This window comes from Actinomycetospora sp. C-140, assembly GCF_054796175.1.
In genome coordinates, this window is record NZ_JBTWNF010000005.1 from 224,483 (window position 1) to 281,819 (window position 57,337).

A 57,337-nucleotide genomic window follows, 5' to 3' on the forward strand; every position below is an offset into this window, starting at 1 on the left:
GCCCGCGGACGCCCCCGGGACCGGCGACTGCGTCGTCACCACGCGCCTGCCGGCGCTCGGCGCGGCGGGTGTCGTGTGCCCGATCGACGCCTCGGGGCGGTAGCGGTCTGCCAGACTCGCGACGATGACCGACGACCGGCCGCGGGCCCCGGGGCTGCCCCCGGTGCTGCGCCGCCACGTCGCCGGGCTCACCGAGCGCTACGGCGAGTTCGTCAAGTTCGCGATCGTCGGCGCGATCACCTTCGTCGTGGACACGGCCGTGTTCGTCACGGCGAAGTCGACGGTGCTGGAGCCCAAGCCTGTCACCGCGAAGGTGGTCGCCGTGCTGGTCGCGACGATCGTCGGCTACGTGCTCAACCGCGAGTGGTCGTTCCGGCTGCGCGGCGGGCGGGGCCGTCCGCACGAGGCCCTGCTGTACTTCGTGGTGTCGGCCATCGCGCTCGGGATCAACGCGGCGCCGCTCGGGATCTCCCGCTACGTGCTCGACCTCGCCACGCCGGCGGTCTCGACCCTCACCGAGCACGTCGCGGACCTCGTCAGCGCCCAGGTCATCGGGACCCTCCTCGCGATGGTGTTCCGCTGGTGGGCGTTCCGGCGCTGGGTCTTCCCGGACGAGGTCGGCCCGCTGCGCTGATCGTCCCGACGCCCCGGGCCAGCACGACCACGGTCGCGAGCATCACGATGACCGCCACGGCCGTGAGCCCGAGCGCGGGCCCCACCGCGGCCAGCGACTCCCCCAGCACCGCCACGCCGAGCACCGCCGCCACCACCGGCTCGCCCGCCGCCACCACCGGCAGCGACGCCGGCAGCGGGCCCGCGCGGTAGGCCAGCTGCTGCGCGGCGGTGCCCGCGAGGAGCACGACCGCGGCCGTCCACGTCTCCCACGCGCCGAGCAGGGCGGGGATTCCCGCGGGCGCGAGCGCGACCACGGTCGTCGTCAGCGCCGCCCCGAGCCCGTAGGCCAGCGCGGCCGGGACCCCGAGCAGGACGGCGCGGCCCGCGCCCGCGCCCCGGCGCCGCACGGCGAGCGCGGCCCCGGCCGACAGCGCCGCGACCCCGACGAGGAACGGCAGCCACGACGTGACCGGCACCCGGGCGAGACCCCGCTCCGGGCGGCCCAGCACGACGAACACCGCGAGGGCGACGGCGAGCACCCCGCCCGCCACGACCTCGCCCCGCCGCGGCGCCCGGCCCGCCGCCCGCGCCCCGCCCACCAGCGCGACCAGCACCGACGCCGCCGCGATCGGCTGGACGAGCAGCAACGGCCCGACCGCGCGGGCGGCGAGCAGGAACCCGAACCCCGCGGTGTCCGCGGCGGCCCCGGCGAGCCAGCGGCGCCGGCGCAGCAGCGCGGCGAAGAACCCCGCGCCCCGGTCGCGCACCGTCGACGCCGCGGTCTGCTGCAGCACCGCGGACGCGCCGACGAGGAGCGCGGCGACGAGGGCGAGGAGGGTGGCGAGGACGGTGGTCACGACACCGTGATCCGCAGCTCGGCGTAGGACGGGACGAGCACCCGGCGGGCGGCCCGGCGGCCGGTGACCCGCCACGGCCGGCCCGTCGCGAGCAGCGCGTGCAGCAGCCCGGCGAGCTCCGCCTTCGCGAGCGCCGCCCCGAGGCACTGGTGGCGTCCGGCCCCGAACCACAGCTGGCGGGTCGCCGGGTCGTAGGGGCGGTCGACGTCGAAGCCGCCGGCGGCGTTGTCGATCGCGTGGGTCAGGACGAGCACGCGGTCGCCGGCCCGCAGGCGGGCGTCGCCGAGGGTGGTGTCCGCCGTGACGTGCCGGCCCACCACCGGCGCGGGGGTGCTGACGCGCAGGCCCTCGCGCACGGCGTCGGGCACGCGGCCGGGCTCGGCGAGCAGGCGCGGCGCGGTGCCGGTGTCGGCGACGAGGGCGACGGTGCGGGCCATCGCGCTCGCCGCCGTCCCGGTCCCGGCGACGGCCATGAGCACGGCGAGCCCCTCGGTCTCCCGCAGGCCCAGGCCGAGCTCCCGGCACCGGCCGAGCAGGCGGTCGGGCCCGGCGTGCGCCCACTCGTCGGCCACGCCCGCGGTGAGCCGGCCGACGAGGTCGCGCGCGGTCGCCACGGTCGCGGGGTCGAGCACCGTGGACGCCCCGGTCCCGAGGGCCAGGGCCGCGAGGCTCTCGGCGGTCGCGAAGCGCTCCCGGGCGGTCTCGTCGTCGGCCAGGGGCAGTCCGAGGAGGTCGGCGACGACCCGGCCGACGAGCACCCGGGCGAGGTCGGCGACGTCGAGCTCGGCACCCGTGCCCAGCTCCCGCGTGGTGACCGCGAGGCGGTCGGCCAGGACCCGGTCGACGTGCTCGCGGGCCGAGGCCTCGGTGAACACGTCACGCACCCGGGCCCGCAGGGCCGCGTGGCCGCGGCCGTCGAAGAGCTCGGTGACCCAGTCCCCGAGGACCTGCGCCCACAGGTGCCCGACGCTGCCCTCCCCGACGACGCTCGTATGGGCGTGGTCGGTGAGCAGCCGGCGCGCGAGCACCGGGTCGGCGACGAGCCACCCGACCGTCGGGACGCGGCGCACGGGACCGGTCCACCGCCCGGCCCGCAGTAACGCCCACAGCGCCGGGCGCGACGCGAACAGCACGCGTGATTCGTGACGCTGTGCGGTCGTCGTCATGTCAGTATTTCTCCCCTACCGGGGTGGGCAGGGGAAGGGTGAGATCACTGCGCATGAACACCCTCCTCGCCGGGACCGCCGTGCACCTGCCCGGTGAGCTGCTGACGTCCGCCGAGACCGAGGCCCGGATCGCCGCCGCGAGCGACGCGTTCGTCCCGCGGCCGGGCATGATCGAACGTGTCACCGGCATCACGCAGCGTCACATCATGCCCGACGACGGCCAGGCCTCGGATCTCGCGCTCGCCGCGGCGCGCAAGCTCCTCGCGGAGCAGGGCCGGGGCGTCGACGACGTCGACCTCCTGATCTTCGCCTCCGCCAGCCAGGACATGGTCGAGCCCGCCACCGCCCACATGGTCGCCGCGGGCCTCGGGGCGCGCTGCCCGGTGATGGACGTCAAGAACGCCTGCAACAGCGTGCTCAACGCGGTGCAGGTGGCCGAGGCGCTCATCGGGTCCGGACAGTACGGGCGCGTGCTCGTCTGCTCGGGGGAGACGCCGTCGCGGGCGACGCGGTGGGCGGTCCGCGACACCGCGCAGTTCGTCGAGTCCTTCGCCGGCTTCACGATGTGCGACGCCGGCGCCGCGCTCCTGCTCGAACGCCACGACGAGGACGACGGGCGGGGCATCTTCCACCGCGCGTTCACCGCCGACTCGCGGCACTGGGACGTCGGCACCCTGCCCGCGGGCGGCTCCGCGCACCCCCGCGACCCCGAGGCCGGCTACTTCCGCCTCGACGGCGCGCGGTTGCGGGCCGCGTTCGAGGCGCTGGGGCCGGGGCTGATCCACGACGCCCTCGCCGCCCACGAGCTGACCTGGGACGACGTCGCCGTCGTCTGCGTGCACCAGGTGGCGATGCCGGCCCTGCGCGTGTTCGCCCGCGGCGCCGGCGTGCCTGCCGACAAGCTCGTCGTCACCCTGCCCGAGCACGGCAACGCGGCCTCGGCGAGCCTGCCGTTGCAGCTCGTCACGGCGATCGAGCAGGGCCGTGCCGGACCCGGCGACCGCGTCGCGCTCGTCGGCCTGGCCGGCGGGATCAGCATGGGCGTCCTGCTGGTGACGCTGTGAGCCTCTGGGTGGTGGTCCCCGCCTACGACGAGGCGCGCGGGATCACCGCGACGCTCGACGCCCTCGCCGCCCAGCACGACCCGTCGTTCACGGTGCTGGTGGTCGACAACGGCAGCCGTGACGGCACCGCCGCGGTCGTCGCGGCCCACGCCCGCGGGCTGGACCTGCGCGTGATCAGCGAGCCGGTGAAGGGCACCGGCGCCGCCGCCGACACCGGGATGCGGCAGGCGATCGCCGCCGGGGCCACGCTGCTGGCGCGCACCGACGCCGACTGCCTGCCCGCGCCGGGCTGGACGGCCGCGCTGCGGGCGGGGTTCGCCGACGGCCTCGAGCTGATCGGCGGGCGACTCGTGCCGCGCACCGACGAGGTGGCGCTGCGGTTCTGGGAGCGCCGCGGCCTGCCCGCCGTCGTCGGTCTGGCCGCCGCGTTCGGGCGCTTCCGGCCGGGCAACCGCGATCCGCGGTTCCGGGGTCCGTACGTCATGTGCGCCGGGTGCAACCTCGCGATCACCGCCGAGCTCTACGCCCGCTGCGGCGGCTTCCCGCGCACGGCGATCGAGGACGTCCACGAGGACCGTGCGCTGGTCAACGCCGTGCGTCGCGCCGGCGGGCGGATCGGGCGGCGGCGAGACGCCGTCGTCGCCGGGTCGGTGCGCCGCGTGCGGGCGTACGGGCTGGTGGGGACGCTCGGCTGGTACGCCGACCACCGGCACCGTCCGGACGTCGTGGACGTGCGATGACGGCCTTCCCGGACCACCGCCTGATCGACGCCGCCCACCCCGTCGCGGCACCCCTGGCCCGGCTGGCCGCGCGACGCCCCGTCGTGCGGGTTCCCGGGGTGGGCGCCGTGGTCAGCGACGCGGCGCTGGCCCGGGAGGTGCTCACCGACACCGAGCGCTTCCGCAAGGACGGCCCCGGCGGGCCCGGCGCGTTGTGGACCCCGGTGCTCGGTGACGCGGTGCTGCTCGGGATGGAGGGCGAGCCGCACCGGGCGATGCGCCGGGCGCTGGGCGACCTGTTCACGGCGCGGGCCTCGGGGGAGCTGCTCTCGGGGGCGGTGGGTCCGCGGCTGACCTCGCTGACCGGCCGGCTGCGGGCCGGCGAGGAGGTCGACCTCGTCGACGAGATGCGTGTGGTCGCCGGCGCGGTGATCGCCGCGCTGGTCGGGCTCGACGGCGGGGCGGCCGAGCACCGGGCGATGAGCCGGCGGGCCTCCGGCGTCGCCTCCGCGGTCCGGCCGACCACGCGCACCCTGTCGCCGCGGCGCGCCGCGCGGGCCCGCGCCGAGCTGGCCCCGGTCGTCGAGGCGGCCTCGGCGTCGTGGCACGCGCGCCGCCCCGGGACGGTGGTGGCGCGGCTGCGCGACGCCGGCGTCGACCACGACCCGTCGTGCGGCGCGGCCGCGGCCCTGTTCCTCACCGGCACCGAGACCGTCGTCGCCCTCCTGCCGCGGCTCGTGGCCCTCCTGATCGACACCGGCGAGCAGGACGCGGACCTCGACGACGCCGTCGACGAGGCCCTGCGCTTCACCGCGCCCTCGCCGGCGATGCTGCGGCGGGTGGCCCGGCCGGCGTCCGTCGGCGGGTGTGCGCTGCGGACCGGCGACCGGGTGCTGGTGCTGACCCATGCCGCGGTCCGGGCCGGCGACAGGTTCTGCGTGGGCGCACCCGTGGACCCGGCCGCGCGGTCGCTGTGGTTCGGGGCCGGCCCCCACCACTGCCTCGGGGCGGCGCTGGCGCGGGCCGAGGTGCGTGCGGTGGCGGCGGCCGCCCTCGCCGCCCGACCGCTGCGCGTGGTGCGCCGTCGCCCCGCCCGCCGCGTCCTCGTCCCGGCCTGGCGCGAGCTGGTGGTGGCGCGTGCCCGCTGACCTGGTGTGCACCGTCCTCGACGCCTGCGCGCGCCACCGGGACCGCGTGGCCCTGCTCGACGCGCTCGGGCGTCCGACGACCTTCGAGGCGCTGCGGTCGCGGGTGCTGGCGGTGGCCTCCGGTCTGCGTCACCGGGGCCTCGAGCCCGGCGACCGGGTGCTGTTCGCCGTGCCGCCGTCGCCGACCTCGTTCGCCCTGGCGCTCGGCGTCGTCACCGCCGGCGGCACCCTCGCGTTCGCCGACCCCCGCGCAGGCGACGCCGTCCTCGCCGCCCGCGCCGCCGCCCTCGCCCCGCGCTGGGCGATCGCCGCGTCGCCGGTGTACGCGCTGGCGGGCGGGGTGTGGCGTTCGCTCGGCGGCGTCACCCACGTCTACACGGGCCCCCGCCTCCCCGGCGTCCCGCGCGGGGCGTTCTCGTGGCGGCGTGTGTGTCAGCGAAGTGCCGTCACGGACGCTCAGCGTCCGTATCGGGACTTCGATCACGGTCCGTACGGCGATGCCGACGCCCCCGCGCTGGTCATCCCCACGTCGGGAACGACGGCGGCGCCGCGGCTGGTGGTGCACTCGCGGGCGTCGCTCGGTGCCGGGCTCGCGGCGTTCGCGGCGCGGGTGCCGTTCGGGCCCGGCGACGTCGTCCACACCGACCAGCTCATGATCGGGCTGCCGGCGTTGGCCGGCGGCGCGACGTGGTCGCTCCCGGCGCCCGGCGCGCGCCCGTCCCGGCTGGCCCGTGTCCTGCGCCGCCGCGGCGCGACGCACACCTTCTGCGTGCCCGCGGACGTCGACGCCGCCGCGCGCGGCGGGCCGCTGCCGGCGGGGCTGCGCGGCATCCTGCTCGGCGCGGCCCCGGTGCTGCCGGGTCCGCTGCGCCGGCTGCGGTCGGTCGCCCCGGACGCCGACCTCCTCGCCGTCTACGGGATGACGGAGCTGGCGCCGGTCGCGATCGCGACGGCCGAGGAGAAGATCGCGCACACCGAGGGCGGCGCGCCGGGTGACCTGCTGGGGACCCCGCTGCCCGGCGTCACGTCCCGCGTCACCGACGACGGCGAGCTCCGCTTCAGCGCGCCGCACCAGGCGCTCGGGTACCTGGACCTCGGTGATCGAAGTACCGATACGGACGCTGAGTGTCTGCAACGGCACTTCGCTGACACACCGGAGATCGCCAGCGGGGACCTGGGCCGCGTGCTGGACGACGGGCGGCTCGTGCTCACCGGCCGGCGCAAGGACATGATCATCCGGGGTGACCGCAACATCTACCCCGGTCTCTACGAGGCGGCGGTGACCGCGCTGCCCGGGGTCCGGGAGGCGCTGCTGGTCGGCGTGCCCACCCCCGCCGGCGACGAGCACGTCGTCCTCGCCGTCGCCGGCGACCGGCCCGACGCCGGGACGGTCCGTCGCATGTTCGGGGTCGACGCGCCGGACGAGGTCGTGGTCCTCGACGACCTCCCCCGCGGCGGGCGCTCCCGCAAGCCCGACCGCGACGCGCTCCGCACGCTCCTGGCGCGGCGGTGAGGATCGTCGTCACCGGCGCCTCGGGGTTCGTCGGGGGCGCCGTCTGCCGGGCCGCGGTCGGGGCCGGCCACGAGGTCACGGCGCTGGGGCGGCGCCCGCACCTCGACCCGGCGCACGTGGCCGGCGCCGGCTACCGGGCGCACGACCTCACCGACGGCCCCCCGGACCTCGCCGGCGCCGACGTCGTCGTCCACGCCGCCGGCGCCGCGTCCGACGCCCTGCCCGCCCAGGTCCACTGGGACGCCCACGTCGGCGGCACCCGTGCCGTGCTCGCCGGGCTGCCGGCGCACGCCCGGCTCGTGCACCTCTCGACCGCCAGCGTCTACGACCCGCGCCGCCCCACCGTCCGGGCGCGCGAGGACGCCGCGCCCGGCCCCGGGTACCCCGACGGCTACGGTGCCGCGAAGGCCGCCGCCGAGCGCCTGGTGCGCGCGACGCGGCCCGACGCCGTGATCCTGCGCCCGCACGCGGTGTACGGGCCGGGCGAGACCACCCTGCTCCCCCGCCTGCTCGCCGCCGTCCGCGGCGGGCGCCTCGTCGTCCCGGGTCGCGGCCCGCGGGCGATCAGCCTGACGCGGATCGACACGCTGGTCGGCGCCGTGCTCGCGCTCCTGGACGGCCCGGGCGGGACCTACAACGTCGCCGACGCCGAACCGGTGGAGCTGCTCACGACGCTGACCGCGGTCCTCGCCGCCCGCGGCGTCCGTGTCCGGACGTTCAGCCTGCCGGTGACCCTCGCCCACCCGATCGCGATCGTGGCGGAGACGGCGGCGCGTGTGCGGGGCACGAGTCCGGTGCTCAGCCGCTACGCGGTCCGCCACGTCGCCCGCGAGCGCACGCTCGACGTGACCACGTTGCGCGACCGATCGGGGTACGACCCTCCCCCGACGGACGTCGCCGATGCTGCTCATTGGTGAGGCTCACGACCGTCGGTCTCCGGTGACTGTCCGGTCGTCGCCCGAACGCGCTGGGTGTTCCAAGGTTCTTGATACCTTCGGTACCGCCCGATCGGTGATGCCTCGGTGGGGTCGGGCACAGGACGCGGAGGAGGACTGCTGTGCCCAAGCTGCCGTGCCCGCATCGTCAGGCCGCCGGCCGCGAGGTCTCCCTCGACCCGCTCGTCGAACCCGACGAGCTCGAACAGTGTGACGGGCTCATGGTCCTGGTGCTCGACCCGGTGACCGGGGCCGCCGACACCTACGGCCCCTACCCCGCAGGGCGCGCCCGCGCGGAGGCCGACGGCCGCCGCCAGGAGCTCGACGCCGAGGACCTCACCGAGGTCACCGTGGCGCTCGTGCGCCACCACCGGCCGCGCTAGATCCTCCGTCGTCCGGTCGGTCGACGTCGACACCGCCTCCCAGCGGTCCAGGTCGTCGACGGGTCCGGTCAGCCGTGCGCGGATGCCGGCGACGGCGTCGCGCCCGAGCGGCAGGCGCAGCGGCGCGTCCTCGGCGTCGAGCGCCCGCAGGATCGCCGCGGCGGCCTTGTCCGGGTCGCCCGGCTGGCTCCCGTCCCCGCCGGTGACGAAGGCCCGCGTCGGCCCGACCGTCTCCTCGTACTCGGCCATCGGCGCCGACATCACCGCCGCCCCCGGCCGGAAGAGCTCGGTGCGGAACGCGCCGGGCTCGACGACGAGGAACCGGACGTGCGGGCACTCCTGCGCGACAGTCTCGGTCAGCCCCTCCAGCGCGAACTTGGTCGCGCAGTAGACCCCGAAGCCCGGCACGCACCTGGCCGCCCACCGACGACAGCTGGACCACCGCACCCGAGCCCTGCGCGCGGAAGTGCGGCAGCGCGGCCCGGGTCAGCAGCGCGGGGCCCATGACGTGCAGGTCGAACAGCGCCCGTAGCTCGTCCTCGGTCGTCTCCTCGAGCGCGCCGACCTGGGTGCGACCCGCCACGTTGGCCAGGACGTCGAGACGGCCGTGCCGGGCGACGACGTCGTCGACGGCGGCCGTGAGGTCGGCGCCGGGCGCCGTGACGTCGAGGGCCAGGGGTTCGACGCGGGCCGGGGTGGGCGTCGGCGAGCTCGGCGAGGGCGTCGCTGCGGCGTGCGGCGGCGACCACCGTGTCACCGGCCGCCACGGCGGCCTCGGTGATCGCGCGGCCGAAACGACCCACCGCCGGGCTCGCCGACGGCACCAGCGACGTCGCGGTGGCCTGGGCGCCGGTGCCCGGCCGCGTCCGCACCCTCGAACTCGCGCGCGAGCCCGTCGTCGTGGCACTGCCGCCCGGCCACCCGCTGGACGGGCGGGCGTCGGTGCCGTTCGCGGCCGTGCGCGACGAGGCGTTCCTCGCGCTGCCGCCCGACGCCGGGCCGCTGCGCGCGTTCTGGCTCGCCGAGGCGCACCGCGAGGGCCCGCCGCGCGTCGGCGCGGAGATCCGGTCGGTTGAGGAGACCCACGAGGCGCTGCTCGACGGGCGCGGCGTCGTGCTGCTCGCCGCCGGGAACGCCGGGGCCCTCGTGCGCGACGTCCAGGACCTCCCGCCGTGCGCCCTCGTGCTCGCCTGGCGCCACGACGACCGCCGCCCCGCCGTGCGCGCCTACGTCGACGCATGCCGTGAGGTCGTCGCCGCGCGGGGCTGAGCCCTCGACGCCGAGGGGCATGCCGCGGATGATCGACACGGCCCCGGACCTGCGCGACGTGCCTCGCGCCCGCCACGAGGGGCCCTCAGCGCGGCCCGCTCGTCGGCAGCGGGCGCGGCGCGGCCACCGTGCGGTCGGTGCGCGGCACCGGCAGGAACACCGCGAACGTCGCCGGGCGGGTGCGCGCGAGCTCGAGGCGTCCACCGTCGGCCTCGACGAGCGCCCGGGCGAGCGCGAGCCCCACCCCGGTGGACGCGGCGCCGGAGACCCCGCGGTCGAACACGTGCGGCGCCAGCGCGGGCGGGACCCCGTCGCCGTGGTCGCTGACCTCGACGACGATGGTGTCGTTGTCGCCCAGCCGCGCGCTGAGCGCGACCGTGCCCCGGCCGTGGCGCATGGCGTTGTCGACCAGCACGCCGAGCGCCTCCCGGAACCGGCCGGACGTCGCGCGGGCCACGAGGCCCTCGGGCGCGCGCACCCGGACGGCGCGGTTCTCCGAGCGCAGCGGGTCTCGCCACTCGTCGGCCACGGCCTCCAGCTCGCCCGCGACCTCGATCGGCGCCGCGCCCGCCGCCCGCGCCTCGCGCGCCGAGGCCAGGAGCTCGTCGAGGACCTCGTTGAGCCGCTCGGCCTGCTCGAGCGCGGCGGCGCCCTCCGCCGCGACCTCCTCGTCGGGGTGCGCCGAGAGCTCGTCGAGGCGCAGCTGGAGGGCCGTGAGGCGGCTGCGCAGCTGGTGCGACACGTCGCCGACCAGCTCCCGCTCGCGCTGGAGCAGCTCCGCGAGGGCCGTGGCCGAGGAGTCGAGGACGTCGGAGACACGGTCGAGCTCGGGGATGCCGTGGCGGTGCGGCGCGGGCCGGAAGTCGCCGGCGCCCAGCCGGGCGGCGCGCCCGGCGACCTGTTGGAGCGGGTCGGCGAGACGCCGCGCGGTCAGCGTCGCCACCACCGCCCCGACCGCCACCGACAGCAGCACGGCCGCCAGCACGAGCGCGACCGCCTGGAGCTGGCGGGCCCGCATCTCGTCGATCGGCTCGGAGAGCACCGCCGAGCCCGACAGCCCGAACGGCAGCGTCTCGCTGACCGTGTCGCCCGGGGCCAGCACGCCGAGCGTGCTCACGCCGCGCGGGGTCCTCACGACCAGCGAGCCGCCCGGCGGCACCGCGATCCCCACGGCGCTGAGGTCGACGGGACGGTCGACCGAGGCCTGCGAGTCCAACGTCGCGACGACCTGGCGCAGCCGGGAGTTGATGTCCGCCCGGGTGAAGTCCTCGACGAGGCGCCAGGTGGTCAGCGCCAGCGGTCCGCCCAGCACCGCCACCGTGATCGTGACGACGATGAGCGTGGAGACGAGGATCCGGCGCCGCACCTGACGAGCCCTAGGTGTTGAAGCGGAACCCGACCCCGCGCACCGTGCTGATGCGCTTGCCGACGCTGCCGCCGTTGCCGCCGTCGTCGGCGAGCTTGCGGCGCAGCCACGACATGTGCATGTCGAGGGTCTTGGAGGTCTTCATCTCGGGGTCGTTCCAGACCTCGCGGAGGATCTCCTCGCGGGAGACCACCTGCCCGGCGTGCGCCATGAGCACCCGCAGCAGCTCGAACTCCTTGTTCGCCAGCCCGATCTCCACGCCGTCGACGGTGACCCGCCGCGCGGACGGTTCGAGGCGCACCCCGCCGGCGTCGAGCACCTCGGGCGCCCGGCGGCGCAGCAGGGCCCGGACCCGGGCCAGGAGCTCGGCGAGCCGGAAGGGCTTGCCCACGTAGTCGTCCGCGCCGGCGTCGAGGCCGACCACGAAGTCGACCTCGTCGGTGCGCGCGGTCAGCATCAGCACCGGCAGGTCGGGCTGGTCGACCCGGACCCGGCGACAGACCTCGAGCCCGTCCATGCCGGGCAACCCGAGGTCGAGCACCATGAGATCCGGCCCGGACGCGCCCGCCTGGTGGAGCGCGGCCTGACCGTCGCCGACGACGTCGACCTCGTAGCCCTCGCGCTGCAGGGCACGGGAGAGGGGTCCGGCGATCGCCGCGTCGTCCTCGACGAGCAGCACCATGGTCACAGCGCCACAGTAGACCTGCTGCGAGGTGAAGCTGGCACCATCGCCCGCCATGACCTCCGCCGGTGCGACCGGATCTCCTGCCGACCTCTCCGCCGACCTCGCGCTCGCCCTGACCCTCGCCGACGCCGCCGACGCGGTGACCCTGCCCCGCTTCCGCGCGAGCGATCTGCGCGTCGAGCGCAAACCGGACCGCACCCCGGTGACCGACGCCGACACCGCCTGCGAGGACCGGCTGCGCGCCCTGCTCGCCACCCACCGTCCCGACGACGCGGTGCTCGGCGAGGAGCGCGGCGGCTCGCTGGGCGCCGGGCGCGTGTGGGTGCTCGACCCGATCGACGGGACCAAGAACTTCTCCCGCGGCGTGCCGGTGTGGGCGAGCCTCGTGGCGCTGGTCGAGGACGGGCGGCCCACGGCCGGCGTCGTGAGCGCGCCCGCGCTGGGACGGCGCTGGTGGGCCGCGGCGGGCGAGGGCGCCCACACCCGTGACCCCGCCCGCGGCATCGAGGACGGCCCGGTCGCGGTGTCTGGGGTCGCCGAGCTCGCCGACGCCTACGCCTCGACCACCGACCTCGACCACTGGCGCACCCTCGGCCGCCAGGAGCACTGGCTCGCCCTGACCCGGGAGACCTGGGAGAGCCGCGCGTTCGGCGACTTCTGGCACCACTGCCTCGTCGCCGAGGGCCTGATGGACGTCGCCGTGGAGCCCGAGGCCAACACCTGGGACCTCGCCGCCGCCCAGATCCTCGTCGAGGAGGCGGGCGGACGCCTGACCGACCTCGCCGGCGCCGCCCGCCCCGACGGCGGCGACTCGCTGACCACCAACGGGCACCTGCACGACGCCGCCCTGGCGCTCGTCCGCCGCTAACCGGACGACCCGGCGAGCCGCGCCCACACCAGCCGCCCGAACAGCGAGAAGCAGGCGGCCGACTCGTCGTCGAACCGCGTCCACTCGAAACGACCGCCCCGTTCGCACCAGAACACCTCCCAGATCCCTTCTTCGTCGCCGTCCGCACCGGGCACGGCGCGCACGCACCACGCCCGGTCGGCCTCCGCACCCACGCTGACCGGCGCGGACGTCACCCCGGCCGCGTCCAGCCAGCCCGCCAGCTCCGCGGCTCGCACACCGGGTTCGACGCAGCCGGGGCGCACACGGTTCCGTCGGGGCAGGGAGATGGCACGATCACCGCCGTGAGCGAGCCCGAGGTCTTCTTCGAGGACCTGCCCGCCGGCCGGCAGGTCGCCCTGGGCACGGTGGTGGTCGACCGCGACGAGATGCTCGCGTTCAACCGGCGGTTCGACCCGCAGCCGTTCCACGTCGACGAGGAGGCCGCCCGCCGCTCGCTGTTCGGCGGGCTCTGCGCCTCCGGGTGGTTCACCGCGTCGCTGTGGATGCGGTGCTACGTCGACGGGCTGCTGACACGGGCGGCGTCGCTGGGCTCACCGGGCGGCGACGAGATCGCCTGGCCGTCGCCGGTGTTCCCCGGCGACCGCCTCGAGGCGGCCATGGAGGTCGTCGCCGCACGCGCCTCGCGGAGCCGTCCGCAGCTGGGCCTGATCACCCTCAACGGCACGCTCGTGCGCGACGACGGCACCGAGGTCTACCGGGCGCGGTTCACCGGGATGTTCGCGCGGCGCGCGGCCGCCGACCCCGCCACGACCCCCGCCTGAACCGCCCGGCGATCCCGCGGCGCGGGGGCGGGTCCTCCCCGGGTCGCGCGTCCTCGTCCAGCTCGTCGTCCTCGTCGTCATCCTCGTCGTCGTCCCCGGGGTCCCCGTCGTCCCACGCGCCCCAGTCGTCCCGGGACACGAGCGACGCGCCGGTCGCCGCCCGGTCCAGTCCCCCGCGGTCCTCCGCCATGCCCTCGACGAGCCGGGCGAGGGTGTCGACGTCGCCGAGCCCCGCGAACTCCCACGGCTCGTCGGCGCCCGCCGTCGCCACGACGAGCGTGCCCGCGCCCAGGACTCGCTCGAGGGCGGTGCGGCGGGTGCGCACCCCCGTGATCGTCGCGCCGCCGACGTCGACGCTCTCGCGGGTGAGCACCCCTTCGCGCACCAGCACACGGCGGTCGGTGACGACCAGGTGCGTGCACCGCCAGCGCACCAGCGGGAGGACGGCGAGCCACCCGATCGCGACGACCGCGAGCAGCACGAGCGCGAGCCGCAGCGCCGTGCGCGTCGACCCGGCGGGGACCGCGTCCGCGAGCCCGGCGAGCAGGGCCGCCAGGAACGCCGCGACGGGCGGGACCAGCGCGGGCACGACGAGCATGCGCCAGTGCGGGCGACGGTGGGCGAGCACGTGCTCGCCGCGGCGCAGCACGCCGTCGGGGTAGGCCACGCACACCCCCTCCCCGGAACGACCCCGAGGCTAGCGAGCCGCGGGCCGCACGTGGACGACGTCGCCCGCCGACACGACGGTCGTGTCCCCGTCGGGTGACCGCACGGCGAGGCGGCCGTCGCGGTCGACGTCCACCGCACGTCCGTCGATCACCCGGTCACCGGGCAGCGTCACCGTCACCTCGCGCCCGAGCGTCGCGCACCGCGCCCGGTAGTCGTCGACGATCCCGGCCGCGACGACGTCGCCGTGCGCGTCGCGCCACCGGCGGTCGAGGTCGGCCAGCGCGCGCAGGACGGCGACCAGGACCGCGTCCCGCGCGACGTCCGCCCCCTGCGCGGCCAGGGACGTCCCCCCGGCGGGCAGCGCGTCCGCGGGCGTCGCGACGTTCACGCCCATCCCGATCACCAGCGCCCGGTCGTCCGCGGCACCGGCGCCGACCTCGGCGAGGATCCCGGCGCCCTTGGCCCCGGGGTCGGGCCCCAGCAGCAGGTCGTTGGGCCACTTCAGGGCGGCCGGCACGGCGCTGACCGCCCCGACCGCCTCGACCAGCGCCAGGCCCGCCAGCAACGGCGCCCAGCCCCACCGTTCGGGCGCGATCTCGCGGGGGCGCAGCAGGACCGAGAACGTCAGCCCCTCGCCGGCACGGTCCTCCCAGATGCGCTCGCGGCGACCCCGCCCGGCGTCCTGGTGCTCGGCCACGAGGACCGTGCGGTCGGCGGCGGGATCGGGGCCGCCGGCGCGGGCGAGGAGGTCGGCGTTGGTCGAGCCGGTGCGGGCGACGACCTGGATCGACGCCCACGGGCCGGACGGCGGGCCGAGGGTGCGCCGCAGCGCGTCCTCGTCGAGGGGAGCAGGTTCCACGGCGACGTACCGTAGTAGTGCGCCTGATCACCTCACCCGCACGAAAACGGGCGGTGTCGGGGCCGGTCGCTACAGTGCCGGGCCATGGCGGACACGCAGCGAAGCGGAGCTGGACGATCATGAGTGCCGCGACGGAGCCGTTGCCGGAGCCCGAGGACTCGTCGGACGAGCCCGACGTCCACACCTCCGCGGGCAAGCTCGCCGACTGGCACCGCCGCCAGGACGACGTGGTCCACGCGGGCAGCGAGCGCGCCGTCGAGCGCCAGCACGCCAAGGGCCGCAAGACCGCCCGCGAGCGCATCGACCTGCTGCTCGACGAGGGCAGCTTCCTCGAGTTCGACGCGATGGCGCGCCACCGCTCCACCAACTTCGGCCTGGAGGCCAACCGTCCGTACGGCGACGGCGTCGTCACCGGCCAGGGCACGGTCGACGGCCGCCCGGTGTGCGTGTTCTCGCAGGACGCGACGGTGTTCGGCGGCGCGCTGGGCGAGGTCTACGGCGAGAAGATCGTCAAGGTCATGGACGTGGCCATGAAGATCGGCTGCCCCGTCGTCGGCATCAACGACGGCGGCGGCGCCCGCATCCAGGAGGGCGTCGTCGCCCTCGGCCTCTACGGCGAGATCTTCAAGCGCAACGTGCACGCCTCCGGCGTGGTCCCCCAGATCTCGCTGGTCATGGGCCCGGCCGCCGGCGGCGCGGTGTACTCGCCCGCGCTCACCGACTTCACGGTGATGGTCGACGAGACGTCGTTCATGTTCATCACCGGCCCGGACGTGATCAAGACGGTGACGGGCGAGGACGTCGGCTTCGAGGAGCTGGGCGGCGCCCGCACGCACAACGCCACGTCCGGCAACGCGCACTACCTCGCCTCGGACGAGGACGACGCGATCTCCTACGTGCAGGAGCTGCTCGGCTACCTGCCGTCGAACAACCTCACCGACCCGCCGAGGATCACCGGCGAGGAGGAGACGGGGTCGGTCCCCGACGGCATCGGCGAGACCGACCTCGAGCTCGACACGCTGGTGCCCGACTCGCCCAACCAGCCCTACGACATCCGCGAGGCGATCACGCGGGTCGTCGACGACGGCGACTTCCTCGAGGTCCAGGCGCTCTACGCGGCCAACATGGTCATCGGCTACGGGCGCATCGAGGGCCGGCCGGTGGGGGTCGTCGCCAACCAGCCCACGCAGCTGGCGGGCTGCCTCGACATCGGGGCGAGCGAGAAGGCCGCGCGGTTCGTGCGCACGTGCGACACGTTCAACATCCCGGTGCTGACCTTCGTCGACGTGCCGGGATTCCTGCCGGGCACCGACCAGGAGTACAACGGCATCATCCGGCGCGGCGCGAAGCTGATCTACGCCTACGCCGAGGCCACGGTCCCGCTGGTGACGGTCATCTGCCGCAAGGCCTACGGCGGCGCGTACGACGTCATGGGGTCCAAGCACCTCGGTGCCGACGTCAACATCGCCTGGCCCACCGCGCAGATCGCGGTCACCGGGGCGTCCGGCGCCGTGAGCATCCTGTACCGCAAGGAGCTCAAGAAGGTCGAGGACGACGGGGGCGACGTCGAGGCGCGCCGGGCGGAGCTCCAGCAGGAGTACGAGGACACCCTCGCCAACCCGTACATCGCCGCCGAGCGCGGGTACGTCGATGCCGTCGTCCCGCCCTCGCACACCCGCGGCTACGTGGCCCGCTCGCTGCGGATGCTCGAGACGAAGCGCGAGACGCTGCCGCCGCGCAAGCACGGGAACGTGCCCCTGTGAGCGCGAACGTGGAGGTGTCGCTGTGAGCGACGAGGTGTTGCTGTGAGCGACGAGGAGGCCGAGGACGCACCGGCCCGTCCCACCCTGCGCATCGTGCGCGGCGAGCCCGACGCGGCCGAGATCGCCGCACTGACCGCCGTGCTCGCCGCCGCGGGCGGCGGCGGCGAGGACGAGCCCGACACGACGCCGGCGTCGAGCTGGGCGCGCCACGTCGATCTCGTGCGCGGCCCCGTCCACCCCGGTCCCGGCGGCTGGCGGGCCTCCGCCCGCCCGCGCTGACCGCCTCCGACCCCCTCTGGTGACCTGATGGCCCTGCTGCGCCGACGACGTCGCACGCTCGTGGGTGGTGAGTCGTACCGCGACGCCGACCACGCCCTCATGCCGATCCCGCCGACCGGCGGGCTCGTGAGCTGCCAGCTCCGCACCATGGAGGGCCGCCCGCTGCCGGGCGTCACCGTCGCCGTCGTCGAGACCGAGGGCCTGCGCCGCGTCGTCACCGAGTCGCCCACCGACCCGTTCGGCTTCTACACCGCGGCCGTGCCGAGCGGCTCCTACACGCTGCGCGCGAGCCTTGGCGGCTACCGCACGCTCACCCGGGACATGATCATCGGGCGGGGCGAGCACGCCGCCCTCGGCGCCCTGACGCTCACGGCCGACCAGGGCAGCACGCGCCCCTCACCGGGCGAGTGGGTGATCGACGACGCCCACAGCAGGCTCGGGTTCGTCGCACGGCACATCGCGCTGAGCAAGGTGTACGGGCAGTTCACGCGCTTCCGCGGGTCGATCCACATCGCCGAGGAGCTCGAGGACTCGAGCATCGACGTCGTCATCGACGCCGCCAGCATCGAGACGCACAACGCCCAGCGCGACGCCCACCTGCGCTCCCAGGACTTCCTGGCCGTCGACGACCACCCCCAGCTCCAGTTCTCGAGCACGCGCTTCGCGGTGCGGGCCGGCAACTCCTGGACCATCGACGGCGACCTCTCGATCCGCGGGCGCACCAACGACGTCCGGCTCGAGACGACCTATCTCGGCACGCAGTCGTGGAACGGCACGCGCATCGGCGCCACCGCCACGACCTCGCTGCACCGCGAGCACTTCACGCTCAACTGGCAGCAGATGGTCGCCCGCGGCATCCCCGTCGTCGGCTCCACCATCCAGATCCACCTCGACGTCCAGGCCGTGCTGCAGCTGTAGCCCGGCCCGGCCACGTCGCCGTCGGACCGTCGGTGCGGCCGGTTACCGTGAGCCCCGTGCACGGGGGGCTGGGGCAGCGATGACGGACGGGTTCGACAGCGACGTGCCGTCGCCCGCCCGGATGTACGACTACTACCTCGGCGGACGCGACAACTTCGCCGCCGACCGCGAGGCCGCCGAGGCGGTCATCGCGAGCCATCCCGACCAGCGCCAGCTCGCGCAGAACAACCGCGCGTTCCTCGTGCGCGCCGTGGAGCACCTCGCGGCGGAGGGGATCACGCAGTTCGTCGACATCGGCACCGGGATCCCCACCGCGCCGACGGTGCACGAGGTCGCCCGGCGCACCCACCCCGACGCGCGCGTCGTGTACGTCGACGACGACCCGGTGGTGCTCGCCCACGCCCGCGCTCTCCTCGCCGAGGACCGGGCGGTCGCGGTCGTCGAGGCGGACATGCACGACCCGGGGGCGATCACCACCCACCCCGACGTCGACCGCCTCATCGACTTCAGCCGGCCCGTCGGCGTGCTGTTCGTCGCCGTCTTCCACTTCTCCCCCGGCGACGAGCCGCACCGGATCGTCGAGCACTTCCGGCGGCGCATGGTCCCGGGGTCGTACCTGGTGCTCTCGACGGGCAGCGCGGAGGGCCTCGCCGCCGAGGAGCTCGCCGAGATCGAGGCGGCCTACGCCCGCACGCCGCGCGGCGGGCACCTGCGCACGGCCGACGAGGTCGCGGCGCTCTTCGAGGGCTTCACCGTGATCGAGCCCGGCATCGTCGACGTCAGCCGGTGGCGCGGGTTCGAGCGCCCGACGCACATCTCGATCCTCGCCGGGGTCGGACGGCGACCCGAGGACGGCGACGTGGTGGGCCGCCGCGCGGAGTCCGCCGACCCCGCGACGTAGGGTGCCGCCCCGTGCGTCTGGTGCTCGCGTCCGCGTCCCCGGCCCGTCTGGCGATCCTGCGGGGTGCCGGCGTGGAACCCCTCGTCGAGGTGTCCGACATCGACGAGGACGCCCTCGTCGCGGAGCTGGGCGGGGACGCCACACCCGAGGACACCGTCGGCGCGCTGGCGCTGGCCAAGGCACGCACGGTCGCCGCACGGGTCGCGGAGGCGGTGCCGGACGGGGTGGTCGTCGGCGCCGACTCGATGCTCTGGCTCGATGGCGAGCTGGTGGGCAAGCCCGCCGGGATCGAAGCCGCGCGCGGGCGCTGGGACCAGATGGCCGGACGTGCCGGAGACCTGCTCACCGGGCACGCCCTGGTCCAGCTCGCCGGCGGCGTCGTCAACCGCGAGGTGACCGGTCACGCCCGCACCGCGGTGGCCTTCGCCGAGCCCACGACCGCCGAGCTCGAGGCCTACCTCGCCAGCGGGGAGCCGCTCGCCGTCGCCGGCGCGTTCACCCTGGACGGGCGCGGCGGCTGGTTCGTCGAGGGCATCGAGGGCGACCCGTCGAACGTCGTCGGCCTGAGCCTGCCGCTGCTGCGCCGCCTGCTGGCCGAGATCGGCGTGGGCGTCGACGCCCTGTGGGGCGCGCCCGCGAGCTGAGGACCACCGCCCGGCCTCGGAGATCAGGAGCGCGTCGTCCCCGATCGGACGACGCGTCGGGTCGATGAAGCGCCCGTGATCTCCCCAGCCCCGTGTCGACCGCGCCGCTCAGGGCGCCGGGCGCGCGGGCGACGCCGGGCCGGCCGGCCCCGCGGGAACACCGGGCTCGGCAGGCCCACCCGGCTCGGCAGGCCCACCCGGCTCGGCAGGCCCACCCGGCTCGGCAGGCCCACCCGGCTCGGCGGGCTCGCCCGGCACCGGCGCCAACCGCAGCGAGCGCACCACCGCGTCCGCCGCGTCACCGTCGGCGTCGACCGTCGGCGACGGCCGGGCCACGGCCAGCACCGCGACCGTCCGGCCCGGCGCGGCGAGGGTGCTGACGCGGACGAGCGCCCCGTCCTGCGGCCCGCCCTCGATCCGCCGCACCGAGGTGCGGGTGGGCAGGTCGGCGACCGGGTCGGCGTTGTCGCTCAGGGGCGCGGTCCGGGCCTCCGGCTGCAGCAGGTCGGCGTAGGCGTCGGCCAGACGGCGGGCCTCGGCGTCGAGGGCGTCGTCGCCGGCCGGGTCGGGCGCGCCCGGGTCGGCGCGCGGCACCACCCGGGCGGGATCGGCGAGGCCGACGAGCACGACGGTGTCCGCGCGCCGCAGGATCGTGGCGTCCCGGAAGCGTTCCGGCGGGACCTCGACGACGTCCTGGGAGGGCACCACCTGCCATCCGGGCGGCACCGCGAGCGTCGTTCCCGTGACGTCGTCGGTCACCGGTGCGCCCGCATCGCCGGGGGGCGACGCCTCGGGCCCGGGGGTCGTGGCAGCCGGAGGCGGTCCCGTCGACGGCTCCGTCGAGGGCTCCCTCTGCGGCTCCCTCGACGGCTCCGGAGCGGGCGAGGGTGGGGACGCGACATCCGCCGCCGCGCGCTCGTCGGCGGCCGCGCGCACGGAGACCGCGCGATCGGCCGTGACGGCGACGGCGATCACCGCGACGAGGCCGGCGAGCACGAGGACGAACGCACACGCGGCCACCGACCGCCACCACCAAGACCGCATCGATCGCCGACCGTAGCCACGTGCCGGGTGTGACGCGCACCGGGGCGGGGCAGTGTGTGATCGGCGCTCCGGCCCCACACGTGTGGCGGTCGTGTGGCCATGACCACGCCCGGGCCCCCGACGGCGTCCGGCCGAGTACGAGAGAGTGACCTGACCGGGCACCCGTCCGGCCGCTTCTACACTGCCCCGACCGTCCCCGGCTCAGCGACGATCCCCAGGAGGTCCCCGAATGGCCGCGTCCGCCCCGGCGGGGTTCGACCCGCTGCACACCGTCCTCGTCGCCAACCGAGGCGAGATCGCGGTGCGGGTCGTGCGCGCGTGCCGGGACGCGGGCCTGCAGAGCGTCGCCGTGTACGCGGAGCCGGACCGGGACGCCCCCCACGTGCAGCTCGCGGACCAGGCCTTCGCGCTGGGCGGGGAGACCGCCGCGGACTCCTACCTGGACATCGAGAAGCTGATCGACGCGGCCCGGGAGTCCGGCGCGAACGCGATCCACCCGGGGTACGGCTTCCTCTCGGAGAACGCCGACTTCGCCCAGGCCGTCATCGACGCCGGGCTGATCTGGATCGGGCCGTCGCCGCAGGCGATCAACGACCTGGGCGACAAGGTCACGGCCCGCAAGATCGCCGAGCGCTCCGGCGCGCCGCTGGTGCCCGGGACGAAGGACCCGGTCGCCGACGCCGACGAGGTCATCGCCTTCGCCGACGAGCACGGGCTGCCGGTGGCCATCAAGGCGGCGTTCGGCGGCGGCGGGCGCGGCATGCGCGTCGCCCGCGAGCGCGACGAGATCGCCGAGATGTTCGACGCCGCGGTCCGCGAGGCCGTCTCGGCGTTCGGGCGCGGCGAGTCGTTCGTCGAGCGCTACCTGGACCGCCCGCGCCACGTCGAGGCCCAGGTGCTGGCCGATCAGCACGGCAACTGCATCGTCGTCGGCACCCGTGACTGCTCCCTGCAGCGGCGCCACCAGAAGCTGGTCGAGGAGGCGCCGGCGCCGTTCCTCACCGACGAGCAGCGCAAGCGCATCCACACCTCGGCCCGCGACATCTGTGTCGAGGCCGGGTACTCCGGCGCCGGCACGGTCGAGTTCCTCGTCGGCGAGGACGGCACGATCTCGTTCCTCGAGGTCAACACCCGCCTGCAGGTCGAGCACCCCGTCTCCGAGGAGACGAGCGGGATCGACCTGGTGCTCGAGCAGTTCCGGATCGCCGCGGGCCAGCACCTGCGGTTCACCGAGGACCCGGAGCCGCGCGGGCACGCGATCGAGTACCGGATCAACGGCGAGGACGCCGGGCGCGGCTTCCTGCCCGCCCCGGGCACGGTCACCCGCTTCGTGGCCCCCGACGGCCCCGGCGTGCGCGTCGACTCCGGCGTCGAGACCGGGACCGTGATCGGCGGCCAGTTCGACTCGATGGTCGGCAAGCTGATCGTCACCGGCGAGGACCGCGAGCAGGCGATGGCCCGCTCCCGGCGGGCGCTCGCCGAGCTGGTGGTCGAGGGACTGCCGACCGTCATCCCGTTCCACCGCGCGGTCCTGGACGACCCGGCCTTCACCGCCCCCGACGGCGCCGAGTCGTTCCTCGTGCACACCCGGTGGATCGAGACCGAGTTCGACAACCAGATCCCGCCCTTCGAGGTCCCGGGCGCGGACGAGGACGCCGAGGACCCGCTGCCGCGGCAGACCGTCGTCGTCGAGGTCGGCGGCAAGCGCCTCGAGGTGTCCCTGCCCGGCGACCTGGCGCTCGGCGGCGGGGGCGGCGCCCGCGGCGCGGCACCCACGAAGAAGAAGGCGCGCCGCTCCGGTGGCGGGGCGAAGGTCTCCGGCGACGCGGTGACCGCGCCCATGCAGGGCACCGTGGTCAAGGTCGCGGTCTCCGAGGGCGACACGGTCGCCGCGGGCGACCTCGTGGTGGTCGTCGAGGCGATGAAGATGGAGAACCCGGTCACCGCCCACAAGGACGGCGTCGTCACCGGCCTCACGCTCGAGGCCGGCGCGAGCGTCAACCAGGGCGCCGTGATCTGCGAGATCCCGGACGCGGGCTAGGCCGTCCGCCGGAGCGCATACTGGCGCCATGGCCGACGTCGGGGCTCACGAGCGCGAGCTGGCCATGGAGGCGCTCGACGCGCACCGGCGCACCGGCCGGCTGGAGCGCGACGAGCACGCGACGCGCTGTGCCTCGGCGTCGACGGCGACGTCGCGGTCCCAGCTCGACGCGCTGTTCACCGACCTGCCCGAGCCCCATCCGACCTATCCCGGTCCGGCGCCGGGCCGCGACCGCCCGGCGTCGGCCGAGCCGGCCGACGCTCCCGCCGCGCCGGAGCTGCCCGAGCTCGTCGCCCCCGGCGGCGCGGCCATCGCCCGGCACGCGGGGCTGATCTCGCTGCTGACGCCCGCGGTCGCGGCGGTGCTCTTCGCCGTGAGCGGCGGACGGTTCCCGTGGATCTTCATCCTCGTCCCGGTCGTGCTGGCCGCCGTGGCCTGGATCTCCCACCGCGAAGGGCAGTGACGTCCGCGGCACGCAGAATTCCCGACGACCTCGTCACGACCAGGAACAGGCGCCCTCCCCGGCACGTTGTCGCGGGGGTCCGAGGGCGGAATTCGCTCGCCTGTCGGGGGTGCGTGTGATGCTCTGCCACGCCGGACCGTGACCGTCACGGCCGCTGCCACGAGGGGGAACGATGACCGGTCCGCGCGACGCCGGACCCGCCCAGGCCGCCCGGCCGATGGTGATCGTCATGACGCTGGTCGTGTCGGCCTTCGTCATGATCCTCAACGAGACGATCCTCTCGGTGGCGCTGCCGCACCTGACGGGCGACCTCGGGGTCTCGGCGACCACCGTCCAGTGGCTGACGAGCGGGTTCCTCCTGACGATGGGCGTGGTCATCCCGACCACGGGCTACATCCTCAACCGGTTCACGCCCCGCCAGGTCTTCCTGGCGGCCATGACGCTGTTCAGCACCGGCACGCTGATCTGCGCGCTGTCGCCGGGCTTCGAGCTGCTGCTCGTCGGGCGCGTCGTGCAGGCCACGGGCACCGCGGTGATGATCCCGCTGCTGATGACGTCGGTCATGCGCCTGATCCCGCCCGAGAAGCGCGGGGCGACGATGGGCACGATCTCGATCGTTATCGCCGTCGCCCCGGCGGTCGGCCCGACCATCGGCGGACTGATCCTCGCCTCGCTCGACTGGCGGTGGATGTTCTGGAGCGTGCTGCCGCTGGCGGTGGCCGCGCTCGTCATCGGGTTCGTGATGTTCCGGCTCTCCGGCGAGACCCGCGTGACGCCGCTCGACCTGCTCTCGGTGCTGCTGTCGTTCCTCGGCTTCGGCGGCATCGTCTACGGCCTCTCGACGCTGGGCCACGGCGGCCAGGCCGTCGTCCCGCCGTGGGTGGCGCTCGTCGTCGGCGCCGTCGCGCTGGCGGTGTTCATCGCGCGCCAGATGCGCCTGCAGCGCACCGAGTCCGCGCTGCTGGACCTGCGTCCGTTCGGCCACAAGCCGTTCGTGGTCGCGATCGTCCTGTCGGCGCTGCTGTTCATGTCGCTGCTCGGCGCCGGCGCGATCCTGCTGCCGATCTACCTGCAGACGGTGCTCGGTGTCAGCGCGGCGGCCACCGGTCTCGCGGTCCTGCCCGGCGGGCTCGTGCTCGGCTTCATGGGGCGCCCGGTGGGTCGCCTGTTCGACCGGGTCGGCGCACGGCCGCTCGTGATCCCGGGCGCGATCGGGCTGGCGACCTCGATGTGGCTGCTCGCCGCGCTCGGCGCCGGGGCCGCGCTGTGGATGGTCATCGCCGTCCACATCCTGCTGATGGCCTCGCTCGGCCTCATGATGACGCCGCTGCTCACCGAGGGGCTCTCGGTGCTGCCCGAGAACCTCTACTCGCACGGCAGCGCGATCCTCACGACGCTGCAGCAGGTCGCCGGCGCCGCGGGCACCGCGGGGTTCGTGACGATCGCCGCGCTCGGCTCCGCCTCGGCCACCGGGGCGCCGGACGCCCAGGGTCTCCAGGTGGCCTTCATGGCCGCGGGGGTCATCGGGCTCATCGCTGTCGGGGTCTCCTTCATGGTGGCGCGCAAGCCGGCGGCCGGGTCCGACGGTGGGCCGACGGGCGACGCGGACGCCGCCGACGAGTCGAGCGGGGCTCCGTCGACGCCGGTGGCCGGTCACTAGCGCCGGTCACACGAGCAGGGCCACCGCGCCCACGGTCGTGATCGCGGTGCGCACCGCGTGGGCCCGGGTCCACGGGCGTTCGAACGCCTCCCGGGCCCGGACGACGTCACCGGAGTCGGCGGTGTCGCCGGCGTCCGCGCGGTCGAGGGCGGTGTTGAGCGGGATGTTCACGGCCACGGTCACGCCGATCGAGGCGAGCTGCAGCACGGCGCCGAGCGCCACGAGCAGCACCGGCGCCCCGACGACCAGGGCGAGCACCGCCGCCGCGACGGCGACCACCGGGGCGCCGAGGAAGAGCACGACGAACCCGGGGCGCACGATCACGCGGTTGACGGTCTGCATGACGGTCACGAGCACCCGGTCGGGCAGCCGGGCGAGCGAGGGCATGATCACGACGCTGAAGGCGAGGTAGAACCCCGCCAGCAGCGCGGAGAGCACGCCGGCGACGAGCTGGACGACGGAGAGGGCGAGCATGCGCCCAGCTCACCGGCGCGCGCCGCCGCTCACCAGTGCCGCGCGTCCGGGGTCCCGGCCCGCCCGTCCGGGAGCGGGGGCGTCCCTCGCTGCGTGGCACGCAGCCAGGGCGCCCCTCGCTCCGCCCGGCACGCAGCCAGGGCGCCCCTCGCTCCGCCCGGGACGCAGCGACGGCGTCCCTCGCTCCGTCGGAGGGACCCGGCGGGTCAGCCCGTGCCGAGCGCCGCGAGCCGCGGGGCGCGGGGGTCCGGGGCGGCGACGCGCAGCTTGTCGGCCTCGATGTCGGTGTCGACGGCCTGCGAGTCGCGCTCGGCCTGGACACGCTCGACGTAGGAGCGCACCTCGAGGTCGCGCTGCTCGTCGGTCCAGCCGAGCAGGTCGGCCATCTGCGCGCCGACCGCCTCGGCCGAGTCGACGCCGCGGTGGGCGTACTCGATCGAGATGCGGGTGCGCCGGGTGAGCACGTCGTCGATGTGCAGCGCGCCCTCGTAGGCCACGGCGTAGGCGATCTCGACCCGCAGGTAGTCCGGCGAGGCCGGCACGGGCTCGAGCAGCGAGGGGTCCTCGTCGGCCATCGACAGCAGGCCGTGCAGCAGCGAGCCGTAGCGGTCGAGCAGGTGGCGCACGCGGTGCGGGTGCAGCCCGTGGCGCTGCCCGAGGTTCTCGGCCTGGTTGACCAGGGCGAAGTAGCCGTCGGCGCCGATGAGCGGCACCCGGTCGGTGACGGACGGGGCCACCCGGGTCGGGATGTCCTCGGAGGCCGCGTCGATCGCGTCCGCGGCCATCACGCGGTAGGTCGTGTACTTGCCGCCGGCGATGGCGACGAGACCCGGCATCACGCGGGACACCGCGTGCTCGCGCGACAGCTTGGAGGTCTCCTCGCTCTCGCCCGCCAGCAGCGGGCGCAGCCCGGCGTAGACGCCCTCGATGTCGTCGTGGGACAGCGGCGTCACCAGCACCGAGTTCACGTGCTCGAGCAGGTAGTCCAGGTCCTTGCGCGTGGCCGCCGGGTGCGCGAGGTCGAGGTTCCAGTCGGTGTCGGTGGTGCCGACGATCCAGTGGTTGCGCCACGGGATCACGAACAGCACGGACTTCTCGGTGCGCAGGATCATGCCGGTGTCCGACGGGATCTTGTCGCGCGCGACGAGGAAGTGCACGCCCTTCGACGCCTTGACCCGGAAACGTCCCCGGGTACCGGCGGCGTGCTGCATCTGGTCGGTCCACACACCCGTGCAGTTGACGACCACCGAGGCACGGACGTCGGCCTCGCGTCCGGTCTCGACGTCCCGGATGCGCACGCCCGCGACCCGGTCGACCTCGTGGAGGAAGTCGACGACCTGCGTCGACGTCCGCACGGTGGCGCCGTACTGGGCCGCCGTGCGTCCCACCATCATCGTGTGGCGCGCGTCGTCGGACTGCGCGTCGTAGTACCGGATCGCCCCGACGAGCGCGCTGCGCTTGAGTGCCGGCGCCATCCGCAGCGCCCCGGAGCGGGTCAGCTGCTTCTGGTGGGGCAGCGAGCTCTTGCCGCCCATCGTGTCGTAGAGCGTGACGCCCGCGGTGACGTACGGACGCTCCCAGTGCTTGGTCAGCGGGTAGAGGAAGCTGACCGGCTTGATGAGGTGGGGGGCGAGCCGCGTCAGGTTGAGCTCGCGCTCGCGCAGCGCTTCGCGCACCAGGCCGAAGTCCAGCTGTTCGAGGTAGCGCAGCCCGCCGTGGAAGAGCTTCGACGACCGGCTCGAGGTGCCCGACGCCAGGTCGCGCGCCTCGATCAGGGCCACCTTCAGCCCGCGGGTCGCCGCGTCGAGCGCCGCGCCGGTACCCACGACACCTCCCCCGACGACGACCACGTCGAACTTCTCGGAGCCCAACCGCTCCCAGGACTCCTCGCGGCTGGCCGGACCGAGGCGCGCCGGTTCGACCGCCGCGTCCAGTGCCTCAGCCTGCGAGGCCTCCGCCGCCGCGCCGGCGGTGCCGTCACTCCGTGCGCCTCGTGCCGCGCCCACGTGCGACCCCTCTCGTCGTCGTCTTCTCGGGGAGCCCCAGGTCAGTCCGGTGCCGCCCTCGCGTCGCACGGCGGAGCCGGCGCCGGGCGACAGCGCCCCCGCGCCGTCCCCACGCACCACGCTAACGCGGCGTCCAAGGCCCTCGGCACCGTGCACGCGGTGCAGCACCCTGGTCCGTTTCGGTCTCCGGATGCCCCCTCACACGTCTCTCCACCCCCGAGATCCCCAGAAGCGTGGACACACGGTGAGCACCGCCACTACCGTCGCCGATCGCGAGCGCACCTTCTGATCGCGGCTTCGGGTTCGGGGGGTCTCGTCGCAAGCCGGGCCGGGTCGCCGTCGACAGGAGTCCTCGTGGGCGCAGGAAGCATCATTCTCTCGGAGTTCCTCGGCACCATGGTGCTGCTGCTCTTCGGTTGCGGTGTCGTGGCCAACGTGCTGCTGACCCGCACCAACGCCGACGGCGACACGGCATCGTGGGTGCTCATCACGTTCGGCTGGGGGTTCGGCGTGTTCGCCGGCGCCAGCATCGCCGACGCCTCGGGCGGCGCGATCAACCCGGCGGTGACGCTGGCGAGCGCGATCAACGGCGGCACGCCGTGGTCCCAGGTGCCCTTCTACTTCATCGGCCAGTTCCTCGGCGCCTTCGTGGGCGCCGTCCTCGCGTGGCTCGTCTACAAGCTGCAGTTCGACCACAACGAGGACAACTCCGGCACGCTGAACATCTTCTCGACCAACCCGCCGATCAAGAAGCCGGCGTGGAACTTCGTCACCGAGCTCATCGCGACGTTCGCGCTGGTGCTGTTCCTGCTGGTCAACCCGTACGGCAGCAGCCCCGCGATCTATGGTGCCGCGGCCGCGGTGGTCATGGGCATCGGCCAGGCGCTCGGTGGGTCGACCGGCTACGCCATCAACCCCGCCCGTGACCTCGGGCCGCGCATCGCCTACGCGGTGCTGCCGATCCGCGGCAAGGGCAAGGCCGACTGGGGCTACTCCTGGGTGCCCGTCGTGGCCCCGCTGGTCGGGGCGACGCTCGCGGCGCTCGTCGCGTTCGTCGCGCCCGTCAAGACGGGCTGACGCCCGCCCGCACGTCCATCCTCCCGAGACTCGAGCTTGGAGCTCCGCATGACCCAGTACGTCGCCGCGATCGACCAGGGCACGACGTCGACACGGTGCATGATCTTCGACCACTCGGGCCGGGTCGTCGCGGTCGACCAGCTCGAGCACGAGCAGATCTTCCCGCGGGCGGGGTGGGTGGAGCACAACGCCGCCGAGATCTGGGGCAACACCCGCCAGGTGTGCGGCGGCGCGCTCGCCCGGGCCGACATCAACGCCGACCAGATCGCGGCGGTCGGGATCACCAACCAGCGCGAGACGACGGTCATCTGGGACAAGGCGACCGGCGAGCCGATCCACAACGCGATTGTCTGGCAGGACACCCGCACGCAGGCCATCTGCGACGAGCTCGGGAACCTCGGCGGCGGCGCCGAGCGCTACCGCGCGAAGACCGGCCTGCCCCTGGCCACGTACTTCGCCGGCCCGAAGGCGCGCTGGATCCTCGACAACGTCGAGGGGGCCCGCGAGCGGGCGGAGCGCGGGGAGCTCGCGTTCGGGACGATGGACACCTGGGTGCTCTGGAACGCCACCGGTGGCAACGAGGGCGGCCTGCACGTCACCGACCCGACCAACGCGTCGCGCACCCTGCTGATGAACATCGACACCCTCGAGTGGGACCCGCAGCTCTGCGAGGAGATCGGGGTCCCGATGGCGATGCTGCCGGAGATCCGGTCGTCGTCGGAGAACTACGGCCCGATCCGCGCGCGGGGCACGTTCGCCGACGTCCCGGTGGCCGGCATCCTCGGCGACCAGCAGGCGGCGACGTTCGGCCAGGCGTGCCTGTCGGTCGGCGAGGCGAAGAACACCTACGGCACCGGCAACTTCGTGCTGCTCAACACGGGCACGGAGAAGGTCGAGTCGAAGAACGGCCTGCTCACCACCGTCTGTTACAAGATCGGTGACGCGCCGCAGGTGTACGCGCTCGAGGGCTCGATCGCGGTCACCGGCTCGCTCGTGCAGTGGCTGCGCGACAACCTCGGGATCATCTCGTCGGCGCCCGAGATCGAGACGCTGGCGAAGTCCGTCGACGACAACGGCGGCGCGTACATCGTGCCGGCGTTCTCGGGCCTGTTCGCCCCGTACTGGCGCGCCGACGCCCGCGGCGTGATCGTCGGGCTCACCCGGTACGTCAACAAGGGCCACCTCGCCCGCGCCGTCCTCGAGGCCACCGCATTCCAGACCCGCGAGGTCATCGACGCGATGAACGCCGACTCCGGCGTCCCGCTGACCACCCTCAAGGTCGACGGCGGCATGGTCGGCAACGAGGTGCTCATGCAGTTCCAGGCCGACCTGCTCGGCGTGGACGTCGTGCGGCCCGTCGTCGCGGAGACCACGGCCCTGGGCGCCGCCTACGCCGCCGGACTCGCCGTCGGCTTCTGGGACTCCGAGCAGGACATCCGCGACAACTGGGCGCAGGACAAGGTCTGGACCGCCTCGATGGACCCGAAGGCCCGCGACGAGACCTACGCCGAGTGGAAGAAGGCGGTCACCCGCACCTTCGACTGGGCCTAGATCCCGACCCTCGGCGTCGGGGAGCCCCCCGTTCCCCGACGCCGAGGCGATCTGGTCACGCCTTCGTGGTGTCCTCACCCCGCGCGGCGGCGAGGAGCTTGGCCGTGTCCAGGAAGTGGCGGATGGCGACGATCTTCCCGTCGCCGTCGAACGTCCACAGGTGCAGCTGCTCGTCCCGGTAGCGCCCGCCACTGGGCAGCGTGTACTCGAGCGCGACGCGGGCCACCACGCGATCGCCGTCGGCGATCACGTCGCGCACGTCGAGCTGGTGGAACGTGTTGGCGCCCATCGCCTCGAAGAAGCCGCCGAGCTCGCCCTTGCCGTGGAACGGCCGGTAGAACGCCGGCCCGCCCGCGCGCTGCGCGAAGTTGTCCTCCCACTCCGACTCCCACCGCACGTCGTCCGCGATGAGGTCCATGAGGGTCGGGATGTCGCCGGACCCGAAGGCGCGGTAGATCGCGGCGGCGGTCTCGGCGTTGGTGCTGGTGGTGGTGGCGGTCATGACGGTCCTCCCCGGTCGGTGCTGTGATCGGCCTCCGGCGCGGCAGCTCCGCTGCGCTGCGTGCCGCAGTGATTCGCCTCCGGCGCGGCAGCTCCGCTGCGCTGCGTGCCGCAGTGATTCGCCTCCGGCGCGGCAGCTCCGCTGCGCTGCGTGCCGCAGTCACAGATCACTGTCGGCGACGTCCTTGCCGACGAGGTCACCCGTTCGTCACTCGGACCTCACAGCGACGGTCACAGCGCGCTACCCTCGGCGCGGGGCGGTGCCGGTGGGCCCGGTCCGGGGGGTTGTCGCCGATGGAGCTGCGAATCCTGGGCCCGCTCGAGGCCGTGGACGCACAGGGAGCGCCGGTCGATCTGGGCGGCGCGCGGGAGCGCACGCTCCTGGCCGTGCTGCTGGTCGCCCGCGGGCGGATCGTGGCCGCCCCGCGGCTCGCCGACGAGCTGTGGGGCGACCACCCGCCGGCCGGCGCGGCCCACGCGCTGCGCGTCCACGTCTCGCGGCTGCGGCGGTGTCTGCGAGCCGGCGGCGCCGACGGCGCCCTGGTGACGCGGGCGCCGGGCTACGTCCTCGCGCTCCCCCGCCCGTGCAGCGACGCCGACCGCTTCGACGACCTCATCGCCCGGGCCCGCGCGGACGAGGACCGCGCGGCCGCCGCGGCGCTGCTGCGCGAGGCGCTCGGGCTGTGGCGGGGCCCGGTGCTCGGCGACCTCCCGGCGGCCGCCGAGGCCCCGGCGCTGCGCGCGGAGGCCGACCGCCTGGAGGAGGCGCGCCTGGCCGCGCTGGAGGACCGCATCGACGCCGACCTCGCCTGCGGACGCCACCGCGAGCTCGCCGGCGAGCTCGACGCCCTGACCCGCGCCCATCCGCTGCGCGAGCGACTCTCCGGACAGCGGATGCTCGCGCTCTACCGGGCGGGCCGGCAGGCGGAGGCCCTCGCCGCGCACGACGACCTGCGCCGCCGCCTCGCCGACGAGCTCGGGATCGACCCTGGCCCTGCCGCCACCGCACTGCGCACCGCGATCCTGCGCCAGGATCCGTCCCTCGATGGCCAGGACGCCCGGCCCGCTCCCCCACCGCCGACCACGCCGAGCACGTCCCGCCCGCCGACGCTGCTCACCGAGATGGGTCCGGTCTTCGTCGGCCGCGACGACGAGCTCGCGCGGCTGCGCGAGGTGTGTCTCGACGGGCGCGCGCAGGGCCCGCGGCTCGTGCTGATCGCCGGCGAACCGGGGGTCGGCAAGACGCGCCTGGCCGCCGAGCTGGGCCGCGAGGTCGCGGCGGACGGCGGCACCGTGCTCGCCGGCCGCTGCGACGAGGACCTCGCGGTGCCCTACCAGCCGTTCGTCGAGGCACTGCGCGGGCAGCTCGCGCCGGGACCGGCGCGCGCCGGGGACCTGGGCCGGCTCGCCGGCGAGCTCGTCCGGCTCGTCCCCGAGATCGGGCGGGCGTTCCCCGACCTCCCGCCGCCGCTGCGCGCCGACCCCGAGACCGAGCGCTACCGCCTCTTCGAGGCCGTCGCGGCCTGGCTCGCGCACGCCGCGGCCGACCGGCCGGTGCTGCTGCTCCTCGACGACCTGCACTGGGCGACGACGCCCACGCTCCAGCTGCTGCGCCACCTCACGCGCGCGGCCGCGCCCGGCCTCGTCGTCGTCGCGACCTACCGCGACACCGAGACCACCCGGGACGACCCGCTGGGCGCGCTGCTCGCCGACCTGCGCCGCCAGCCCGGCGTCGAGCGCGTGACGCTGCGCGGGCTCGACGCGGCCGCGGTCGCGGACCTCGTCGCCGAAGCCTCGGACGACACCACCGACACCGCCGACGTCGCCGACCTCGCCCGCACGGTCCACGCCGAGACCGAGGGCGTCCCGTTCTTCGTCCGGGAGCTCCTGCGCCACCTCGCCGAGTCCGGGGCGCTCGACGACCGCCAGGGCGGCTGGCGGCTCGAGGACGTCGGCCTGCCCGAGGGTGTGCGGGAGGTGATGGGTCGGCGCCTGTCCCGCCTGCACGCGGACACGCTCGGCGTCCTGCGCCTCGCCGCGGTCGTGGGGCCGGAGTTCGACCCCGACCTCGTCCGCGACGCGGGCGGGCTCGGCGAGGAGACCGTGCTGACCGCGCTCGACGACGCCACCGCCGCCCGGCTGGTGATCGAGAGCGACGGCCTGCGCTACCGCTTCGCCCACACGCTGGTCCGCGCCACCCTCACCGACGACCTCACCGGCGCCCGCCGCGCCACGTGGCACCGCCGGATCGCCGAGGCCCTGGAGCGCCGCGGCGACACCGACACCCAGCTCGAGGCGCTGGCGCACCACTGGTCCCGCGCACCCGCCGACCCCGGGTCGCGGCGCCGCGCCGCCGGCTACGCCGCGCGGGCCGGCGAGCGCGCCGGGGCACAGCTCGCCCACGACGAGGCCGTGCGCTCCCTGCGCGCGGCGGTCGACCTCCTGCCCGGCGGGGACGAGGACGGGCGCGTCGCGCTGCTGGTGTCGCTCGGCGAGGCCCAGCGCCGCGCGGGACACGCCGCGCACCGCCAGACCCTGCTCGCCGCCGCCGGTCTCGCCCGGTCCCGCGGAGACGCCGACGGGCTCGCCCGCGCCGCGATCGCCAACAGCCCGGGCAGCAAGCCCTCGGTCTTCGGGGTCACCGACGCCGATCGCGTGGCGACGCTCGAGGCGGCCGTCGCCATGGCCGGTGCGCACGACAGCGCCGTGCGGGCGCGCCTGCTCGCGGTGCTCGCCCTCGAGCTGTTCCACGTCGGGGACCGCGACCGCCGCCTCGCCCTCTCCGACGAGGCGCTGGCGATCGCCCGCCGGCTCGGCGACCCGCGCACGCTCGGGCACGTGCTCGTCGCCCGGCCCTTCGCGATCGGCGGCCCGGACACGCTCGCCGCGCGCCTCGCGGACACCGCCGAGCTGCTCGATGTCGCCCGCCGCCTCGACGAGCCCGTGACGGTGCACCGCGCGTGGTGGCTGCGGTTCCGGGTGGCGGCCGAGGTCGGCGACGCCGCGGAGGCCGACCGCTGCCTCGACGCGCAGGACGCCCTGATGGCCGAGATCGGTCAGCCGACGCTGCGGTGGATGACCGGGCTCCAGCACGTCGCCCGGCACCTGCGGCGCGGGGAGCTCGACGACGCGGACCGGCTCCTGCACGACGTCGCCGAGCGCGGACGGGTGGCCGAGCAGGAGGACGCCCTGCTCTACCACGCCATCCAGCTGTTCGCGCTGCGTCGCGAGCAGGGTCGCGTCGGCGACGCCGAGGCGCTCGTGGCCCGGGTCGCCGCGGCGTCGCCGGAGCTCCCGGCGATCCACGCGGCGCTCGGCGTCCTGCACGCCGAGACCGGCCGGGACGACGAGGCCCGGCGGATCCTCGACGCGATCGCCGGCGACGACCTCGCGGCCCTGCCCGTCGAGGCCAGCACCATGGTCGCGTACCTGTTCTGTGCCGACCTCTGCGTCGCCCTCGACGACCGCCGCCGCGCCGCGCAGCTCGTCGACCTGCTCGCACCCCACGATGACCAGGTCGCCGTGTGGGCGGTCGGGCTCGGGACGGGCGCGGTCGCCGCCGCACTCGGCCGGCTGACGGCCCTGCTCGGCGACACCGCCGGTGCCGACGCCCACTTCGCGCGGGCGCTGGAGGTCGAGGCGCGGGCGGGCGCACCGAGCTGGTCGGTGCGCACCCGGCGCGACCGCGCCGCGCTGGCCAGCCGGGCCTGCTGACGACGGACCCCGCCGACGGCGACACGGACGACACGAACGGGCCGCAGCGTCACCCGAGCGGCCGTTCCCAGCACTGCGGCACCGGGGCGCCGATGCGGGCACACCGCGCCGGCGCCCGCCGTCGGTGCCGGTCCGACCTCCGCGGTCCCGCCCTGGGGGGTTGGACGGGAACGCGCTGTCGTCGGCGGCCGCTCGGGCGACGTCTCCCACTATCGGCGCCTCCATCGAGCCCTCGCCCCAGGCACAATCCCTAGTCGTGCCGGGGGTTCCTGGGGGGTGGGCACGTGGTGGAGGCACCGGTCCGGGGCGGGCTCGACGGCGTCGGGCGCTCGGCCGAGCTGGACCGGTTGCTCGACGTGGCCCGCCGGGCGCACACCGTCACGCCCCCGCCGGTGCTGATCACCGGGCCGGCCGGGATCGGGAAGTCCGAGCTCGTCGACCGGCTGCGCCGACGGGTCGCCGACGACGGTCCCGACGCGATGACCGTGGTCCGCGCCGTCGCCCCCGACGTCGCGCTGAGCCGGCCCGGCGAGCTGCTCGCCCGCTGCCTGGCCGCGGCGCACGCCGCCGGCGCGACCGCGGCGCCGGTGCCGATCGGGCCGTCGCCCCCGGGCGCCTCGGCGCTGCTCGCGGCGCTCGACGAGCTCGACGACCACCGGCCGGTGCTGTTCGTGGCGGACGACCTGCACCGGGCGGACCCCGAGTCGCTCGCGGCGCTGCGCCGCCTGCTGCGCCGGCTGCCCCCGCTGCGGGTGATGGCCGTGCTCGCCGGGCACGACCGCCCGGACGACTGGCTCGACCCGCCCCCCGGCGACCCCTGGCCCGAGGACACCGTGCACCTCACGCTGTCGGGCCTCACGGTCGACGAGGTCGGCGAGCTCGCGCGTGAGGTCGACCCGGACGTCACGGACTGGACCGCGCGCCGCCTGCGCGAGGAGACCGACGGGAACCCGACCTACCTGCGGGCGGTGCTCGGCGAGGAGGACCTCTCGGCGCGCTACCGGCTGGGCAGGCCCCGCCCGCCGGGGTCCCTCGCCACCAGCCTGCGGCGGCGGCTGACCCGACTGCCCGACGGCGCGCGCGAGGCCCTGGAGGCCCTCGCGGTCGTCGGCGAACCGGCCCCGGTGCGCACCGTGCGCAGCCTCACCGGGCGCGCCACGGTGTCCGACGACTGCGCCCCGCTCGTGCGCGAAGGGCTCCTCGAGGCGCAGGTCGACGAGAGCGACGAGATCCTCGCCTTCCGGTCCGCCCTCGTCCGCGACGCCGTGTACGGCAGCGTGCCGGGCGACCGGCGCCGGGCGTTGCACCGCCGGGCCGCCGCGCTGACCGGCGGCGCGGCGCACTGGCGCCACCTCGTCGGCAGCACCGACGGCCCCGACGCCGCGCTCGCCGACGCGCTGGAGCAGGCGGCGGCCACCGAGTTCGCGCGCGGCGCGCTCGTCACGGCCGCGGAGTACCTCCTGTGGGCCTCGGCGCGCAGCGCGACCGACCGCGCGCGGGCCGACCGCCTCACCGAGGGTGTCCGCCTGCTCGTGCACGCCGCGCGGGAGGGCGACGCGCTGCAGCACGCCGCCGAGATCGAGGCGCTGCCCGACGGCCCCGGGCGCTCCGAGCTGCTCGGACTGCTGGCGTTCGCGCGCGACGAGGTCACCGCCGCCCGCGACCTGCTGCGCGAGGCCCGCGCGGGCATGGCCGCCCGGGTGCCCGACGAGGCGGTGGCCCGTCTCGACCTCGAGCTGGCCTACGTCCACGTCCAGCTCGGTGCCGGGGAGGCGGCGCGAGAGACGGCCGCCGACGCCCGGGCACAGGTGCCCGGTGACCACCGGCTCGTCGCCCTCGCGCGGGCCTTCCACGCCGCCGGCACCGCGCTCACCGAGGGTCCGGCGGCCGGCCTCGACGAGCTCGCGTTCCTGCCGTCCGCGCCCGGCGACGCGACGCCCTACGAGCTGGCCGGGCTCACCCACCGCGGAATCCTGCGCGGACTGCTCGGCCGGCTGACGCCCGCGTGCGCGGACCTCACGGTCGTCGCCCGGCGGCGCGGCACGCCGCTCGCCCACCTCATGGGCGTGTCCGCCCAGGTCCACCTCGTGTGGTGCGACTACCTGCTGGGCGAGTGGGACGCCGCGCGCCGCGAGCTCGAGGTGGCCGCGGCCGCCGCCACCCGGCACGGCCGCAGCTTCGACCACGCGACGCTCTGGTCGCTCTCGGCGATCCTGCACGCCGGCCGCGGGGAGCAGGACGCCGCCCGTGCCGACCTGCGGCGCGCGACCGCGATGGCCGAGGCCGCCGACTTCCTCGGGCCGCGGATCCACCTCACCCTCGCCGGCGCGGCCATCGCGCAGGCGGAGGGACGGGCCGAGGACGTGGCGACGGCGCTCAGCGCCCTCTCCCCGGAGCAGCTCGAGCCCGACCGCATCCAGCTGTACTCCGGGTGGTGGCTGCCCGCGCTGGTCGACAGCCACCTCGACACCGGCCGCCTCGACAGCGCTGCCCGCACCCTCGCCGCGCTCGAGCGGGTGCCCGCCGCGGGCAGCTGCCTCCCGGTGGCGCGCGCCTGGCTCAGCGGCCGGCTCGCCGCGGCCCTCGGCGACCTCGCCGGCGCGCGGCGGGCCCTCGAGGCCGGGCTGGCGCTCCCGGCGGACGGCGGCGAGCCGGCCTGGTACCGCACGCGGCTGCGGCACGCGTACGGGACGACGCTGGTGCTCGCCGGGCAGCGCTCGGCGGGTCGCGCGGCCCTCTACGCGGCCGCGGACGCCTACAGCAGGTTCGGCGCGCGGCCCTTCCTCGAACGCTGCCTGGCCGACGTCGACGACGCCGCGGACCCCGCCGACTCCCCCGGCGGTGCCGTCCGCGTCGGCGGCCGGTGGGCCGACGGCCTCACCGACCGCGAGCGGGAGATCACGACCCTCGTCGGCCGGGGATGGACGAACCCCGAGATCGCCGCCGAGCTCTTCGTCTCGTCGAAGACCGTCGAGTACCACCTGCGCAACGTCTACGGGAAGCTCGGCCTCCGGAGCCGGCGGGCGCTCCGGGACCGGGTGCAGCAGGTCTGACCAGCAGCGTCAGCGGCGGGTCAGTCCAGGTCGTCGTGCTGCATCAGGCGCCGCCCCGCCTCGGTCACCGAGCCCGACAGGGACGGGTAGATCGAGAACGTGTGGGCGAGGTCGTCCACGGTGAGGTTGTTCTGCACCGCCATGGCCAGCGGGAGGATCAGCTCGCTGGCGACCGGGGCCACGATCACGCCGCCGATGACGACGCCCGTCGCCGGCCGACAGAAGATCTTCACGAAGCCCTCGCGGAGCCCCGACATCTTCGCCCGCGGGTTCGTGCCCAGCGGCATGATGACCTCGCGGGCGGAGAACTCGCCGCTCTCGACCTGCTGGTGGCCGATGCCGACGGTCGCGACCTCGGGCCGGGTGAAGACCGCGGAGGCGACGGTCTTGAGCCGCAACGGGGCGACGCCCTCGCCGAGCGCGTGCCACATCGCGATCCGGCCCTGCATCGCCGCCACGGAGGCCAGCGGGAGCAGGCCGGTGCAGTCGCCGGCGGCGTAGACCCCGGGCACGTCGGTGCGCGAGACGCGGTCGACGGTGATGTGCCCCGACCCGCGCAGCGACAGGCCGATGTTCGCGGCGCCGAGGTCGTCGGTGTTGGGCACCGAACCGACGGTCATCAGCGCGTGCGAGCCCTCGACCTCGCGGCCGTCGGTGAGCGTGACCCGAACGCCGTCGGCGGTGGCGACGACCTTGTCCGCCCGGGAGCGCGGCTCGATGCGCACCCCGCGCTCGGTGAAGACCTCCTCCAGCGTGGCGGCGGCGTCGGGGTCCTCGTGGGGCAGTACCCGGTCGCGGCTGGAGATCAGGGTGACCTGGACGCCCAGCTCGGCGTAGGCGGAGACGAACTCGGCACCGGTGACGCCCGACCCGACCACGACCAGGTGCTCGGGCAGCGACTCGAGGTCGTAGATCTGTCGCCAGGTCAGGATCCGCGTGCCGTCGGGCTGCGCGTCGGGCAGCACCCGCGGCGAGGCGCCGGTCGCGATGAGGGCGACGTCGGCGGTGACCGTCTCGCTCGACCCGTCGGCGTACTCGATGCACACGTCGTGGGTGGCGCTCGTGCGGTCGCTCTCCTCGAAGTACGCGCGGCCCTGGACGACACGGACGTCCGCGCGCTCGAGCGTCTGGTGGACGTCGGCCGACTGGGCGAGCGCGAGCCCGTGGACACGGCTGTTGACGCGCGGAAGGTCGACCCGGGGGTCGTCGACGTCGACGCCCATCTCGGCGGTGCGCCGGAAGCCCGCGCGGACCCCCGCCGAGGCGATGAACGTCTTCGACGGCACACAGTCGTAGGCGACGCAGTTGCCGCCGAGGCTGTCCTGCTCGACGACCGTGACGTCGGCGCCGTGCTGGGCGGCGACCAGCGCCGCCTCGTACCCCGCCGGTCCTCCGCCGAGGATGACGATGCGGGTCATGTGGTGGTTCCCCTCCTGTCGCGGCATGGTCCGGTCCGGCTCCGCGTCCGCGCCGCTCATCGTCCCCGACACCGATGACGGGCGCGCACCGATCGTGTTCCACGGCCTCCCACCGGCCCGGCCGGGGCTCACGGACGCCGGTCGTGGCTACCCTGTCCGCCGTGCCGCTCTACGCCGCGTACGGGTCCAACATGGAGCCCACGCAGATGATGCAACGCGCGCCCCACTCGCCCATGTCGGGGACGGGCTGGCTCGAGGGCTGGCGCCTGACCTTCGGCGGCGAGGACTACGGGTGGGAGGGCGCGCTCTCGACCGTCGTCGAGGACCCCTCCTCGCGCGTCTTCGTGGTGCTCTACGACGTCAGCCCGCTCGACGTCGACCAGCTCGACCGCTGGGAGGGCGGCGAGCTCGGCATGCACAAGAAGCTCCGCCTGCGCATCCAGACGATGGACGGCCCCCAGCTGGCCTGGGTCTACGTCCTCGACGCCTACGAGGGCGGGCTGCCCTCCGCCCGCTACATCGGCGTGCTCAGCGACGCCGCGGAGGCCGCCGGCGCGCCGGACGACTACGTGCAGGCCCTGCGCGAGCGCCCGTGCCGCTCCGTCGGACCGGGACCGGGCTCGGAGCTCTGAGCACCGCGGTCGACGACCCGTGTCCCGGGGACACGGGTCGCCGACCGGAGCCTCAGCTCTTGTAGCCGGCGCGGCGCAGCGCCTCGGCCATCGCGTCGTTGGTGGGCGCGGGACGCCGGTCGCGGTTGCCCTGGCCGCGGTTGCCGCCGCCCTGGCCGCCACGTCCGCCCTGGTCACGACCGCCCTGACCACGTCCGCCCTGGCCACGTCCGCCCTGGCCGCCCTGGCCACCACCACGGCCCTGGCCCTCGCCGCGGCCGCCCTGGCTGCTCTGGCCGCCCTGACCGCCGCGGCCGCCCTGGCCACCACGCCCACGGCCCCCACGACCACCGCCCTGTCGCTCGCCCTGACGCTCGGTGGGGCGCTCGCCCTCGGTGGGTGTCCCCTCGGACGGTGCCTCGGACGGCGCCTCTGTCGTCGGTGCGGCCGGCGCAGCGGTCGCCGCGGCCTCACCTTGCGGCCGCCCGCCGCGGTTGCGACCACCACGGCCCCGCCCGCCGCGACCGCCGGACCGACCGCCGCCGGAGGCGGACCCGGACGGGCCGCCCTCGCCGGCGGGCTGCTCCTCGTCGAGGCGCAGGGTCAGCGAGATGCGCTTGCGCTCCACGTCGACGTCGAGCACCTTCACGCGGACGACGTCGCCCGGCCCGACGACCGAGCGGGGGTCGGACACGAAGTCCTTGGACATCGCCGAGATGTGCACCAGGCCGTCCTGGTGGACGCCGACGTCGACGAACGCGCCGAAGGCCGCGACGTTGGTGACCTGGCCCTCGAGGACCATGCCGGGCGTCAGGTCGGTGATCTGCTCGACGCCCTCGGCGAACTCCGCGGTGGTGAACTCGGGGCGCGGGTCGCGGCCCGGCTTGTCGAGCTCGGCGATGATGTCGAGCACCGTCGGGCGCCCGAAGCGCTCGTCGGTGAAGGCGTCGGGGTCGAGCTCGGTGAGCAGCGCGGTGTTGCCGACGAGGCCCTCGACGTCGGTGTGGGTGGACTCCACGATCCGGTGCACCACCGGGTACGACTCGGGGTGCACCGCCGAGCGGTCGAGCGGGTCGTCCGCGCCGGGGATGCGCAGGAATCCCGCGCTCTGCTCGAACGCCTTCGCGCCCAGGCGCGGCACCTCGCGCAGCGCCGTGCGGGACGCGAACGGGCCGTGCTCGTCGCGGTACCCCACGATCGTCGTGGCCAGCCCCGCGCTGATGCCCGACACGCGCCGCAGCAGGGGCGCCGAGGCGGTGTTGACGTCGACGCCGACCGCGTTCACGCAGTCCTCCACCACCGCGTCGAGCGAACGGGAGAGCGCCGTGCCCGCGACGTCGTGCTGGTACTGCCCGACGCCGATCGACTTGGGGTCGATCTTCACGAGCTCGGCCAGCGGGTCCTGCAGGCGGCGGGCGATCGACACAGCGCCGCGCAGGGACACGTCGAGCTCGGGGAGCTCGGTCGACGCCTGCTCGGACGCCGAGTACACCGACGCCCCGGCCTCGGACACGACCGCCGCGGTGAGCCCGAGCCCGGGCTCACGGGCGATGAGGTCGCGGACCAGGGCGTGGGTCTCGCGGGAGGCCGTGCCGTTGCCGATGGCGACGAGCTCGACGCCGTGCTCCCGGGCGAGCTCGCCGATCCTGGTGCGCGAGGCCTCCCACTGCCGGCGGGGCACGTGCGGATAGATCGTGTCGGTGGCGACGACCTTGCCGGTGCCGTCGATCACCGCCACCTTCACCCCGGTGCGCAGGCCCGGGTCGAGGCCCAGGGTCGGGCGCGCGCCGGCGGGGGCGGCGAGCAGCAGGTCGCGCAGGTTGCCGGCGAAGACGAGGACCGCGCCCTCCTCGGCGACCTCGCGCAGCCGCACCCGCAGGTCGACCACCAGGCGGGACAGGATCCGGGTGCGCCACGCCCACCGCACCGCCTCGCCCAGCCAGCGGTCGGCGGGGCGCCCGCGGTCGGCCACGCCGACGGCCGCGGCGATGCGCGCGAGGTACACCTCGCCGATCGCGGTCTCGTCGTCGTCGGCGGCCAGCGGGTCGAGGGTGAGGGCGAGGACCTCCTCGGTCTCGCCGCGCAGGACGGCCAGGATCCGGTGGGAGGGCAGGCGGGTGAACTTCTCGTCGAAGGCCCCGTAGTCGGAGAACTTCGCCGCCGCCGTGTCGCCCTCGCCGCCGCGGCCGTCGCGGTAGGTCGCGGTGAGACGCCCGCGGCGCCACATCTGCTCGCGCAGCTCGCCGACGAGGTCGGCGTCCTCGGCCCAGCGCTCGACGAGGATCGCGCGGGCGCCCTCGAGGGCGGCGTCGCGGTCCGGCACACCGTGGTCGGGGTCGACGTAAGCGCCGGCGGCGGTGCGCGGGATGTGCGTGGGATCGGTGAGCAGCGCGTCGGCCAGCGGCTCGAGGCCGGCCTCCCGCGCGATCGCCGCCTTGGTGCGCCGCTTCGGCTTGAAGGGCAGGTAGACGTCCTCGAGCCGGCTCTTGGTCTCGGCGCCGAGGATGCGCGCCGCCAGATCGTCGTCGAGCTTGCCCTGAGAGCGCACGGACTCCAGGACGGCGTCGCGCCGCTCCTCGAGCTCGCGCAGGTAGGTCAGGCGCTCCTCGAGGGTGCGCAGCTGGGCGTCGTCGAGCCCGCCCGTCGCCTCCTTGCGGTAGCGCGCGACGAAGGGGACCGTCGCCCCGCCGTCGAGCAGCTCGACCGCCGCCGACACCCGGCCCTCGCCGACGCCGAGCTCGTCGGCGATGCGGCGGGTGACCGGGGGCAGCACCGGAGCCGGGGCCTGGTCCGTAGGGGCGTCCGTGGGGGCATCCGTGGCGGTCGCCGTCGCATCGCTCACGGGCGCCATCGTGCCCGACGCCCCCGACGGCGTGCGATCCGGTTGGTCAGCCGCCCAAGGAGGCCAGGGCCGCGTGGACGAGCGTGCGCACGCCGACCGGCAGAGCGCGCTCGTCGAGATCGAACGTCGGCTGGTGGATGTCCGACATGTCCCCGACGCCCGACCACACCCCGAGGCGACCCATCGCCCCGGGCACGTGCTCGAGGTACCAGCCGAAGTCCTCGCCGCCGCTCGACTGCTCGGTGCCCACCGCCGCGTCCAGACCGTTCGCCCGCTGCGCGGCCAGGGCGAGCAGGTCGGCGGAGACGGCGTCGTTGACCACGGGCGGCACGCCGCGACGGTGCTCGAGCACGTAGCCGACGCCCGTCGGGGCGAGCAGCGCGGTGACCAGCGAGCGCACCAGCGGCTCGAGCTCGTTCCAGGTCGCGTGCTGCGCCGTGCGCAGGGTGCCCGCGAGCACGCCCTGCTGCGGGACGGCGTTGGCCGCGTGACCGGCCTGGACCGTGCCCCACACCAGCACCGTGCCCGAGCGCGGGTCGACCCGGCGCGAGAGCAGGTCGGGCAGGCCGGTGATGACGGTGCCGAGCGCGTGCACGAGGTCCGCGGTGAGGTGCGGGCGCGAGGTGTGACCGCCCGGGGAGGTCAGCCGGAGCTCGAGCATGTCGCACGCCGAGGTGATGGCCCCGGTGCGCGTGCCGACCTTGCCGACCTCCAGACGCGGGTCGCAGTGCAGCGCGAAGATGCGGTCGACGTCGGCGAGGGCGTCCGCGGCGATCGCGTCGAGCGCACCGCCGGGCTGCACCTCCTCGGCCGGCTGGAAGATCAGCCGCACCCGGCCGGGCAGCGACGGCGCCGACGCCAGCGCGAGGCCGGCGCCGAGCAGCATCGCCGTGTGCGCGTCGTGGCCGCACATGTGGGCGACGCCGGGCACCCGCGAGGCGTACGGGACGTCGTTCTGCTCCTGCAGGGGCAGGGCGTCGAGGTCGGCGCGCAGGGCGACGGTGCGGGGTCCCTGGCCGATGTCGCAGATCAGCCCGGTGCCGGGCAGCAGCTTGGGCGCCAGGCCCGCGCCCGCGAGCGTCTCGGCGACCAGACGGGTCGTCTCGTGCTCGCGGCGGGCCAGCTCGGGGCGCGCGTGCAGCGTGCGGCGCCAGCCGAGGACGTCGTCGGCGTGGGCGGCGAGCCACCGGTCGATCCACTCCGGGCCGTTGCCCACGCCGAGGTCGGCCACGTGGGCCGGCACCGGGTGAGGCTCAGCCAGAGTCATCGAACACACCTCCCGTGTCGGGCCCGTCATGAGTCCGACTGTCCGGCCCAGCATGCCTGCGCCGGACGGCGGTTGCGGGCTCACGGCGCCCCCTCGCGGCGAAGGGTCGCGACCGCGCTGTGTGCGGCGCACCACCCCGGAGAACGATCCGACGAACGGCCGGTCGGTGCAGGTCACCGGCGTGCCCGGCCGCTGCCCGGCGATCGACGTCCGTCCGTCGCAGCCCGTCGACCGCCGGGTACCCCCGACGTGGCCCGGCCAGCGGTCGGCGTTGCCATCATGGAGAGGTGAGCCCCGCAGCCGCCGACGCGACCGGCCCCCGCCGGATCGTCGGGCGCTACCGCCTCGAGCACGAGCTCGGCCGCGGCGCCATGGGCACGGTGTGGTCCGCGTACGACGAGGTCCTGCACCGTCCCGTCGCCGTCAAGGAGGTGCGCCTGTCGTCCGTCCCGGTGAACGAGCGCGCCATCGTGCGCGAGCGCACCCTGCGCGAGGCCCGGGCCACCGCCATGCTCTCCCACCCGAACGTCGTCACGCTCTACGACGTCGTCGAGGTGGCCTCGGAGCCCTACGTCGTCATGGAGCTGCTGCCCTCGCGCAGCCTCGCCAGCTACATCGGCGAGCGCGGGACCCTCAGCCAGCCCGAGGCCGCGGAGATCGGGTCGGCCGTCGCGTCGGCACTGCAGACCGCGCACCGGGCGGGCATCACCCACCGCGACGTCAAGCCCGGCAACGTCCTGATCGGCGAGAACGGGCAGATCAAGCTCACCGACTTCGGCATCGCCCGCAACGCCGCCGAGCAGTCCATGACCCAGACCGGCACGGTGCTGGGCTCGCCCCCGTACATCGCGCCCGAGGTCGCCATGGGCCGCGCGGTCGGTCCCGCCGCCGACCTGTGGGGGCTCGGCGCCACGCTCTTCGCCTGCCTGGAGGGACGCCCCCCGTACGACGCGGGCGACCCGGTCGGCACGGTCACCGAGGTCGTGCACGGCGAGGTCCCGGTGCCCTCGGGCCGCGGTCCGGTGGTCGACGTCGTGCGCGGGCTGATGGTCAAGGACCCGACGCTGCGCATGCCGCTCCCGGCCGTGCGCCGTCGCCTGCGCCCGCTGCTCTCCGACCCCGAGGGGCCCGTCCTCGCCGCGCCCGCCTCGCCGCGCACGGCCGCCTTCCGCCTGCCGCCGCAGGGCGCCCCGAGCGACCAGGCGGGCCTGATCCCGATGCCCGGGCAGCAGCCGTCGGGCCCGCCCTCGGGACCCACGCCCCGGCCCCCGGGGAAGGGCCCGGCGGGCACGCTCGTCGAGGGCTCACCCGACCAGCCGTCGCCCGGCCCGCGCCCACGCACCGACCGGCGCCCCTCGCCCGGCCCGCGCACGGGTCCGGAGGCCACGCCCGCGGCCGCGGCCGCGGCGGCTGCGGCGGCGTCGGCTCCCGCGACCGAGGAGACGGGCGCGCCCTCCGCCGAGGGGCCGGGGACCGGGGAGAAGCGGTCCGACGCCGGCGGAGCACCGGCCACGGAGGCGCCGACCCCGCCCGCCGACGGGAGCGGCGAGCAGGCCGCGGCAGCACCGGGTGACGGGTCCGGCGGCACGTCCGCGGCCGCGTCCGGCGCTCCGGCCGCCACGACCGGCACGGACACCGCCGGCGCGACGGTGGACACGCCCGACGCGCCTGCGCCGGCGGCGGCGACCGGGGAGCCCGAGGACGCGGAGCCGGCGGCATCGGCCCGCGCGAGGTCCACGGCTGCCGGGACCTCCGGCGACGACGAGGACGCCGGTGCCGACGCCGGCCGGGACGTCGAGGGGCCGGACGCCGAGCAGGGTGCCGGCGACGGTGACGATGCCGCCGGCGTGGGCCCCGCGGCGGTGGCCGCCGCGGGCGCGGCGGTGGTCGCCGCCGGTGCCGCCGGACGGACGACGGCCGGTGACGGCGCCGAGGCTGCCGAGACGGCCGAGGCCGCCGACGACGGCGCGGTCGCTGACGACGATGACGCCGACGACGCCGCGGACGCCGCGACGCCCGGCGGGCGGTCCGCGTCCGGCGCCGGGGACGGCACCGCCGACGGCGCGGGGGACGGCGCGGGGGACGACGCCGGGGACCCGATGGCGACCGTGGAGCGCGCCGACGGCGTGACGCCGGATCCGGAGGACGTCCGGGCGGACGCCGCGGCGGCAGGGAGCGACGAGGGAGCGGACCAGACCACCGCGGGATCCACCGGCACCGGCACCGCCACTGGCACCGGCACCGGCACCTCCTCCGGCGGGACCACCGCCGACGCCCCCGGGAAGACGTCGGTCGCGGCGGCCGGCGGGGCGGCCGTGACGAGCTCGGACGGGACCGCCGACAAGACGACCGCCAAGACCGCCGACGAGACCGGCGACGAGGCCGCCGCGAAGGCCGCCGCGAAGGCCGCCGCGACGAGCTCGGACGGCGCCGCCGACCGGGCAGCCGGCGACGCCTCCGACGACGCCGCGGACGCGGCGTCCGGGACGATCCCGGACGCGACGGACGGGGCCGCGGGCGCGGCCTCCGCGACGGCCCCGGGCGAGACGGACGGGGCCGGGGACGAGGCCCCGGACGGGACCGCCGACCGCGTCACCGACCCGAAGGCCGGCGCGGCGACGGGCACGAAGGGCACGACCGGCAACGGCGCCGCCGCACGCGTGCCGTCACCACCGAGCGACGCGGAGACGACGATGGTCGGCCCGCGGGTACCGGCGTCGGAGGACGTCACGCGGACGGTGCGCCGCCCGCCACCGCCCCCGCCGCGCACCGGCCCGCCCGGCCGCTGGACGCCGCCGGGCGGGGCACCCGCGCCGGCGTGGCGTCCGGCGCCGCCGCGCCCGGCCGCGGCGGGGACGGGCACCGGGTCCGCCCAGGGCGGCACGGGCCAGCCGCTGGCGGCCGACCCCGGACCCCTGCCGTTCACGCCGTCCCCGCGCCCGCCGGCCCCGCCGAAGCGCTCGCCGTGGGCCGTCGCCGCCGTCGTCGCGCTGCTGGTGCTCATGGCCGCGCTCGGGGCGGTCGGCGCCTACGCCCTGACACGGTCGCTGGCCGGCCAGGGTCCGCTCACGTCGACCCTGCGTCCGGCGGGGCCGGAGGTCGCGAACACCCTGCTCATCGCGCACGCCGACACCGACGAGCGCTACAGCGGCACCGGTCTGGGGTTCAGCGCCCTGGTGCCCGCGAACTGGCAGCAGTTCCGGCTGGAGCAGCCGGGCGGCGACATCGCCGTGCGGTTCGTCTCCCCGTCCGCGGAGCGGGAGCTGCGGGTCGACCGCGTCGTCGGCTTCTACCCCGCGCAGCGGGCGTCCGACTACGCCGCGCTCCTCGCGCGTCCCGCGAGCCTCGGCGTCGACGGGAGCAGCGTCGGGCCCCTCGAGGCCGTCGGCACGGCGGCGCCGGGCCGGGAGCCACCCCAGCAGATCGTCTACCGCACCGCGTCCGGCCCCGACGACCGGACGACGTGGACGCGGCTGGTGCCGTCGGGCAACGACCTGTGGGTGGTGCGCCTGACGACGCCGAGCACGGACACGGCCGGGGCGGTCGACCAGTTCCGGGCCGTGGCCGACAGCTTCGCCGCACCGCCCCCCTAGGCTCCGCGCGATGACGGAGATCGACCCCCTGGTCCCCGCGCTGCCCGCGCCCGAGGACGCCGCCGCCGAGCTGGCGAAGCGCACCGGCGCCCTGACCCACGACGTCGCCGTGGTGCTGGGCTCCGGCTGGCGCGCCGCGGCGGACGCCTTCGGGCCGCCGGTCGCCGAGATCCCGGTCGCCGAGCTGCCCGGGTTCACCCCGCCGGGAGCGCCCGACCACGCGGGCGTGGCCCGGTCGGTCGACGTCGGCGGCCACCGCGTGCTGATCCTGCTGGGGCGCACGCACCTCTACGAGGGCTACAGCCCGGCGCAGGTCGTGCACCCGGTGCGGACCGCGTGCGCCGCCGGCGCGCGCACCGTCGTGCTCACCAACGCCGCGGGCGGCATCGACCCGTCGTACGCCGTCGGGCAACCGGTCCTCGTGTCCGACCACCTCAACCTCACGACGAGCTCGCCGCTGATCGGGCCGGACTTCGTCGACCTCACCGACGCCTACGACCCGGGCCTGCGGGCCCTGGCCCGCGAGATCGACCCCGACCTCGTCGAGGGCGTCTACGCCGGGCTGCGGGGCCCGCACTTCGAGACCCCGGCCGAGATCCGCATGCTGCGGACGCTCGGCGCGGACCTCGTGGGGATGTCGACGGTGCTGGAGACGATCGCGGCGCGCGCGGCGGGCGCGCGGGTGGCGGCGGTGGCGCTGGTCAGCAACCCCGCGGCCGGCACCGTCGACGCGCCGATCGACCACCTCGCGGTGATCGACGCCGTGCACGCCGCGGCCGCCCGCACCGGGACGCTGCTCGCGCGCCTCGTCCGGGCCACGCTGGAGGACCCGGACCGATGACCCGGCTGCTGGTGGTGCACCACACCCCCTCGCCGAGCCTGCACGAGCTGCTCACGGCCGTGCTGGAAGGCGCCGGCACCGACGAGATCGAGGCCGACGTGGAGGTCGTGGCCCGCCCGGCGCTGACCGCCGGCGCGGCCGACGCGCTCGACTGCGACGGCATCGTGCTCGGGACCCCGGCGAACATCGGGACGATGTCGGGCGCGCTCAAGCACTTCTTCGACCAGGCCTACTACCCGTGCCTCGACCAGACCGCCGGACGACCCTTCGGCCTGTACGTGCACGGCGGCTCGGACACCGCGGGCGCGGTCCGCGACATCCTGACGATCACCGGCGCGCTGGGCTGGGAGCAGGCCGCCGCGGTCTGCGAGTCCACGGGCGAGGTCGGCACCGCCGAGCGCGAGGCGGCGTGGGAGCTGGGCGCTACCGTGGCGCTGCAGGCGGCGGAGCGAACGGGGAGTTCGCGCGCATAGAAGCAGCGAACGCCACGTTCGCTGCAATCTCCGGGGGCGAGCGGGCATGCACGGGCGGGCGCGGACGTTGCCGCGGGCATGACATCGCGAGCCGTGCAGTACATGCGCTTCGGCGGGCCGGAGGTCCTCGAGGTCGTCGACCGTGAGGACCCGGTACCCGGCGAGGGCCAGGTCCGCCTCGCCGTGCGCGCCGCGGCGGTCAACCCCCTCGACTGGAAGCTCCGCTCCGGCGGGATGGCCAAGGAGGACGCCCCGCCGCAGCCGCGCGTGCCCGGGTTCGACGTCGCCGGGGTCGTCGAGGCGGTCGGGGACGGCGTCACGACCCTCGCCGTGGGCGACGAGGTGCTGGGCAGGTCGGTCGGCGGGGCCTACGCCGAGAAGGCGCTGGCCGACGCGACGGCGCTGGTGCGCAAGCCCGCCGAGGTGTCGTGGGAGGTGGCCGCGTCGCTGCCGGTGGTCGTCACGACGGCCTACCGCGCGCTCGCCGCGCTGGGCCTGGGCGAGGGCGACCACACCGGCACCACCCTGATCGTCGACGGCGCGTCGGGCGGGGTCGGCGTCTACGCCGTCCAGCTGGCCGTGGCGCGCGGCGCGACCGTGATCGGCACCGCGAGCCCGGCCCACCAGGACGACGTCCGTGCGCTCGGGGCGACGCCGGTGGTCTACGGCGACGGGCTCGTCGACCGGGTCCGCGCGGTGGCCCCGCAGGGTGTCGACGTCGCGTTCGAGACCGCCGGCAAGGGCGCCCTGCGCGACCTCGTGACGCTCGTCGGCTCGCCGGAGAAGGCGATCACGATCGCCGACTACGCGGGGTCCCAGGAGCTGGGCGTCGTGTTCACCTCCGGCGGCGACCCCGACGAGGAGACGCGGGCGCTGGCCGACGGCGTCGCCCGCGTCGCCGACGGCCGGTTCCGCACGACGGCCGTCGTCACCTACCCGCTGGAGCAGGCGGGCCAGGCCCAGGACGACAACCAGCACGGCCGCGTCAGCGGCAAGCTCGTCCTGGTCCCGTAGCCCCTCGTGAGCAGTTGGCGCCCTCAGGGGGTCGCCGACTACTCACGTTGCCGGAGCGCCGCGTCGTAGAGGGCCTTGGTGGAGACGCCGTGGGCCTCGCCGACCTCCCGGGCCGCCTCGCGCATCTTGCGCCCGTCGGCCACGAGCCCGAGCACCTCCGCCGCGAGGTCCTCGGGCTCGGGCGTCACGGGCGTCGCGGGGGCGAGCACCACCGTGATCTCGCCGAGCACGTCGCGCGCGGACGCCCAGGCCGAGACCTCCGCGAGCGGGCCGCGCACGACCTCCTCGTGGGTCTTGGTCAGCTCCCGGCAGATCGCCGCGCGGCGCTCCCCGCCCAGCTCGGCGACCGCGACCGCCAGCAGCGACGCCAGCCGCCGCGGCGACTCGAAGAAGATCGTCGTCCGCGTTTCCGTGGCCAGGGTCCGCAGCCACGTGCGCCGCGAACCGTCGTCGCGCGGCGCGAAGCCCTCGAAGCAGAACCGGTCGCTCGGCAGGCCCGAGACGGCGAGCGCCGCGAGCACCGCCGACGGGCCGGGCAGGCAGCGCACGGGCAGGCCGGCCTCGACGCAGGCGGTCACGACGCGATAGCCGGGGTCGGACACGACCGGCATGCCCCCGTCGCTGACCACCAGCACCGTCGCGCCGTCGCGGATCGCCGCGACCAGCTCCGGCGCCCGGCCGCGCTCGGCCCGCTCGTCGAACCGCACCAGGCGCCCGGCGACCCTGACCCCGAGCGACGCGGCCAGGCGCCCCAGGCGCCGCGTGTCCTCGGCGGCGACCACGTCGGCCGTGGCCAGGGCGTCGCGCAGGCGCGCGGAGGCGTCCGCGGGGTCCCCGAGCGGGACACCAGCCAGAAGGAGGACCCCGCCCGACACCCCGTCCGACACCGCCGCCACGTCGCGAACCCTACGATCGGAGCCCGTGACGGCCACCATCGCGCGCCCGGCACCCCCGCCGGCGGCTCTCCCGGCCCCCCGGGACGCGCCGGCCGTCGCGCAGCTCCTCGGGCGCCCGATGCCCACCGACCGCCTGCGCGGCTGGGTGGTCGCGCTCGTGCTCACGGTCGTCGGGGGCGTGGTCCGCTTCTGGGACATCGGCTGGCCCACCGACCAGGGCACACCGATCTTCGACGAGAAGCACTACGTGCCCCAGTCGTGGCAGGTGCTGCGCAACGGCGGGTACGAGGACAACCCCGGGTACGAGCTCGTCGTCCACCCGCCGCTGTCGAAGCAGCTCATGGCCGTCGGCCAGTGGATCTTCGGGTACGACCCGGTGGGCTGGCGCGTGGCCTCCGCGCTCGCGGGGACGATCTGCGTCCTCGTGATCATCCGGGCCGGGCGGCGGCTGACGCGCTCGACGCTGCTGGGCGGCCTGGCCGGCGTCCTGCTCATCGCCGACGGCGTCAGCCACGTCTCCGCGCGCGTCGGGATGATCGACATCTTCCCGACCGTCTTCGTCCTCATGGCGTTCGCCGCGCTGCTCGTCGACCGCGACGACGTGCGGTCGCGCCTGGCGGTGGTCGTCGCCGAGGGCCGGATCGCCCAGAGCGTCTACGGGCCGCGGCTCGGCGTGCGGTGGTGGCGGCTGGCCGCCGGCGTCTGCATCGGGCTCTCGCTCGCCGCGAAGTGGTCCGGCCTGTACTACATCCTCTTCTTCGGAGCCCTGCTGATCGGGTTCGACGCCGCCGCCCGCCGCGCGGCGGGGGTCGCGCGCCCGTTCGTCGGGACCCTGGTGCGCGACGTCGCGCCCGCGGTCTGGGCGTTCGTCGCGGTGCCGGTGCTCTGCTACCTCGCGAGCTGGATGCCGTGGATCGCCAGCGAGACCGGCACCGACCGGCACGCCGTCGGCCAGCAGCTCCCGGTCGGCGGCCCGACGGGCTTCCTGCCGGACTGGCTGCGCGGCCTGGCGTACTACAGCACCAAGGTCCTCGAGTTCCACGCCACGCTCGACACCCCGCGCGGCAACCCGCACCCGTGGGAGTCCAAGCCCTGGACGTGGCCGATGGGCCTGCGCCCGATGCTCTACTACTACGAGTCGGGCACCGGCGACCTCGGCTGCGGCGGCCCGTCCTGCGTCTCGGCCGTGATGCTGATCGGCACCCCGGCGCTGTGGTGGGTCTCGGTCCCCGCGCTCGGCTGGTCGATCTGGCGTGTGGTCACGGCGTTCGACTGGCGCCACGCCGCCGTCCTCGTCGGGTACGGCGCGGGCTTCCTGCCGTGGTTCACCAACATCGACCGGCAGATGTACTTCTTCTACATGACGCCGGTGGCGCCGTTCCTCGTGCTCGCGGTCGTGCTCGCCCTCGGTGAGTTCCTGGGCCGGCGCGAACAAGGGCTCGAACGGCGGCGCACCGGCACGCTCGTCGTCGGCGTCTACACCGGCCTCGTCGTCGCGAACTTCGTCTGGCTGTGGCCGATCCTCGTCGGCACGTGGGTCACCGCGGACCGGTGGAACGCGGAGCTGTGGCTGCCGTCCTGGAAGTGAGCCCGCCCCGCCACAGCACGGCCGACACCGCGAGCAGCCACACGCACCACACGACGTACCCGGCGAAGTTCGTCAGCCGCGCGAGGTCGACGCCGAGCGGGACGAGCACGCCGGTGGCGACGAGGCCGGCCGCGACGCACCCGGACACCGCGAGCCACCGGGCGGACTCGACCGCGACGAGGACGGTGAACGCCGCCGTGGAGGCGTAGCCGAGCGTCTCGCCGATCATCTGGCCGAGCCAGAACCCCAGCAGCTCGAACATGTGCTCCGCCGACGGGCTCCCGTCGCGGGCGAGCCCCGGCACGAGCAGCACCCACCGCGACAGGCCCACCACCTGGACCGCCGCGGCCGCGATCCCGACGACCGTGATCCAGCGGCCCCGCGTCCCACCGGCGAGGCGCCCGAGCGCGACGGCCGCCGGCGCCAGCAGGGCGGCGCCGGCGACGAGCACGCCGAACCAGGCGCTGACGGCCACCTGGTGCTGGCCGTAGAGCGCGAGGACCACCCCGGTGGGCTCCGCCAGGACCTGCGGGTAGCGGAACACCGAGCCCAGCGCGGTGAACCCGGCCGCCGCGAGCAGGGCGGCCGCCGTGAGCGAGAGGGCGGCGACCCGGCGCCGGCGCGTGGTCGACGCCGGCGCCGTCAGCACCCCGGTCACGACGTCACCGCCGCGCGGCGGGCCAGCGCGACCGGCAGGACCAGCGTCAGGACGGTGACGACGACGGCCCCGCTCGAGCCGAACACGGTGTAGCCCCGCTCGACGTCGACGCCGATCAGCGTGGTGACCGCCCACCCGAGCGCCCACACGGCCGCCAGGAAGGCCGGCCAGGCGGCGGCGAGGGCCCCGAGCCGCGGGCGGAGCACCAGCGCCTGCGCGAGACCGACCACCGCCCCGGACACCGCACCCTGGACGGCCAGCGCGCCGAGGCCCGTCCCGTAGCCGACCGCCGCGGCGCCGAGCGCGAGGCCCGCGGCGAGCCCGACGCCGGTGGCGGCGAGCCAGGCGACGACCGGCACCGGGCGCCCACCGGATCCGGCCCACAGCCCGAGGGCCTGCACGGCGCCGAGGACCAGGCCGGTCAGCAGCCCGCCGAGCAGCGCGGGGACCGGGCCGTCGACGGGACCGGCGATCTCGGCGGCGAGGCCACCGAGGGGGAAGCCGAGGAAGGTGGGGAGCCAGCAGAGGAGCCGCCGGCGCGTCGTCGTGGGTGCCGGTGCGGCGGTCGTGGTGCCGCCGGCGCGGAGGTCGGGCATCGGGTCAGCTCCCGTCGGGTCGGTGCAACGTGAGGAACCGTCACGCAGAGCGCTGACGGGCCGCTGACGACGGCGCTGACGCCCCCTGACGGACCCCGATCCGGCCTACGCTCGTCACGTGCTGTCGATCGCGCTCCTCGGGCCCGTGGAGGTCCGTCGCGACGGCGAGCTGCTGTCCGTCCCGTCCGGGCGGACCACCGAGGTCCTGGTGCGCCTGGCTCTCGACGCCGGGCGCACGGTGCGGGCGGAGCAGATGCTCGACGAGCTCTGGGACGGGGCCGGCGCCAACACCCTGCAGTCCAAGGTGTCGCAGCTGCGGCGCGCCCTCGGTGACACGGCGCTGGTGGCCCACGACCACGGCGGCTATCGCCTCGCGCTCGCCCCGGAGCGGATCGACGTCGCCGCGGTCGAGCGCCTCGCGGACCAGGTCGCGGCGGCGCGGGAGGCCGGCGATGCGGAGGCCGTGCGCGACCACGCGGCGCGGGCCCTGGCGGTGTTCCGCGGGGACGTCCTGGCGGGCGCGGGCGACGGCGCCTGGCTCGCGCCGCACCGCCGGCGGTGGGAGGAGCTGCGGCTCGGGCTGGTCGAGGACCACCTGGCCGCCCGGGTCGCGCTCGGCGCCGGCGGCGAGGTCGTCGGCGAGCTCGAGGAGCTGACCGCGCGGCACCCGCTGCGCGAGGGGCTGTGGGCGTCGCTCGTGACGGCCCTCTACCGCGCGGGACGCCAGGCGGACGCGCTCGCGGCGTACGCGCGCGTGCGGCGCCGGCTCGTCGACGACCTCGGCGTCGACCCCGGGCCGGGCCTGCGACGGCTCGAGGAGCAGATCCTCGCGCAGAACGCCGCGCTGGCCGGGCTGGAGGCGTCCGCGGCGCCGGACCTGCGGCCGGGCAACCTCCCGCCCCGCGCCCCCGGTCTGGTCGGGCGGGCGACGGAGACGGCGGCGATCCGGGCGCGCCTCGACGAGCACCCGCTCGTGACCGTCGTCGGCCCGGCCGGGGTCGGGAAGACCCGGACCGCCCTCGCGGTCGCGGCGGACCTCGAGGCGCCGGGCGGGGTGTGGCTCGTCCGGCTCGACGGCGTCGCCGACCCCGCGGCGGTCCCGTCCGCGGTGGCCGCGACGCTCGGCGTCCCGGTGGGTGATCTCGGGGCGCACCTCGCCGGCTCCCCCGCCGTGCTGCTGCTCGACAACGCCGAGCACCTCCTGGACGCGGTGGCCGCCCTGGCCGACCGCCTGCTCGCCGCCGCCCCCCGGGCGCGGGTCCTCGTCACCAGCCAGGCACCCCTCGGCCTCGACGTCGAGACCGTGGTCCCGCTCGACCCCCTCGGGCCGGCGGACGCGGAGGCCCTCTTCGCGGCCCGGGCGGCGCGGCTGCCGCGCCCGGTCACGGTCGATCCCGACGCGGTGGCGCACCTCTGCCGGCGCCTCGACGGGCTGCCGCTGGCCATCGAGCTGGCCGCGGCACGGCTGACGACGCTGTCCGTGCCGGAGATCGCGCGCCGGCTCGACGACCGCTTCGGCCTCCTGCGCGACCCGGCGAGCAGGGCGCCCGCACGCCGCCGGGCGCTGGGCGACGCGATCGCGTGGAGCCACGACCTGCTCGACGACGCCGACCGCCGCGGGCTGTGGGGGCTCGCGGTGTTCGCGGAGGGTGCGCCGCTGCCCGCCGCCGAGCACGTCCTCGCCGCGCTGGACGTCCCGGACGCGGTCGACGTCGTCGGCCGGCTGGTCGCGCGCTCGCTGGTGACCGTCGACGTCACCGACGACGGCGTCCGCTATCGCCTGCTCGACAGCGTCCGCGCCCACGCCCGTGACCGCATCGCCGAGGCCGGCCTCGCCGACGTCGCGGGCGCCGCGCACGCCGCGTGGTTCGCGGCCACCGCGGAGAGCCAGGCGCTCGCCGTGCGCGGCCCCGGCCAGCCCGCCTGCCTCGTCACGGCGCGCACCGAGCGGGCGAACATCGACGCCGCCCTCGACCGGTGCGCCGCCCACGACCCGCGCCGGGGCCTCCGGATCGCCGTCGGGTTCGGGTGGACGTGGGTCGTGCTCGGCGACGGCGTCGCCGGCGCGGCACGGGTGCGCCGGGCGCTCGGTGCGGCGGAGGCGCTCGGCGACCCGTCCGACGAGCTCGTCGTGGACGCCCTGCTCCTCACCGGATGGCTCGAGGCCTCGGCCGGGGACGTCGGGCGGGCTGAGGGGGATCTCGACCGCGCGCTGGCGCTCGCCGACGGCGAGGACCGGCGGAGCACCGACGCCCACCGCCACCGGGCGTTCCTGCGCATCCAGCAGGGACGGCCCCACGACGTGCGCACCGAGGCCGACGCCGCCGTCGAAGGCGCCCGCCGGCAGGGTCGCTCCTGGGAGACGGCCGCGGCGCTGCTCCTCGCCGCCTACGGGTCCTCGATGCTGGGCGACACGGCGGGCGCGTCGACGGCGGCGCAGGAGGCCCTCGCGCTGCTCGAACCGCTCGCCGACCCCTGGGGCCTCGTGCACGCCCGGGGGATCCTCGCGACGATCGCCCGGGCGCAGGGCCGTCTCGACGCGGCGGCGGACGCGCTGGCCGCGCTGGCCGCCGACAGCGAGCGACAGGGCTTTCTCGGGCAGGCGGCGCTGCACCTCACCCGTCTCGGCGGGGTCGAGCAGCAGCGCGGCCGGCACGACGCCGCCGTCGCCGTCCTCGACCGCGCCCTCGCCGCCGCGCAGCGCAGCGGCGACCCGCGCGTGGCCGCGACCGCGCGCACCACCCTCGCCCGCGCGCTGCACGACGCGGGCGACGACGTCGTCGCCCTGGCGCTGCTCGAGCAGAGCGACCGCTGGTACCGCGCGGCGGGCGGGGGCGAGGGCGCGCTGCTGACGCGGTGCCTCCTGGCCGTGCTGATCGGCGCCCACGACCGGCTCGTGGGCCTGCGGGACGAGGCCCGGGCGGCCGGCGACGCCGAGGCCGAGGCCGTGGTGGGTTCCGCGCTCCCCGACGACGTCGTCAGGGCGCCCGGCGTGCCGTGACGAGCCACGCCGCGGACCCGAGCACGACGCCGTGCGGGCCCTCGTGGGCGCGCAGGGTCGCGCGGAGGGTCTCCGACCGGCGGTCCGCCTCGTCGGGGGCGAGCCCCTCGAGCAGCCAGCCGAGCAGGCCCAGGACGAACGCGTGGGCCTCGTCGGCGTCGCGCCCGTAGACCTCGGGCTCGGCGACGCCGTCGAGCGCGACACCGACGAAGCCCGCGCCCTCGAGCAGGGTGCGCACGTGGTCGGGGTCGCTCAGGGAGAACGGCCCGGGCTGCCCGGCCGGCGACGGCGGGGGCGGCTGACCGGCGAGGTCGCGGACGAAGGTCACGAACCACTCGTTGACCGCGGCGGCCTGCCACGTCAGCAGCGTGAGCCGGCCGCCGGGGCGCAGGGCGCGGGCGAGGTTCGCGAACGCGGCGTCGGGCCGGCCGAAGAACATCGCGCCGGTCCGGCTGATGACCGCGTCGAACTCCCGGGTGGCGAAGGGGTGCACCTGCGCGTCGGCACGGGCGAAGGACGCGTTCACCAGCCCGCCGGCCGCGGCCCGGGCCCGCGCGACGTCGAGCATGCGCGTGGAGAGGTCGATGCCGAGCGCCTCGCCCGCCGGCGCCGCCCGCGCCGCGGCCCGGGTGGTCAGGCCCGTGCCGCACCCGACGTCGAGCACCCGGTGGTCGGCCTCGATCCCGGCGGCCGCGTGGAACGCGGGTTGGTAGCGCGCCAGGGCCGTGTCGAACCGGTCGGCGTGCGTCGCCCAGTAGCCGCCCTCGCGGCCGTCCCAGGCCTGCGCCTGCGCGGTGTTGGTCGGGTCGATGGTCAGCGTGGTGGTCATGGCCGTGCTCCGATACTCTCTTAGGGAGTATGAGAGTCGTCCCAAGGGGAGTACGTGTCAAGCCCACGCCTGACGAGCACGTCGTTCGCCGTGCTCGGGCTGCTCGCGGTGCGGTCCTGGAGCACCTACGAGCTGACCCGGCAGATGGACCGCAGCCTCGGCCGGATGTGGCCGCGCGCGACGAGCAAGCTCTATGAGGAGCCGAAGAAGCTCGTCGACGCGGGGTTCGCCGCCGCCGAGACCGAGGCCGTCGGGCGCCGCCCGCGCACCGTCTACTCGATCACCGAGGAGGGCCGGGCCGCCCTCGCGCGCTGGCTGGCCGAGCCCGGCGACGGCCCCGTCGTCGAGTTCGAGCAGCTGGTCAAGCTCACCTTCGCCGAGCACGGCACGCGCGCGGACGCCCGGCGCACCGTCGCCGCCGCGCGGGCCTGGGCGCAGGAGCGCAACGCCGAGAACCTCCTCGCCGCGCGGCAGTACGCCGCCGGCGAGGGCCCGTTCCAGGACCGCGCGGCCCAGACGATGCTCGCGGGCGCGTTCTTCACCGACCTCTACGCGACGGTGGCGCGGTGGGCGGACTGGGCCGACGAGCAGATCGCCGCGTGGCCCGAGGACCCGGGCGAGGCGACCGCCGACCCGGGAGAACTGGAGGAGATCGCCCGGCGCGCCGACTGGTGAACCGCCGGGAGAGACAGGGTGGAGCTG

48 protein-coding genes, 1 tRNA gene and 1 pseudogene (2 of these 50 cut by a window edge) are annotated in these 57,337 nt (G+C 76.1%); 30 read left to right on the top strand and 20 right to left on the bottom strand.

The features are described from left to right. Window positions 1–103, top strand: partial view of a sigma-70 family RNA polymerase sigma factor gene (locus ACR9E3_RS10975; RefSeq protein WP_460380264.1) — the end only. Its footprint begins 1,511 nt before the window's first position; the window shows 103 of its 1,614 coding nt (coding positions 1,512–1,614); its start codon lies off the left edge, out of view; the stop codon is at window positions 101–103. A 21-nt stretch (window positions 104–124) separates the two neighbouring features. Further along, the gene (locus ACR9E3_RS10980) at window positions 125–634 is read left to right on the top strand and encodes a GtrA family protein (RefSeq protein WP_460380265.1); all 510 of its coding nucleotides are present in this window, start codon (window positions 125–127) and stop codon (window positions 632–634) included. Here the strand turns inward: ACR9E3_RS10980 and ACR9E3_RS10985 are convergent. After that, window positions 549–1,472 (bottom strand): DMT family transporter, encoded by a 924-nt coding sequence (locus ACR9E3_RS10985; protein WP_460380266.1) that lies wholly within the window; start codon window positions 1,470–1,472, stop codon window positions 549–551. The genes ACR9E3_RS10980 and ACR9E3_RS10985 overlap by 86 nt on opposite strands. After that, window positions 1,469–2,638: a cytochrome P450 gene (locus ACR9E3_RS10990; RefSeq protein ID WP_460380267.1), complete on the bottom strand. Its 1,170-nt coding sequence runs from the start codon at window positions 2,636–2,638 to the stop codon at window positions 1,469–1,471. The genes ACR9E3_RS10985 and ACR9E3_RS10990 overlap by 4 nt, the downstream gene beginning before the upstream one ends. Window positions 2,639–2,691: 53 nt before the next feature. On the opposite strand from ACR9E3_RS10990, the gene ACR9E3_RS10995 reads away from it, so the two are divergent. The 5 genes from ACR9E3_RS10995 to ACR9E3_RS11015 are packed head-to-tail and all read left to right on the top strand — an operon-like array spanning window position 2,692 to window position 7,999. Beyond that, window positions 2,692–3,702, top strand: coding sequence for a 3-oxoacyl-ACP synthase III family protein (locus ACR9E3_RS10995; RefSeq protein WP_460380268.1), 1,011 nt, complete (start codon window positions 2,692–2,694; stop codon window positions 3,700–3,702). Next, window positions 3,699–4,442 carry a glycosyltransferase family 2 protein gene (locus tag ACR9E3_RS11000; protein WP_460380269.1) on the top strand — a complete coding sequence of 248 codons (744 nt, stop codon included), beginning with the start codon at window positions 3,699–3,701 and terminating at the stop codon, window positions 4,440–4,442. The genes ACR9E3_RS10995 and ACR9E3_RS11000 overlap by 4 nt, the downstream gene beginning before the upstream one ends. Beyond that, window positions 4,439–5,569 carry a cytochrome P450 gene (locus ACR9E3_RS11005; protein ID WP_460380270.1) on the top strand — a complete coding sequence of 377 codons (1,131 nt, stop codon included), beginning with the start codon at window positions 4,439–4,441 and terminating at the stop codon, window positions 5,567–5,569. Before ACR9E3_RS11000 ends, ACR9E3_RS11005 begins: the two co-directional genes overlap by 4 nt. Then, window positions 5,559–7,082: a class I adenylate-forming enzyme family protein gene (locus tag ACR9E3_RS11010; protein WP_460380271.1), complete on the top strand. Its 1,524-nt coding sequence runs from the start codon at window positions 5,559–5,561 to the stop codon at window positions 7,080–7,082. The genes ACR9E3_RS11005 and ACR9E3_RS11010 overlap by 11 nt, the downstream gene beginning before the upstream one ends. Beyond that, entirely contained in the window at window positions 7,079–7,999 is a 921-nt protein-coding gene (locus ACR9E3_RS11015) for an NAD-dependent epimerase/dehydratase family protein (protein WP_460380272.1), read from the top strand. The genes ACR9E3_RS11010 and ACR9E3_RS11015 overlap by 4 nt, the downstream gene beginning before the upstream one ends. On the opposite strand, the pseudogene ACR9E3_RS11020 reads toward ACR9E3_RS11015, so the two are convergent. Further along, window positions 7,990–9,157: pseudogene (locus ACR9E3_RS11020) on the bottom strand (SDR family NAD(P)-dependent oxidoreductase). The gene ACR9E3_RS11015 and the pseudogene ACR9E3_RS11020 sit on opposite strands and share 10 nt — an antisense overlap. Here ACR9E3_RS11020 and ACR9E3_RS11025 point away from each other — a divergent pair. After that, the gene (locus ACR9E3_RS11025) at window positions 9,151–9,669 is read left to right on the top strand and encodes a LysR substrate-binding domain-containing protein (RefSeq protein ID WP_460380273.1); all 519 of its coding nucleotides are present in this window, start codon (window positions 9,151–9,153) and stop codon (window positions 9,667–9,669) included. The pseudogene ACR9E3_RS11020 and the gene ACR9E3_RS11025 overlap by 7 nt on opposite strands. Window positions 9,670–9,754: 85 nt before the next feature. Here the strand turns inward: ACR9E3_RS11025 and ACR9E3_RS11030 are convergent, their stop codons facing one another. Next, entirely contained in the window at window positions 9,755–11,035 is a 1,281-nt protein-coding gene (locus ACR9E3_RS11030; protein ID WP_460380274.1) for an ATP-binding protein, read from the bottom strand. Window positions 11,036–11,045: 10 nt separating this feature from the next. After that, a complete protein-coding gene (locus ACR9E3_RS11035; RefSeq protein WP_285659017.1) occupies window positions 11,046–11,717 on the bottom strand; it encodes a response regulator transcription factor in 672 nt (223 codons plus the stop codon). A gap of 55 nt (window positions 11,718–11,772) precedes the next feature. Here ACR9E3_RS11035 and hisN point away from each other — a divergent pair, with 55 nt between their 5' ends. Further along, entirely contained in the window at window positions 11,773–12,588 is an 816-nt protein-coding gene (gene hisN / locus ACR9E3_RS11040) for a histidinol-phosphatase (protein ID WP_460380275.1), read from the top strand. Here hisN and ACR9E3_RS11045 read toward each other — a convergent pair. After that, window positions 12,585–12,845: a hypothetical protein gene (locus ACR9E3_RS11045; RefSeq protein ID WP_460380276.1), complete on the bottom strand. Its 261-nt coding sequence runs from the start codon at window positions 12,843–12,845 to the stop codon at window positions 12,585–12,587. The genes hisN and ACR9E3_RS11045 overlap by 4 nt on opposite strands. Before the next feature lie 66 nt (window positions 12,846–12,911). Between ACR9E3_RS11045 and ACR9E3_RS11050 the strand changes: the two genes are divergently transcribed. Next, complete coding sequence (locus tag ACR9E3_RS11050; protein WP_460380277.1) at window positions 12,912–13,391, top strand: MaoC family dehydratase; 480 nt, start codon at window positions 12,912–12,914, stop codon at window positions 13,389–13,391. Here ACR9E3_RS11050 and ACR9E3_RS11055 read toward each other — a convergent pair. Then, a complete protein-coding gene (locus ACR9E3_RS11055; RefSeq protein ID WP_460380278.1) occupies window positions 13,336–14,058 on the bottom strand; it encodes a PH domain-containing protein in 723 nt (240 codons plus the stop codon). The genes ACR9E3_RS11050 and ACR9E3_RS11055 overlap by 56 nt on opposite strands. A 30-nt stretch (window positions 14,059–14,088) precedes the next feature. Then, complete coding sequence (locus ACR9E3_RS11060) at window positions 14,089–14,919, bottom strand: biotin--[acetyl-CoA-carboxylase] ligase (protein ID WP_460380279.1); 831 nt, start codon at window positions 14,917–14,919, stop codon at window positions 14,089–14,091. Window positions 14,920–15,038: 119 nt separating this feature from the next. Here ACR9E3_RS11060 and ACR9E3_RS11065 point away from each other — a divergent pair, with 119 nt between their 5' ends. The 5 genes from ACR9E3_RS11065 to ACR9E3_RS11085 all read left to right on the top strand — a co-directional run bounded on the left by ACR9E3_RS11065 (window position 15,039) and on the right by ACR9E3_RS11085 (window position 19,424). Next, entirely contained in the window at window positions 15,039–16,682 is a 1,644-nt protein-coding gene (locus ACR9E3_RS11065; protein ID WP_460380280.1) for an acyl-CoA carboxylase subunit beta, read from the top strand. A gap of 42 nt (window positions 16,683–16,724) precedes the next feature. After that, entirely contained in the window at window positions 16,725–16,961 is a 237-nt protein-coding gene (locus ACR9E3_RS11070) for an acyl-CoA carboxylase subunit epsilon (RefSeq protein ID WP_460380281.1), read from the top strand. 27 nt (window positions 16,962–16,988) lie between these two features. Continuing rightward, window positions 16,989–17,879, top strand: a complete 891-nt coding sequence (locus tag ACR9E3_RS11075) for a YceI family protein (protein ID WP_460380282.1) — start codon at window positions 16,989–16,991, stop codon at window positions 17,877–17,879. A 79-nt stretch (window positions 17,880–17,958) separates the two neighbouring features. Then, window positions 17,959–18,780, top strand: coding sequence for an SAM-dependent methyltransferase (locus ACR9E3_RS11080; protein ID WP_460380283.1), 822 nt, complete (start codon window positions 17,959–17,961; stop codon window positions 18,778–18,780). A gap of 11 nt (window positions 18,781–18,791) precedes the next feature. Then, the gene (locus tag ACR9E3_RS11085) at window positions 18,792–19,424 is read left to right on the top strand and encodes a Maf family protein (RefSeq protein WP_460380284.1); all 633 of its coding nucleotides are present in this window, start codon (window positions 18,792–18,794) and stop codon (window positions 19,422–19,424) included. A 108-nt stretch (window positions 19,425–19,532) separates the two neighbouring features. Here the strand turns inward: ACR9E3_RS11085 and ACR9E3_RS11090 are convergent, their stop codons facing one another. After that, window positions 19,533–20,468, bottom strand: coding sequence for a hypothetical protein (locus ACR9E3_RS11090; RefSeq protein WP_460380285.1), 936 nt, complete (start codon window positions 20,466–20,468; stop codon window positions 19,533–19,535). A 229-nt stretch (window positions 20,469–20,697) separates the two neighbouring features. Here ACR9E3_RS11090 and ACR9E3_RS11095 point away from each other — a divergent pair, with 229 nt between their 5' ends. The 3 genes from ACR9E3_RS11095 to ACR9E3_RS11105 all read left to right on the top strand — a co-directional run bounded on the left by ACR9E3_RS11095 (window position 20,698) and on the right by ACR9E3_RS11105 (window position 24,632). Then, window positions 20,698–22,509, top strand: coding sequence for an acetyl/propionyl/methylcrotonyl-CoA carboxylase subunit alpha (locus ACR9E3_RS11095; RefSeq protein WP_460380286.1), 1,812 nt, complete (start codon window positions 20,698–20,700; stop codon window positions 22,507–22,509). A 28-nt stretch (window positions 22,510–22,537) separates the two neighbouring features. Continuing rightward, complete coding sequence (locus ACR9E3_RS11100; protein ID WP_460380287.1) at window positions 22,538–22,972, top strand: DUF1707 SHOCT-like domain-containing protein; 435 nt, start codon at window positions 22,538–22,540, stop codon at window positions 22,970–22,972. A 172-nt stretch (window positions 22,973–23,144) separates the two neighbouring features. Next, complete coding sequence (locus ACR9E3_RS11105) at window positions 23,145–24,632, top strand: MDR family MFS transporter (RefSeq protein WP_460380288.1); 1,488 nt, start codon at window positions 23,145–23,147, stop codon at window positions 24,630–24,632. Window positions 24,633–24,638: 6 nt separating this feature from the next. Here the strand turns inward: ACR9E3_RS11105 and ACR9E3_RS11110 are convergent, their stop codons facing one another. Next, window positions 24,639–25,106, bottom strand: a complete 468-nt coding sequence (locus ACR9E3_RS11110; RefSeq protein ID WP_460380289.1) for an anthrone oxygenase family protein — start codon at window positions 25,104–25,106, stop codon at window positions 24,639–24,641. Between the two features lie 206 nt (window positions 25,107–25,312). After that, on the bottom strand, window positions 25,313–27,040 hold the full coding sequence (locus ACR9E3_RS11115) for a glycerol-3-phosphate dehydrogenase/oxidase (protein ID WP_460380414.1): 1,728 nt from the start codon (window positions 27,038–27,040) through the stop codon (window positions 25,313–25,315). Window positions 27,041–27,466: 426 nt separating this feature from the next. On the opposite strand from ACR9E3_RS11115, the gene ACR9E3_RS11120 reads away from it, so the two are divergent. Both ACR9E3_RS11120 and glpK read left to right on the top strand, forming a co-directional pair. Continuing rightward, window positions 27,467–28,189 carry an MIP/aquaporin family protein gene (locus tag ACR9E3_RS11120; RefSeq protein ID WP_460380290.1) on the top strand — a complete coding sequence of 241 codons (723 nt, stop codon included), beginning with the start codon at window positions 27,467–27,469 and terminating at the stop codon, window positions 28,187–28,189. 48 nt (window positions 28,190–28,237) lie between these two features. Beyond that, the gene (glpK, locus tag ACR9E3_RS11125; protein WP_460380291.1) at window positions 28,238–29,740 is read left to right on the top strand and encodes a glycerol kinase GlpK; all 1,503 of its coding nucleotides are present in this window, start codon (window positions 28,238–28,240) and stop codon (window positions 29,738–29,740) included. Between the two features lie 55 nt (window positions 29,741–29,795). Here the strand turns inward: glpK and ACR9E3_RS11130 are convergent, their stop codons facing one another. Next, window positions 29,796–30,242, bottom strand: coding sequence for a nuclear transport factor 2 family protein (locus ACR9E3_RS11130; protein WP_460380292.1), 447 nt, complete (start codon window positions 30,240–30,242; stop codon window positions 29,796–29,798). Between the two features lie 293 nt (window positions 30,243–30,535). Between ACR9E3_RS11130 and ACR9E3_RS11135 the strand changes: the two genes are divergently transcribed. Then, window positions 30,536–33,955, top strand: a complete 3,420-nt coding sequence (locus ACR9E3_RS11135; protein ID WP_460380293.1) for an ATP-binding protein — start codon at window positions 30,536–30,538, stop codon at window positions 33,953–33,955. A gap of 284 nt (window positions 33,956–34,239) precedes the next feature. Next, window positions 34,240–37,008: a helix-turn-helix transcriptional regulator gene (locus ACR9E3_RS11140; protein ID WP_460380294.1), complete on the top strand. Its 2,769-nt coding sequence runs from the start codon at window positions 34,240–34,242 to the stop codon at window positions 37,006–37,008. Window positions 37,009–37,028: 20 nt separating this feature from the next. Here the strand turns inward: ACR9E3_RS11140 and ACR9E3_RS11145 are convergent, their stop codons facing one another. After that, a complete protein-coding gene (locus ACR9E3_RS11145) occupies window positions 37,029–38,426 on the bottom strand; it encodes an NAD(P)H-quinone dehydrogenase (RefSeq protein WP_460380295.1) in 1,398 nt (465 codons plus the stop codon). Between the two features lie 161 nt (window positions 38,427–38,587). On the opposite strand from ACR9E3_RS11145, the gene ACR9E3_RS11150 reads away from it, so the two are divergent. Next, entirely contained in the window at window positions 38,588–39,058 is a 471-nt protein-coding gene (locus ACR9E3_RS11150) for a gamma-glutamylcyclotransferase (protein WP_285659019.1), read from the top strand. A gap of 52 nt (window positions 39,059–39,110) precedes the next feature. Here ACR9E3_RS11150 and ACR9E3_RS11155 read toward each other — a convergent pair whose 3' ends face one another. Further along, window positions 39,111–41,810: a Tex family protein gene (locus tag ACR9E3_RS11155; protein WP_460380416.1), complete on the bottom strand. Its 2,700-nt coding sequence runs from the start codon at window positions 41,808–41,810 to the stop codon at window positions 39,111–39,113. Between the two features lie 115 nt (window positions 41,811–41,925). Continuing rightward, window positions 41,926–43,176, bottom strand: coding sequence for an amidohydrolase (locus ACR9E3_RS11160; RefSeq protein ID WP_460380296.1), 1,251 nt, complete (start codon window positions 43,174–43,176; stop codon window positions 41,926–41,928). 257 nt (window positions 43,177–43,433) lie between these two features. Here ACR9E3_RS11160 and ACR9E3_RS11165 point away from each other — a divergent pair, with 257 nt between their 5' ends. From ACR9E3_RS11165 to ACR9E3_RS11180, 4 genes are all read left to right on the top strand, one after another. After that, complete coding sequence (locus ACR9E3_RS11165; RefSeq protein WP_460380297.1) at window positions 43,434–46,739, top strand: serine/threonine-protein kinase; 3,306 nt, start codon at window positions 43,434–43,436, stop codon at window positions 46,737–46,739. A 10-nt stretch (window positions 46,740–46,749) separates the two neighbouring features. After that, the gene (locus tag ACR9E3_RS11170) at window positions 46,750–47,580 is read left to right on the top strand and encodes a purine-nucleoside phosphorylase (protein WP_285658964.1); all 831 of its coding nucleotides are present in this window, start codon (window positions 46,750–46,752) and stop codon (window positions 47,578–47,580) included. Further along, a complete protein-coding gene (locus tag ACR9E3_RS11175) occupies window positions 47,577–48,053 on the top strand; it encodes a flavodoxin family protein (RefSeq protein WP_460380298.1) in 477 nt (158 codons plus the stop codon). The genes ACR9E3_RS11170 and ACR9E3_RS11175 overlap by 4 nt, the downstream gene beginning before the upstream one ends. A 78-nt stretch (window positions 48,054–48,131) precedes the next feature. Continuing rightward, the gene (locus tag ACR9E3_RS11180) at window positions 48,132–49,067 is read left to right on the top strand and encodes an NADP-dependent oxidoreductase (RefSeq protein ID WP_460380299.1); all 936 of its coding nucleotides are present in this window, start codon (window positions 48,132–48,134) and stop codon (window positions 49,065–49,067) included. 38 nt (window positions 49,068–49,105) lie between these two features. Here ACR9E3_RS11180 and rsmI read toward each other — a convergent pair whose 3' ends face one another. Beyond that, window positions 49,106–49,942 carry a 16S rRNA (cytidine(1402)-2'-O)-methyltransferase gene (gene rsmI / locus ACR9E3_RS11185; RefSeq protein ID WP_460380417.1) on the bottom strand — a complete coding sequence of 279 codons (837 nt, stop codon included), beginning with the start codon at window positions 49,940–49,942 and terminating at the stop codon, window positions 49,106–49,108. 46 nt (window positions 49,943–49,988) lie between these two features. On the opposite strand from rsmI, the gene ACR9E3_RS11190 reads away from it, so the two are divergent. Beyond that, a complete protein-coding gene (locus ACR9E3_RS11190; protein ID WP_460380300.1) occupies window positions 49,989–51,551 on the top strand; it encodes a dolichyl-phosphate-mannose--protein mannosyltransferase in 1,563 nt (520 codons plus the stop codon). On the opposite strand, the gene ACR9E3_RS11195 is transcribed toward ACR9E3_RS11190, so the two are convergent. Both ACR9E3_RS11195 and ACR9E3_RS11200 read right to left on the bottom strand, forming a co-directional pair. After that, window positions 51,502–52,209, bottom strand: coding sequence for a DUF4386 domain-containing protein (locus ACR9E3_RS11195; protein ID WP_460380301.1), 708 nt, complete (start codon window positions 52,207–52,209; stop codon window positions 51,502–51,504). The genes ACR9E3_RS11190 and ACR9E3_RS11195 overlap by 50 nt on opposite strands. Beyond that, a complete protein-coding gene (locus tag ACR9E3_RS11200; RefSeq protein WP_460380302.1) occupies window positions 52,206–52,805 on the bottom strand; it encodes a hypothetical protein in 600 nt (199 codons plus the stop codon). The genes ACR9E3_RS11195 and ACR9E3_RS11200 overlap by 4 nt, the downstream gene beginning before the upstream one ends. Before the next feature lie 118 nt (window positions 52,806–52,923). On the opposite strand from ACR9E3_RS11200, the gene ACR9E3_RS11205 reads away from it, so the two are divergent. Continuing rightward, window positions 52,924–55,806, top strand: coding sequence for a BTAD domain-containing putative transcriptional regulator (locus tag ACR9E3_RS11205; RefSeq protein WP_460380303.1), 2,883 nt, complete (start codon window positions 52,924–52,926; stop codon window positions 55,804–55,806). Here the strand turns inward: ACR9E3_RS11205 and ACR9E3_RS11210 are convergent. Next, window positions 55,784–56,635, bottom strand: coding sequence for a class I SAM-dependent methyltransferase (locus tag ACR9E3_RS11210; RefSeq protein WP_460380304.1), 852 nt, complete (start codon window positions 56,633–56,635; stop codon window positions 55,784–55,786). The two genes, ACR9E3_RS11205 and ACR9E3_RS11210, sit on opposite strands and share 23 nt — an antisense overlap. A gap of 54 nt (window positions 56,636–56,689) precedes the next feature. Between ACR9E3_RS11210 and ACR9E3_RS11215 the strand changes: the two genes are divergently transcribed. Continuing rightward, window positions 56,690–57,310: a PadR family transcriptional regulator gene (locus tag ACR9E3_RS11215; RefSeq protein WP_460380305.1), complete on the top strand. Its 621-nt coding sequence runs from the start codon at window positions 56,690–56,692 to the stop codon at window positions 57,308–57,310. Window positions 57,311–57,329: 19 nt separating this feature from the next. On the opposite strand, the gene ACR9E3_RS11220 is transcribed toward ACR9E3_RS11215, so the two are convergent. After that, a tRNA-Ala gene (locus ACR9E3_RS11220) sits at window positions 57,330–57,337 on the bottom strand; it runs 65 nt beyond the window's last position.

Excerpts from the sequence above, each read along its gene's own strand:
- ACR9E3_RS11145 (WP_460380295.1), bottom strand. The coding sequence starts at position 38,426 with ATGACCCGCATCGTCATCCTCGGCGGAGGACCGGCGGGGTACGAGGCG.
- ACR9E3_RS11035 (WP_285659017.1), bottom strand. The coding sequence starts at position 11,717 with ATGGTGCTGCTCGTCGAGGACGACGCGGCGATCGCCGGACCCCTCTCC.
- ACR9E3_RS11095 (WP_460380286.1), top strand. The coding sequence starts at position 20,698 with ATGGCCGCGTCCGCCCCGGCGGGGTTCGACCCGCTGCACACCGTCCTC.
- ACR9E3_RS11210 (WP_460380304.1), bottom strand. The coding sequence starts at position 56,635 with ATGACCACCACGCTGACCATCGACCCGACCAACACCGCGCAGGCGCAG.
- glpK (WP_460380291.1), top strand. The coding sequence starts at position 28,238 with ATGACCCAGTACGTCGCCGCGATCGACCAGGGCACGACGTCGACACGG.
- ACR9E3_RS11080 (WP_460380283.1), top strand. The coding sequence starts at position 17,959 with ATGACGGACGGGTTCGACAGCGACGTGCCGTCGCCCGCCCGGATGTAC.
- ACR9E3_RS11130 (WP_460380292.1), bottom strand. The coding sequence starts at position 30,242 with ATGACCGCCACCACCACCAGCACCAACGCCGAGACCGCCGCCGCGATC.
- ACR9E3_RS11180 (WP_460380299.1), top strand. The coding sequence starts at position 48,132 with ATGACATCGCGAGCCGTGCAGTACATGCGCTTCGGCGGGCCGGAGGTC.
- ACR9E3_RS11090 (WP_460380285.1), bottom strand. The coding sequence starts at position 20,468 with ATGCGGTCTTGGTGGTGGCGGTCGGTGGCCGCGTGTGCGTTCGTCCTC.
- ACR9E3_RS11135 (WP_460380293.1), top strand. The coding sequence starts at position 30,536 with ATGGAGCTGCGAATCCTGGGCCCGCTCGAGGCCGTGGACGCACAGGGA.
- ACR9E3_RS11065 (WP_460380280.1), top strand. The coding sequence starts at position 15,039 with ATGAGTGCCGCGACGGAGCCGTTGCCGGAGCCCGAGGACTCGTCGGAC.
- ACR9E3_RS10980 (WP_460380265.1), top strand. The coding sequence starts at position 125 with ATGACCGACGACCGGCCGCGGGCCCCGGGGCTGCCCCCGGTGCTGCGC.
- ACR9E3_RS11170 (WP_285658964.1), top strand. The coding sequence starts at position 46,750 with ATGACGGAGATCGACCCCCTGGTCCCCGCGCTGCCCGCGCCCGAGGAC.
- ACR9E3_RS10990 (WP_460380267.1), bottom strand. The coding sequence starts at position 2,638 with ATGACGACGACCGCACAGCGTCACGAATCACGCGTGCTGTTCGCGTCG.
- ACR9E3_RS11110 (WP_460380289.1), bottom strand. The coding sequence starts at position 25,106 with ATGCTCGCCCTCTCCGTCGTCCAGCTCGTCGCCGGCGTGCTCTCCGCG.
- ACR9E3_RS11100 (WP_460380287.1), top strand. The coding sequence starts at position 22,538 with ATGGCCGACGTCGGGGCTCACGAGCGCGAGCTGGCCATGGAGGCGCTC.
- ACR9E3_RS11160 (WP_460380296.1), bottom strand. The coding sequence starts at position 43,176 with ATGACGGGCCCGACACGGGAGGTGTGTTCGATGACTCTGGCTGAGCCT.
- ACR9E3_RS11175 (WP_460380298.1), top strand. The coding sequence starts at position 47,577 with ATGACCCGGCTGCTGGTGGTGCACCACACCCCCTCGCCGAGCCTGCAC.
- ACR9E3_RS11005 (WP_460380270.1), top strand. The coding sequence starts at position 4,439 with ATGACGGCCTTCCCGGACCACCGCCTGATCGACGCCGCCCACCCCGTC.
- ACR9E3_RS10995 (WP_460380268.1), top strand. The coding sequence starts at position 2,692 with ATGAACACCCTCCTCGCCGGGACCGCCGTGCACCTGCCCGGTGAGCTG.
- ACR9E3_RS11075 (WP_460380282.1), top strand. The coding sequence starts at position 16,989 with ATGGCCCTGCTGCGCCGACGACGTCGCACGCTCGTGGGTGGTGAGTCG.
- hisN (WP_460380275.1), top strand. The coding sequence starts at position 11,773 with ATGACCTCCGCCGGTGCGACCGGATCTCCTGCCGACCTCTCCGCCGAC.
- ACR9E3_RS11200 (WP_460380302.1), bottom strand. The coding sequence starts at position 52,805 with ATGCCCGACCTCCGCGCCGGCGGCACCACGACCGCCGCACCGGCACCC.
- ACR9E3_RS11105 (WP_460380288.1), top strand. The coding sequence starts at position 23,145 with ATGACCGGTCCGCGCGACGCCGGACCCGCCCAGGCCGCCCGGCCGATG.